General features: G+C 58.8%; 52 protein-coding genes (2 of these 52 cut by a window edge). 16 read left to right on the top strand and 36 right to left on the bottom strand.

Going from position 1 to position 57,200, the window contains the following annotated elements; genetic code table 11:
• A protein-coding gene (locus tag RA25_RS10655) for a LacI family DNA-binding transcriptional regulator (RefSeq protein ID WP_019295247.1) crosses the window boundary here: on the top strand, nt 1-235 show its 3' portion. Its footprint begins 791 nt before the window's first position; 235 of the gene's 1,026 nt are visible here — the last part of the coding sequence; the start codon falls outside the window, past its left edge; its stop codon occupies nt 233-235.
• On the top strand, nt 235-1,437 hold the full coding sequence (locus tag RA25_RS10650; RefSeq protein ID WP_039172125.1) for a winged helix-turn-helix domain-containing protein: 1,203 nt from the start codon (nt 235-237) through the stop codon (nt 1,435-1,437). The genes RA25_RS10655 and RA25_RS10650 overlap by 1 nt, the downstream gene beginning before the upstream one ends.
• 6 nt (nt 1,438-1,443) lie before the next feature.
• Here the strand turns inward: RA25_RS10650 and RA25_RS10645 are convergent, their stop codons facing one another.
• The 9 genes from RA25_RS10645 to RA25_RS10610 all read right to left on the bottom strand — a co-directional run bounded on the left by RA25_RS10645 (nt 1,444) and on the right by RA25_RS10610 (nt 14,305).
• Nucleotides 1,444-1,872, bottom strand: coding sequence for an acyl-CoA thioesterase (locus RA25_RS10645; RefSeq protein WP_039172123.1), 429 nt, complete (start codon nt 1,870-1,872; stop codon nt 1,444-1,446).
• 83 nt (nt 1,873-1,955) lie between these two features.
• Nucleotides 1,956-2,132 carry a hypothetical protein gene (locus RA25_RS22990; protein ID WP_019295250.1) on the bottom strand — a complete coding sequence of 59 codons (177 nt, stop codon included), beginning with the start codon at nt 2,130-2,132 and terminating at the stop codon, nt 1,956-1,958.
• A gap of 152 nt (nt 2,133-2,284) precedes the next feature.
• Entirely contained in the window at nt 2,285-3,790 is a 1,506-nt protein-coding gene (locus RA25_RS10640; protein ID WP_039172122.1) for a TRAP transporter large permease, read from the bottom strand.
• On the bottom strand, nt 3,787-4,368 hold the full coding sequence (locus tag RA25_RS10635; RefSeq protein WP_039172119.1) for a TRAP transporter small permease: 582 nt from the start codon (nt 4,366-4,368) through the stop codon (nt 3,787-3,789). Before RA25_RS10635 ends, RA25_RS10640 begins: the two co-directional genes overlap by 4 nt.
• A gap of 81 nt (nt 4,369-4,449) precedes the next feature.
• The gene (locus RA25_RS10630; protein WP_039172117.1) at nt 4,450-5,493 is read right to left on the bottom strand and encodes a TRAP transporter substrate-binding protein; all 1,044 of its coding nucleotides are present in this window, start codon (nt 5,491-5,493) and stop codon (nt 4,450-4,452) included.
• A gap of 324 nt (nt 5,494-5,817) precedes the next feature.
• A complete protein-coding gene (locus RA25_RS10625; protein WP_039172114.1) occupies nt 5,818-6,516 on the bottom strand; it encodes a fumarylacetoacetate hydrolase family protein in 699 nt (232 codons plus the stop codon).
• Nucleotides 6,517-6,737: 221 nt separating this feature from the next.
• Complete coding sequence (locus RA25_RS10620; protein WP_039172113.1) at nt 6,738-7,778, bottom strand: NAD-dependent epimerase/dehydratase family protein; 1,041 nt, start codon at nt 7,776-7,778, stop codon at nt 6,738-6,740.
• Between the two features lie 262 nt (nt 7,779-8,040).
• Nucleotides 8,041-8,745, bottom strand: a complete 705-nt coding sequence (locus RA25_RS10615; RefSeq protein WP_019295256.1) for a CpXC domain-containing protein — start codon at nt 8,743-8,745, stop codon at nt 8,041-8,043.
• Nucleotides 8,746-8,767: 22 nt separating this feature from the next.
• The gene (locus RA25_RS10610) at nt 8,768-14,305 is read right to left on the bottom strand and encodes a hypothetical protein (RefSeq protein ID WP_152612183.1); all 5,538 of its coding nucleotides are present in this window, start codon (nt 14,303-14,305) and stop codon (nt 8,768-8,770) included.
• A gap of 305 nt (nt 14,306-14,610) precedes the next feature.
• On the opposite strand from RA25_RS10610, the gene RA25_RS10605 reads away from it, so the two are divergent.
• Nucleotides 14,611-14,961 carry an META domain-containing protein gene (locus RA25_RS10605; protein ID WP_039147615.1) on the top strand — a complete coding sequence of 117 codons (351 nt, stop codon included), beginning with the start codon at nt 14,611-14,613 and terminating at the stop codon, nt 14,959-14,961.
• Nucleotides 14,962-15,077: 116 nt separating this feature from the next.
• Here RA25_RS10605 and RA25_RS10600 read toward each other — a convergent pair whose 3' ends face one another.
• The 3 genes from RA25_RS10600 to secA form a co-directional block, all read right to left on the bottom strand.
• A complete protein-coding gene (locus tag RA25_RS10600; RefSeq protein WP_039172110.1) occupies nt 15,078-16,631 on the bottom strand; it encodes a phosphate ABC transporter substrate-binding/OmpA family protein in 1,554 nt (517 codons plus the stop codon).
• Between the two features lie 24 nt (nt 16,632-16,655).
• Entirely contained in the window at nt 16,656-17,570 is a 915-nt protein-coding gene (locus tag RA25_RS10595; RefSeq protein ID WP_039172107.1) for a hypothetical protein, read from the bottom strand.
• Between the two features lie 317 nt (nt 17,571-17,887).
• Nucleotides 17,888-20,587 (bottom strand): preprotein translocase subunit SecA, encoded by a 2,700-nt coding sequence (gene secA / locus RA25_RS10590; protein ID WP_039172104.1) that lies wholly within the window; start codon nt 20,585-20,587, stop codon nt 17,888-17,890.
• 177 nt (nt 20,588-20,764) lie between these two features.
• Here secA and RA25_RS10585 point away from each other — a divergent pair, with 177 nt between their 5' ends.
• From RA25_RS10585 to mutT, 3 genes are read left to right on the top strand one after another with little or no spacing between them, the layout of a single operon-like run.
• On the top strand, nt 20,765-21,616 hold the full coding sequence (locus RA25_RS10585; protein WP_039172101.1) for a foldase protein PrsA: 852 nt from the start codon (nt 20,765-20,767) through the stop codon (nt 21,614-21,616).
• 2 nt (nt 21,617-21,618) lie between these two features.
• On the top strand, nt 21,619-22,845 hold the full coding sequence (gene argJ, locus RA25_RS10580; RefSeq protein WP_039172099.1) for a bifunctional glutamate N-acetyltransferase/amino-acid acetyltransferase ArgJ: 1,227 nt from the start codon (nt 21,619-21,621) through the stop codon (nt 22,843-22,845).
• The gene (mutT, locus tag RA25_RS10575; protein ID WP_019295264.1) at nt 22,842-23,240 is read left to right on the top strand and encodes an 8-oxo-dGTP diphosphatase MutT; all 399 of its coding nucleotides are present in this window, start codon (nt 22,842-22,844) and stop codon (nt 23,238-23,240) included. The genes argJ and mutT overlap by 4 nt, the downstream gene beginning before the upstream one ends.
• Before the next feature lie 476 nt (nt 23,241-23,716).
• Here mutT and infB read toward each other — a convergent pair whose 3' ends face one another.
• The 6 genes from infB to pip all read right to left on the bottom strand — a co-directional run bounded on the left by infB (nt 23,717) and on the right by pip (nt 31,060).
• Entirely contained in the window at nt 23,717-26,194 is a 2,478-nt protein-coding gene (gene infB / locus RA25_RS10570) for a translation initiation factor IF-2 (protein ID WP_039172096.1), read from the bottom strand.
• Between the two features lie 8 nt (nt 26,195-26,202).
• The gene (locus RA25_RS10565) at nt 26,203-26,823 is read right to left on the bottom strand and encodes an RNA-binding protein (protein WP_039172093.1); all 621 of its coding nucleotides are present in this window, start codon (nt 26,821-26,823) and stop codon (nt 26,203-26,205) included.
• A 26-nt stretch (nt 26,824-26,849) separates the two neighbouring features.
• The gene (gene nusA / locus RA25_RS10560; RefSeq protein ID WP_039147605.1) at nt 26,850-28,466 is read right to left on the bottom strand and encodes a transcription termination factor NusA; all 1,617 of its coding nucleotides are present in this window, start codon (nt 28,464-28,466) and stop codon (nt 26,850-26,852) included.
• Nucleotides 28,466-29,056, bottom strand: a complete 591-nt coding sequence (rimP, locus tag RA25_RS10555) for a ribosome maturation factor RimP (RefSeq protein WP_039172090.1) — start codon at nt 29,054-29,056, stop codon at nt 28,466-28,468. Before rimP ends, nusA begins: the two co-directional genes overlap by 1 nt.
• 181 nt (nt 29,057-29,237) lie before the next feature.
• A complete protein-coding gene (locus RA25_RS10550; RefSeq protein ID WP_039172087.1) occupies nt 29,238-30,083 on the bottom strand; it encodes an ABC transporter substrate-binding protein in 846 nt (281 codons plus the stop codon).
• On the bottom strand, nt 30,080-31,060 hold the full coding sequence (gene pip, locus RA25_RS10545) for a prolyl aminopeptidase (RefSeq protein ID WP_019295270.1): 981 nt from the start codon (nt 31,058-31,060) through the stop codon (nt 30,080-30,082). Before pip ends, RA25_RS10550 begins: the two co-directional genes overlap by 4 nt.
• Before the next feature lie 50 nt (nt 31,061-31,110).
• Between pip and ubiG the strand changes: the two genes are divergently transcribed.
• Nucleotides 31,111-31,857: a bifunctional 2-polyprenyl-6-hydroxyphenol methylase/3-demethylubiquinol 3-O-methyltransferase UbiG gene (ubiG, locus tag RA25_RS10540; protein WP_039147601.1), complete on the top strand. Its 747-nt coding sequence runs from the start codon at nt 31,111-31,113 to the stop codon at nt 31,855-31,857.
• Between the two features lie 313 nt (nt 31,858-32,170).
• Here the strand turns inward: ubiG and RA25_RS10535 are convergent, their stop codons facing one another.
• From RA25_RS10535 to RA25_RS10520, 4 genes are all read right to left on the bottom strand, one after another.
• Complete coding sequence (locus RA25_RS10535; RefSeq protein ID WP_019295272.1) at nt 32,171-32,611, bottom strand: MarR family winged helix-turn-helix transcriptional regulator; 441 nt, start codon at nt 32,609-32,611, stop codon at nt 32,171-32,173.
• Complete coding sequence (locus RA25_RS10530; RefSeq protein ID WP_039172084.1) at nt 32,611-33,441, bottom strand: carbon-nitrogen hydrolase family protein; 831 nt, start codon at nt 33,439-33,441, stop codon at nt 32,611-32,613. The genes RA25_RS10535 and RA25_RS10530 overlap by 1 nt, the downstream gene beginning before the upstream one ends.
• 15 nt (nt 33,442-33,456) lie before the next feature.
• Complete coding sequence (gene grxC / locus RA25_RS10525; protein ID WP_019295274.1) at nt 33,457-33,714, bottom strand: glutaredoxin 3; 258 nt, start codon at nt 33,712-33,714, stop codon at nt 33,457-33,459.
• 82 nt (nt 33,715-33,796) lie between these two features.
• On the bottom strand, nt 33,797-34,525 hold the full coding sequence (locus tag RA25_RS10520; protein ID WP_019295275.1) for a ComF family protein: 729 nt from the start codon (nt 34,523-34,525) through the stop codon (nt 33,797-33,799).
• 13 nt (nt 34,526-34,538) lie between these two features.
• Here RA25_RS10520 and RA25_RS10515 point away from each other — a divergent pair, with 13 nt between their 5' ends.
• The 3 genes from RA25_RS10515 (at nt 34,539) to RA25_RS10505 (ending at nt 39,603) form a co-directional block, all read left to right on the top strand.
• Nucleotides 34,539-35,354 carry a methyltransferase domain-containing protein gene (locus tag RA25_RS10515; RefSeq protein WP_019295276.1) on the top strand — a complete coding sequence of 272 codons (816 nt, stop codon included), beginning with the start codon at nt 34,539-34,541 and terminating at the stop codon, nt 35,352-35,354.
• A 108-nt stretch (nt 35,355-35,462) separates the two neighbouring features.
• The gene (gene hemH / locus RA25_RS10510) at nt 35,463-36,524 is read left to right on the top strand and encodes a ferrochelatase (RefSeq protein ID WP_039172079.1); all 1,062 of its coding nucleotides are present in this window, start codon (nt 35,463-35,465) and stop codon (nt 36,522-36,524) included.
• Between the two features lie 70 nt (nt 36,525-36,594).
• Nucleotides 36,595-39,603, top strand: a complete 3,009-nt coding sequence (locus tag RA25_RS10505) for an aminotransferase class III-fold pyridoxal phosphate-dependent enzyme (protein WP_039172078.1) — start codon at nt 36,595-36,597, stop codon at nt 39,601-39,603.
• Between the two features lie 81 nt (nt 39,604-39,684).
• On the opposite strand, the gene RA25_RS10500 is transcribed toward RA25_RS10505, so the two are convergent.
• Together RA25_RS10500 and RA25_RS10495 are read right to left on the bottom strand one after the other, a co-directional pair.
• Nucleotides 39,685-39,867, bottom strand: coding sequence for a hypothetical protein (locus RA25_RS10500; protein ID WP_019295279.1), 183 nt, complete (start codon nt 39,865-39,867; stop codon nt 39,685-39,687).
• A 138-nt stretch (nt 39,868-40,005) separates the two neighbouring features.
• Nucleotides 40,006-40,623 carry a L,D-transpeptidase gene (locus tag RA25_RS10495; protein WP_029204727.1) on the bottom strand — a complete coding sequence of 206 codons (618 nt, stop codon included), beginning with the start codon at nt 40,621-40,623 and terminating at the stop codon, nt 40,006-40,008.
• Between the two features lie 170 nt (nt 40,624-40,793).
• Here RA25_RS10495 and RA25_RS10490 point away from each other — a divergent pair, with 170 nt between their 5' ends.
• Nucleotides 40,794-41,276 (top strand): CAP domain-containing protein, encoded by a 483-nt coding sequence (locus RA25_RS10490; RefSeq protein WP_029204728.1) that lies wholly within the window; start codon nt 40,794-40,796, stop codon nt 41,274-41,276.
• A 113-nt stretch (nt 41,277-41,389) separates the two neighbouring features.
• On the opposite strand, the gene RA25_RS10485 is transcribed toward RA25_RS10490, so the two are convergent.
• The 8 genes from RA25_RS10485 to hslO form a co-directional block, all read right to left on the bottom strand.
• Entirely contained in the window at nt 41,390-41,917 is a 528-nt protein-coding gene (locus RA25_RS10485) for a L,D-transpeptidase family protein (RefSeq protein WP_019295282.1), read from the bottom strand.
• A 66-nt stretch (nt 41,918-41,983) separates the two neighbouring features.
• Nucleotides 41,984-42,757, bottom strand: coding sequence for an ion transporter (locus RA25_RS10480; protein ID WP_241477390.1), 774 nt, complete (start codon nt 42,755-42,757; stop codon nt 41,984-41,986).
• Between the two features lie 37 nt (nt 42,758-42,794).
• Entirely contained in the window at nt 42,795-44,042 is a 1,248-nt protein-coding gene (locus RA25_RS10475; protein WP_039172076.1) for a class I SAM-dependent RNA methyltransferase, read from the bottom strand.
• Nucleotides 44,043-44,096: 54 nt separating this feature from the next.
• On the bottom strand, nt 44,097-45,944 hold the full coding sequence (locus RA25_RS10470) for an ABC transporter ATP-binding protein (RefSeq protein WP_039172072.1): 1,848 nt from the start codon (nt 45,942-45,944) through the stop codon (nt 44,097-44,099).
• On the bottom strand, nt 45,941-47,779 hold the full coding sequence (locus RA25_RS10465) for an ABC transporter ATP-binding protein (protein WP_039147589.1): 1,839 nt from the start codon (nt 47,777-47,779) through the stop codon (nt 45,941-45,943). The genes RA25_RS10470 and RA25_RS10465 overlap by 4 nt, the downstream gene beginning before the upstream one ends.
• A gap of 214 nt (nt 47,780-47,993) precedes the next feature.
• A complete protein-coding gene (locus RA25_RS10460; protein ID WP_039172068.1) occupies nt 47,994-49,145 on the bottom strand; it encodes a CCA tRNA nucleotidyltransferase in 1,152 nt (383 codons plus the stop codon).
• Entirely contained in the window at nt 49,136-49,753 is a 618-nt protein-coding gene (locus tag RA25_RS10455; RefSeq protein ID WP_019295288.1) for a CoA pyrophosphatase, read from the bottom strand. Before RA25_RS10455 ends, RA25_RS10460 begins: the two co-directional genes overlap by 10 nt.
• Nucleotides 49,746-50,732 carry an Hsp33 family molecular chaperone HslO gene (gene hslO, locus RA25_RS10450; RefSeq protein ID WP_039147585.1) on the bottom strand — a complete coding sequence of 329 codons (987 nt, stop codon included), beginning with the start codon at nt 50,730-50,732 and terminating at the stop codon, nt 49,746-49,748. The genes RA25_RS10455 and hslO overlap by 8 nt, the downstream gene beginning before the upstream one ends.
• A gap of 77 nt (nt 50,733-50,809) precedes the next feature.
• Here hslO and RA25_RS10445 point away from each other — a divergent pair, with 77 nt between their 5' ends.
• Nucleotides 50,810-51,253, top strand: coding sequence for an NUDIX hydrolase (locus RA25_RS10445; RefSeq protein ID WP_039147583.1), 444 nt, complete (start codon nt 50,810-50,812; stop codon nt 51,251-51,253).
• 75 nt (nt 51,254-51,328) lie between these two features.
• Here RA25_RS10445 and RA25_RS10440 read toward each other — a convergent pair whose 3' ends face one another.
• A complete protein-coding gene (locus tag RA25_RS10440) occupies nt 51,329-52,582 on the bottom strand; it encodes a PP2C family protein-serine/threonine phosphatase (RefSeq protein WP_152612187.1) in 1,254 nt (417 codons plus the stop codon).
• Nucleotides 52,583-52,768: 186 nt separating this feature from the next.
• Between RA25_RS10440 and RA25_RS10435 the strand changes: the two genes are divergently transcribed.
• The gene (locus tag RA25_RS10435; protein WP_019295292.1) at nt 52,769-53,092 is read left to right on the top strand and encodes an Hpt domain-containing protein; all 324 of its coding nucleotides are present in this window, start codon (nt 52,769-52,771) and stop codon (nt 53,090-53,092) included.
• A gap of 11 nt (nt 53,093-53,103) precedes the next feature.
• On the opposite strand, the gene ilvA is transcribed toward RA25_RS10435, so the two are convergent.
• The 3 genes from ilvA to RA25_RS23095 form a co-directional block, all read right to left on the bottom strand.
• Complete coding sequence (gene ilvA, locus RA25_RS10430) at nt 53,104-54,330, bottom strand: threonine ammonia-lyase IlvA (protein ID WP_039172065.1); 1,227 nt, start codon at nt 54,328-54,330, stop codon at nt 53,104-53,106.
• Between the two features lie 72 nt (nt 54,331-54,402).
• A complete protein-coding gene (locus tag RA25_RS10425) occupies nt 54,403-54,846 on the bottom strand; it encodes a hypothetical protein (RefSeq protein ID WP_039172063.1) in 444 nt (147 codons plus the stop codon).
• A 39-nt stretch (nt 54,847-54,885) separates the two neighbouring features.
• The gene (locus RA25_RS23095; protein ID WP_206539685.1) at nt 54,886-55,167 is read right to left on the bottom strand and encodes a hypothetical protein; all 282 of its coding nucleotides are present in this window, start codon (nt 55,165-55,167) and stop codon (nt 54,886-54,888) included.
• A 137-nt stretch (nt 55,168-55,304) separates the two neighbouring features.
• Here RA25_RS23095 and RA25_RS10415 point away from each other — a divergent pair, with 137 nt between their 5' ends.
• The 3 genes from RA25_RS10415 to RA25_RS10405 all read left to right on the top strand — a co-directional run.
• Complete coding sequence (locus tag RA25_RS10415; RefSeq protein WP_019295295.1) at nt 55,305-56,531, top strand: argininosuccinate synthase; 1,227 nt, start codon at nt 55,305-55,307, stop codon at nt 56,529-56,531.
• A complete protein-coding gene (locus tag RA25_RS10410; protein ID WP_039172058.1) occupies nt 56,528-56,992 on the top strand; it encodes a DUF1810 domain-containing protein in 465 nt (154 codons plus the stop codon). The genes RA25_RS10415 and RA25_RS10410 overlap by 4 nt, the downstream gene beginning before the upstream one ends.
• A 79-nt stretch (nt 56,993-57,071) precedes the next feature.
• Nucleotides 57,072-57,200 carry the start of an SCP2 sterol-binding domain-containing protein gene (locus tag RA25_RS10405; RefSeq protein ID WP_019295297.1) on the top strand. Its footprint extends 156 nt past the window's final position, so only the first 129 of its 285 coding nucleotides appear in the window; its start codon is at nt 57,072-57,074; its stop codon lies beyond the right edge, outside the window.

Below are 57,200 nucleotides of genomic sequence, written 5' to 3'. Positions count from 1 at the left end.
TCAGGAGCAGGGCATCAGCGTTCCCGGCCAGATTGGTTTGGCCGGCTTCAATGGTGTAGAACTGTTGCAGGGTTTGCCCCGGCAGCTCGCTACTATGGACGCGTGCCGGCTGGAAATCGGACGCAAAGCTGCAGAGATTATCGCGGCCCAGTTGGAAGATCCGGACACTGAGATCGAAAAACATGTCACGCTGACCCCGACCATTTCCTATGGCGATACTCTGAAACGGCGCTGATGGCGCTTCAGCGGCTTGGCAATCACATGGCGCGGCGGTTGTTCCTGAACCGCCACGCCCTGCTGGAGAAGCCCGCAGGCCCTGCCAAGGGTAGCGATCTTCTAGCGCTGATCCAACGACTTGGATTTGTGCAGCTTGACAGCATCAACACCGTGGCGCGAGCCCATGATGTGATCCTGTTCTCGCGTCGGCCAGGCTACAGGGCGCAAAACCTCAAACAGCTTTACGAGCGCGACCGGGAGCTGTTTGAACACTGGACCCATGATGCTGCCGTTATTCCGATGGCATTTTATCCGCACTGGCACCTGCGTTTTGAGCGCGACAAGGACCTGCTGCGCAAACGCTGGCGCAATTGGCGCCGGGACGGGTTCGAGGCGCGGTTCGAAGCCGTACTAAAACATGTCCGCGATCACGGGCCGGTCAGCTCCTCCGATGTCGGCAAGGATGAGAAGAATGGCTCTGGCGGCTGGTGGGACTGGCACCCGTCCAAGACCGCACTGGAATACCTATGGCGCTCCGGCGCGCTGACTGTGATCGGGCGCGAAGGATTTCAGAAACGCTATGATCTGACGGACCGGGTGATAGAGGAACATCTGCGCTCCAGTTCCTCCTACGATGAAGCTGCATCTCTCAATTGGCTGTGTTCCGCCGCGCTGGACAGGCTGGGCTTTGCCACGTCTGGAGAAATCGCCGCTTTCTGGGACACTGCCTCACCAACAGAAGCCAAGGCCTGGTGCGCCGGGCAGATGCAGCTCGGTGATCTGGAAGAAATCGAATTCGAACAGGCGGATGGCAAGCTGCGCAAGGTGTTCGCCCGCCCAGGGACAGTTGACACTGCAGCGGAACTAGGACCTGCGCCAGGACGGATACGCGTGCTCAGCCCCTTCGACCCTGCCCTGCGTGACCGCAAGCGGGCGGAAAGGCTATTCGGGTTCCACTACCGGATTGAGGTCTTCACCCCCGCTCCCAAACGGCAATACGGATACTACGTCTTTCCGCTGATGGAAGGCACGCGGCTGGTAGGCCGCATTGACATGAAGGCGGACCGCGACGCGGATCTCCTGCGCGTTACTGCAGTCTGGCCGGAGCAGGATATTAAGTGGTCAGCAGCCCGCACCAAACGGCTGGAGGCTGAGCTGGTCAGGGTGGCGAGGTTTACAGGCGTTGGCGGCGTGTTTTTTGCTGACGGCTGGCTGCGATGATCCCCTTCACTCCGGCCTCAGCTGCGCCTCGATCACCTGACGGTAATCGTCCGGCGCGGGCCTTGCAGTAAAGGTTTTCGGCGCAATGAAGACACAGACGAACCTCCCCTCGAAACACAGCTTGCCGTCCTGCCGCGCGTTCACCCTGAAAGTGACCGACTTGCTGCCCAGCGCCGAGGGCCAAACCTCGCACAGCAACCGGTGCCGCGGGGTGACCGGCGAGCGGAAGTCAATGCTCATGTGCACAAAGGGAGTGCCGGTGCCGCGGTCCAGCTCCATCTGATACCAGCCATCGCCGTCCAGGTGATGCTCCCACCAGGCGTCGATTGCCTCCAGCGCAAAGGCCGGCAGCCGCCCGGTATAGGCAATCCGTGCCGGGTCGCAATCGCCCCAGCCCACGCGGATTTCATGGGTGAATGTGTCCTGCTCTGCCATTTTCACTGCCTCGCAAACCTCTGCAGGAGCACCCTACCGGCGCCTGTCCGAGGTATCAAACCGCAATGGCAGGCAAGTCCGCCTTACGAACTGCCGCGCTTCCGGGACAGAATCAGATCCGGCAGCACTAGCGCGTCTATCAGCGCGTCACACAGCCCGACACAATTGGTGCAGCCGACACAAGGTCCCTGCAGCGCGGAAACTTCCGTTGCCAGCGCCTGAACCTTCGGCGCGGCGGCTTTGCTTCTGCTGATTTGCATGGCGGGTCTCCCCATCTGGTGCATCATATTCCCGCAAGCGGAACCCGGAAACGTGATTCAGGTCAATCCAAACCTGCGTCACATAATATTTCCATTTCCTGCACAAGCTTTGGCACGCCCCTCCCCGGACAACCGGAAAGGGGCCGTTATGTTTACTGCATAAGCATCAGCGGCAGCAGAGTAATCACCGGGAACGCCACTAGGATGATCACCCGGATGATGTCGGAAGCGACGAAGAACATCACCGCCTTGTAGGTGTCGATCATCCGGGTCTTGCGGTCCATCGCGTTGATGATGAACAGGTTCATACCAACTGGCGGAGTGATCAGGCCCACTTCAACAACGATCAGCACCAGCACGCCAAACCAGATGGCGACATACTCCGCCTCGATCCGGTTTACCCGGCCTTCTGTGACGCGGATGCCCAGTTCCTTCATCTGCTCGCGGGTCAGTTCGGCACCAGTGGCGATGGCATCCTGTATAGAGGCCAGCATCTCAGCCCCCATCCCTTCAGGCACGCCAGCTTTCAGAACCTCCATCGCCGCATCCGCCTGCATCGCGGGCAGGGACAGCAGGCCGAAGTCCAAGGCAGAGATAACCGGGAAGAAGATCGGAATCGTCAGCAGGATCATCGAGAGCGAGTCCATCAGGCAGCCAAACACCAGGTAGAAGGCAAGGATCAGAGCCAGCACCATCCAGGGGCTGAAGCCTTGGCTGACGACTAGGTCTGCCAACTCCTGCGGCACCTTGGTCAGCGCCAGGAACCCGTTGTAAAAGCCTGCGCCCAGCACGATGAAGAAGATCATCGCGGTGGACCGCGCCGTTACAAGGAAGCTGTCCGCCAGCGTCTCGCGGTTCAGCCCGCCATTTGTCCAGGCGATGAACCCGGTGCCAAAGGCCCCCACAGCAGCGCCTTCGGTCGGGGTGAACCAGCCCAGGTAAATACCGCCGACAACAAGGCCAAAAACCAGCAGCACCGGCCAGACGTGGAACAGCGCGGCAAAGCGGTCGCGCATTGGAACCGGTGGACGGGTGCCCGCGCTTTCCGGAAACAGGCGCACATAGACGGATATCGCAATCACATAGCCCAGTGCCGCCAGCAGGCCCGGAATGAAGGCCGACAGGAACAGCTTGGCAATGTTCTGCTCGGTCAGGATGGCATAGATCACCAGCACCACCGAGGGCGGGATCAGGATGCCCAAGGTGCCGCCTGCCGCCAAGGTTGCAGTAGAAAACCCGCCGGCATAGCCATATTGCTTCAGCTCGGGCAGAGCGACCCGGCCCATGGTGGCAGCCGTCGCCAGCGAAGAGCCGCAGATCGCACCGAAGCCGGCACAGGCGCCGATGGCCGCCATGGCGACACCGCCCTTCCGGTGGCCTAAAAACCCTTCCGCCGCCTTGAACAGCGCGGTGGACATGCCGCCCAGCGTCGCAAAGTGCCCCATCAGCAGGAACATCGGCACAATGGTTAGCGAGTAGGAGGAAAAGGTTGTATAGGTCTCACTTTTCAAGCGGCCAAACGCCACCTGCGTTCCGTCTGTCACCCAGATCAGCCCGCCAAGGCCAACAAGGAACATTGAGAGCCCGATAGGCACCCGCAAAAAGATCAAGAGCATCAAAACCGGGAAGGAGGCGATGCCAATTTCAAGAGCTGTCACTGTTCACCCTCCACGCCGTCCCAGATCAGGATGCGGCCGGTAAAGAATTCGATGGTGCGCACGGCACCCATGTAGATCCCGACGATGGCCGCGACGACCGCCGCCAGCAGGCTGATGGCGTAGGCCCACCAAACCGGGAACTCGAGCAAAAAGGAGGTCTCGCCGTTGGCGTATTTGCCTGCAAGCCCGTCTGCCAGCCGCCAGGCAATCAGCACCAGAACCGCAGCAAAGACCACTTCGGTCACCATTCGCAGGAAACGCTTCACGCCGCGCGGAAAGGCATTTGCCACCACATCAACAGAAGCATGCCCTGCAGTGATCTGGCACAGTGGCAGAAAGGCGAAAATAGCAAAGGCCACGCCCGCTTCGACCAGTTCAAAGTCGCCGTTCACTGGCCCGACCCAGCCTGTCATCCATTTCGAAAACCCGGGCGCAATCCGCTCCATCAAATCGCCATGGAAGAAACCGTTGAGCAAGCGCCCAGCGATTGAAACACATGTCAGAATGATCAGAAGAGTGAGGACTGCACCGCCCAGGTAGGCCATTGATTTGGCCAGCCGCATCATGAGCTTGTGCATGGTTCAGTTGCCTTGTTCCGGTATGCAAAGGGCCGCAGTGCCAATGCCGCGCGGCCCTTCACTTTTATCAATTCAAACGCCTTACTGGTACTGCGGCGTGTATTTCTCGATCAGCCCGCTGGCTTCTTCGATCAGCGCGGCACCGTCGATGCCTTTTTCCTTCATGTCAGCGATCCACTGGTCGTAAATCGGCTGCGCACGCTCTCGCCAGATAGCGGTCTGTTCTTCGTCGAGAGTGATGACGTTGTTGCCCAGATCCAGCGCCATCTCGCGCGAGGGGCCATCCGAATCCGCCTGAGTGCCGCCGGCAAAGACCGAGAACTCCAGGCCGGAGTTGTCGTCGATGGCCTTCTTCAGATCATCCGGCAGGCTTTCATACTTATCTTTGTTCATCGCCAGAACAAAGGTGAGGGTATAAAGCGCCTTGCCGGTGAACTCGGTGTGGTTCTCGACCAGCTCCGGAACCTTCAGCGCCGCGGTCACTTCCCACGGAATGGTGGTGCCGTCGATCACGCCCTTGGACAGGCCTTCCGGGATCGCCGGAACCGGCATCCCAACCGGGGTTGCGCCCAGTTCTGTCAGCAGCGCGTTGACCGAGCGGCCGCCGCCACGGATCTTCATCCCCTCCAGATCCTCAGGAGTTTCCACCGGATCGGATGTGTGGATCATGCCGGGACCATGCACCCAGGTGCCCAGGATGTGCACATCCTTGAACTCAGTGTCCTTCATGTGCTTGTCGAACATTTCCCAATAGGCATGTGAAACAGCGCGCGCATTGGTCATCATGAACGGCAGTTCGAACACTTCGGTCGAGGGATAGCGGCCAGGCGTGTATCCCACCACGGTCCAGACGATGTCGGCCACGCCGTCAATGGCCTGATCCATCAGCTCCGGCGGCTTGCCGCCCAGCTGCATCGAAGGGAAGCGGTCGATCTTGATCCGCCCGCCCGAGGCTTCCTCGACATTGTCCGCCCAGACATCCAGGATCAGTTTCGGCACGTTTGCCTGCGCCGGCAGGAACTGGTGCAGTTTCAAGGTCACTTCCTGGGCAAATGCCGGCATCGCGCCAAACACCGCCAGGGCCGCTGCGCCCGCTGCCCCCAAAAGCTTTCTGCGAGTGGTCATGTGTGTCCTCCCTTTGACCAAATCATTTACCGGACCTCCACCGTCGCAAGATTGCTGCGGCGCCCGGCGATTTTCTTTCCGTTTCTGCCGTCAGAACCCTCATTCGGGTTCGTTTAACGAACCGACTGCTTCCCTGCTATTAGGTGCGTTTGTAACCATCAACAGCAGATTATGCATTTTTTACTCATGAAATCTGTCCGCTCGCCCCATTGTCAGCGGGATTCACCATTCAATACGTTACGAAACGGCCATAAATCACATCCAAATTGATACATATGGAAACCGCCGCATGGCAACAACTATCGCGGCACGGGACATCCTGCGTCATTCCGCAGCAGCCAATGTCAGCTCAACCGGCGCAAGCCCGTCCACCCCTCCACGAATCCGATCGCCAGTCTGAACCGCTCCGACACCGGCAGGTGTGCCAGTCAGGATTATGTCGCCCGGCCGCAGATGATAGAACCCCGATAGGTGACCAATGATGTCAGTCACAGACCAGATCATCTCCGCCAGCGTAGCGTCCTGCCTGATCTCCCCATTCACCTCCAGCCAGATCTGCTGGTCTGCCGGACCCTCCCAATCACCCGCCCTGCTCATCGGGGCCAACACGGTGCCATTCTCCAGATCTTTCCCCAGATCCCATGGCCGCTGTTTCTTTCGCTCCCGAATTTGCAGGTCACGCCGGGTCATATCCAATGCACAGCCATAGCCAAATACGGAAGCCGCTGCTTCTGCCGGCCCGGCCCGGAAAACCGATGCCCCGATTGCCACCGCAAGCTCCATTTCATAGTGAAAGTCATCTGTACCCGGAGGATAAGGCACAACTTCATCCGTCAGAACAGCATTGGCAGCCGCCTTGGTGAAATAGAACGGCGCTTCCCGGTCCACTTCGTTACCCATCTCGGCGGCATGTGCTGCATAGTTGCGTCCAACACAAAAGATCCGCCCCACCTGGTAGCCAGCCTCCTCTCCCATCACTGGAACGACCAGTGTCTCTGGAAGTGGAAACAGAACTTTATTCATCGGAAATTCCTCTTGCTTAGCGGCCTGTAGCCAGCCCCTCAAAACAGAACTACAAAACCATCGGCTATAAACCTTTGATTGTCTTCAACATGACCAAGGTCACTCGCGTCAACGGCTTCCTTCCAAATCACACAGCCAGCATAGTCGTCAGGCATTGCTCCGATAACGGCACCAACTGCCTTATTGGACTTGCCCTTTCCCGTGGTGCCGCACAGACCGCTTTAGCTGCCGTCTTTTGCAGGGAATGGAGCGTCATAATACTCCCGGTACCAGTTGACGAAATGCTCTACGCCCTCAGCCACGGCAGTTTGAGGTTTGTATCCCGTGAGCCTGTGAAGCAGCGAAGCATCCGCCCAAGTCGCCGGAACATCACCGGCTTGGATCGGCATCAGGTTCTGTTCTGCCTTACGCCCGGTAGCCGCCTCGATCGCCTCGATAAAGGCGGTCAGCCGCACGGATTCAGAATTGCCGATGTTGACCACACGATGCGGTGCTACAGGCGACAGGCTGTCGCCCTCCGGCACAACACCGTCCGGCCGGCGTTGCGGAACGGCATCCAGCAGCAGCCGGATCGCTTCGACCAAATCGGTGACATAGGTGAAATCCCGCTTCATGTCGCCGTAATTGTAAACATCAATCGGCTTCCCTTCGAGGATCGCCTTGGTGAATTTGAACAGCGCCATGTCCGGCCGTCCCCAGGGACCATAGACTGTAAAAAACCGGAACATGGTGACCGGAAGTTCAAACAGATGCGCATAGGAATGCGCCATGTTCTCCGTCGCCTTCTTGGTTGCGGCATAGAAGGACATCTGGTGATCGGCCTTTTGGGTCTCCTTGTAGGGCATCTCGGTGTTGGCGCCAAAAGCCGAGGAAGTGGAGGCCAGCAGCATGTGCCGCGGTGGATAGGCGCGAGCGGCCTCCAGGATCTCAAAGGTGCCGGTTATGTTGCTATCTAGATAAGAACGCGGGTTTTCGATCGAATAACGTACCCCAGCCTGGGCCGCGAAATGCACCACAAAGTCAGGCCTGTGCGCCGAGAAAAGTTCCATCATGACACCGCGCTCTTCGATGCTGCGGTTGATGACGCTGAAAGCCGGATGCCGTTCCAGCATCTCCTGGCGGTCCCGCTTGAGCTGGACACTGTAGTAGTCAGACAGGTTGTCAATGCCAACGACGCGAAACCCGTCTGCTAACAGCCGCTGGCACAGATGGTAGCCGATAAAGCCGGAAGACCCGGTAACAAGAACAGTTTGCTGGCTCATTGGTCTGCTTCCGGGGTTACCTGGACTGCCGGGTTCCGGTACCCGGTCAAGGCTTGATTTCTGCGCAGACGCCGGACCGTCCAGCCGGCATTATTGCAGACCGCACCAGTGCATGCCATCCCTGAAGGTTTCCCCCATGAGCAAAGCTGCAGGCCTTGCCAGAAGACCTGTTCTGCAGGAACGTCTGGCTGCCCTTAGCTGAAACCTATTTACTCAAAACTGACCTGAACTCGTGACGCTTGCCTGGTCAGACAGAACTAGATCACTCTGCCTGGCGCCCTTCGCCCATGTACAGCTTCTGCATGTCCACGAAATAACCGTTGTCCAGCCGCCCGCGGACGGCGGCCCAGCCCTCCGGGTTGCCCTGGATGGCACGGTAGAGCTCTGCCGGGACGGTCATGTATTCAAGGTATTGCTCTGACGCCGTTTCCAGCCAGGCGAACACATAGCTGTCTTCCTCTTCATCCGCTTCGGTCAGACGCAGTTCGATGCCTTCTGCCAGCGGAACCGTTTCCACGCTGCGTAGGATGTGCAGCTTCATCATTTCGACGATCACGTCATCAAGTCCCAGTTGCTTAATCAGCAGCTTCTCCCGCACTGCAGGCCAGCCGAAAGTGAGGCGCGCCGCCAGGCCGCTGCCGACGTCGCGGGCCGCCGCCGGGGCGCTGGCACCATAGCTGGCGCCGAACAGCTCCCTGGCCTCATCCTCCAGTTCCAGATGGTCGCGCAGGCGGCTGGCAGGCATCGCGGCAATCCACTGGCCGCGGCCTGCATCCAGATAGTTGAACTGAGGCTGCAGCCGGAAGCTTTCGCCGCAGGCATCGCAGGCGCAGTCCTGAAACCGGTCTTGCAGGATATCGTCGCGCAGGTCAGGCCGCCGGTCGGCGTTTACGCTGCCCACGGCCATCATGGTCACCGGCGCCTCGCACTGCGGGCAGACCAGATTGACGGGGTGAAATAGGGACATCGGTCAGAAGCCTTTCAACAGGTCAGAGTTTTTCCAGCCAGCCAACGGCAGGGTGGTTCGGCTTCAGCTTGCCGGAATGAAAGGCGGCATACAGCTCCGAGAACCACTCCCCCGGCGCCCGGAATTGGTAGCCGGTGATCCCCTTGGCGCGCTCGCTGAGCAGATAGGAGTTCCAGCTGTTGGGGTAGCTTTCCTGATAGACCACCCCGCCGATTGCCAGCTTCTTGGCGGTGGCCATGCTGGACCAGGGCTTGGCCGGTTCCGAGGCCATATCGACAAAGGCCTCCATCTTGATCCGGCGGCTTTCCCAGTCCTCATCCGAGCAGGTTTCATCCTCCGGCCTGGGCGGCACATGGGCGCTTTTGTTATGGGCCATGTATTCAGTGACATAGGCCGTATCATAGCTGAATTTCTTGGCAATCTTGTCTGCGATGCCAGAAATATCCATGCCGTGTTCGGTCCAGCCGCCAAAGTCCTTCTTCTTGCCGTTGTTCTTCATGAAGCTCTGCTTGTCGTCGACCGCATGGCCGACCTCATGCAGGGTGTTCCAGTTGAAGAAGGTGACCGGTTCCTCGTTGGCGGGTTTGCATTTCTCCAGCTCTGCGCGCTCTTCCGGGGTGGCGGCATCGTCCAGGCTGCCGACCGCATCGTCGCTACCAAAGGCGTAATTGGGCGAGGCCCCGGCATCGCCTTCGTGCATCACGATCCGCTTCTTGTCGCTTTGGTACTTGGAACCGCCCTTGGCGGCCTCGTTCACCGCAAAGCTTTGCAGCGAGTCGTTGTTCAGCGTGTGATCCAGCGGCAGGTCCTGCATCGCCTTGTAGAAGGCGACGATGTTCGGCCCTTTCAGGTTGTTATCGGCAATTTCCGAGGCCGGGGCCAGGTTCTCGTTGCTGAAGTTCTTGATATCGCATCCAAAACGCGCCTTGAACGCGACCTTGACCACGGCACGCTGAGCTTCCGGCTCCAGGTTGTCGATCATTGCGTCCAGTTCAGCCGTGCCATTGGGGCGCGACAGGATTTCCTTGATGTCGTCTTCCTTGGGCGGAGTGTTGGCGCGCATTTCCGCCATCACAAAGGCGCTGGTGCCAATGGCGCGGGCCTCCTCCAGAAGCTTGACGCCCTCGCCCGGCTTCTTGCCGGCCACAGCTGCCGCAGCATCACCCAGCTTCTTGCGCATAGTGTCGATACTGGGCTTGATAGCGTAGCGGTGCTCGTGTTTTTCCAGCACTGCCAGGCGCGGCTCGACCTCCGGTTTGGCGCGCAGCTCCTTGTATTGCTTGTGCTGCCCCGCCATTTCCAGCGCGATCTTGGTCTGGGCAATGGCCGCCTCGATATCGCTGCTGACCTTGGCATAGTTCTGGCCGCCCTTGGCCGCGGTTTCGGCTCCATCCAGCAGTTTTTCAACCGCGTCCGTCTCATCCTTCACATAGGCCGCCTCAGCGTGGCCGGTAACCGGCGGCAGGGCGGCGCGGGCGCGGACGATTTCCTGCGCGATGAAGGCATATTGCGAGATTACCTCATTGGCAGTGTTGCAGGCCTCCAGCGCTGCCTTGAGATGGCCCTTGGCGGTCTTGGCGTCCAGCCCGTCCTTCTGGCAGTTCTCAATCTCGGTATTGGCGGTGTCCAAATGGGGCTTGGCGACGTCCGCGTTGTCGCGGCTGCCCACTGCCTTGATCGACAGTTTCGCCGCCTGCACCTGCGGCCACCAGGGGGCGCTGTCCTCGTCGCCGCCGATGGCGGAGTTCACCGCTTCGAGGATACCGTGGGTATTGGCGGAGCTGATTGCCTCCTCGGCGGATTTCGTGACTTCCTCGGCCATAGTCTTGGCGGTGGCGTAATCGCTAGGGGCCAGCTTGACCAAGTTGTCGTATTTCGCTGTCAGCCGGGTCAAGTGGGCCTGGATCGCGTCTGCGTGCTTGTGGCCCCTGGCTTCGGCCAGCTTGGCCTCGGCAGCGGCGCGGGCGGGTTCATAATCGGAAGACCCCTTGATGGATTGCAGCAGCGCCTTGGCGTCTTCGGTGATTTGCTTCAAGAGCTTGATCGCCTGGGTATAGTCGTTGCTGTCCAGATCGGTCCGTGCGAGGTCCAGTTTGGCGGCCGTGAGCCGGTCCGCCATCGCCTTGATCCGGTCTTTGGTAGCATCGTTGTTTTCCGGTGCCAGCGCATCCACCGCCGCTTGGGCATCTGTCACGCTCTGATTATAGGGGGCCGCTGCCGCGATCAGCAGCTTGCAGGCCTCAATCTTCTGATACGCCTTTTCGAACATCCGCAGCGCGGCAGAATAGGTATGCGCAGCCTTCATCGCCTCATACTTGGCGAAATCCGCATCAGCACGGGCGATCTGATGCACTCCGGCCTCCTTGCCGGGGCCGATCAGGGTAGCGCGGGGCGTCTTGAAGAAGGGGGTTTCCCAGCCCAGCACGGTTTTCAGGTTTTTCAGATCCTCGTCCGTTGCTTTCGCCCAGCCCGCCGCCGCCTTGGCCTTCTCCGCGGCACCCTTGAAATCGCGGGCGGTCTGCTTGGTGGTGCTTTCGTCGAGCAGGTCCTGGACTTCAGTCTTGCGGTGGGTCAGCTGGGCTTCGACATCGCCGCCTTCGGTGGTGATCTTGGCGATGATAGCAGCGGCCTTGGTGCGGTCCGCCTTGATGGTTTTGAACAGCTCGCCATCGGCGCGGGCTTGCTCTACAATCTTGCGCGCGGCGGCGATCTTTGCCTCACCACCCTTATAATCATAGCCTTCCGGCTTGATCAGATCGTCCGCTTCGCCGCTCAGTTTGTTAGCGTCGTCGATATGCGGCTGCAGGCAATTGGCATCGCTCAGCGGTGCCAGCGCCGCAATCTGCGCCGCCAAAGAGGCCTTCAATTCGCCGTAGGCGCGGTGCTGGTGGATCAGCACCATTGCCATCTTGAGATTTGAGATGGCGCTGTCCAGGTGCGCCCGGGCATCATCGAACTTCTTGGCCGTCTTGGCTTTTTCGGCCTCCGCGGCGGGCAATTGAGCCTTGGCGATCAGCGCGGTGAAGTCATTGCCGGTATCGGCTGCGACCACCTTGTCGCGGATATCGGTGAAGACCTTGAAGGCCGGATCCCACTTCTTCTTCAGATCGTCGAGCGCGGCGGTGTCTGTCATCCCGCCCAGCTCCACAGCGGCCTCTGCCGCGGCCTTGGCGCTGTCGGCGCGTTTCTCGGCATCTGCCACACAGTTGCTGGCGGTGGTGAAGTCCAGCTTCAGCGCCGCTGCTGCCGCCTCGGCCATCAGGGCCTTGGCATCTTCCAGCATGGTTGCAGCCTGCGGCACGTTCTTGAGCGGGTCGATCTTGCCCTGAACTGCCACGCGTTTTTCCTTGTAGGCCTTACAGGCGTCCGCTTGGGCGGTCGCAGCGGGCCAATCGCCCTGGGTGGCGTCCAGCAGGGTCAGGGCGGTGGAGTACTTGTGCAGCACCGCTTCGGCCTTTGCCGAGGCGAGATCCGCCTCCATCTTGAGGATGATCACCTGAATGCCCGAAGCACCATCGTGGTCTTTGAACTCTTTCAGCTTGGCCTCAAAGGCCGTCAGCTTCGGAGCATACTGCTGAACAACCGGGATTTCCTTTTTGAGGAAGGGCAGGAGGCCCCAGAACTTGCTGAGTAGCTTGATCGACTCGGTGTAATCCTTGCTCGTGGCAACATCTGAATCGGTGTAATAACCCTTGGCCTCGTCCAACTTATCCTTGAGCAGGTTCTTGATCGCCGCTGTGAGGCCCGCCCAGTGGTCGATCCACTGTTTGACCTTGGGGCGCCAGTCCTCATACAGCTTGCGCTGTTTGCGCACCTTGGCGGTTCGTTCATAGACCTTGGCGACTTCGTCCAGCTTCTGGATGCCATCCTTGAATTTCTTGGCGGCCTTGTCCTGCTGCGCGGCATCATAAAGCCGCTCCATCTCGCGCGCGGCGTCATCCACTGCCGGATCGCCGACTGTTACGCCGCGGGCCGCGTCGGCCAGCGCCTTGCGGTCGGGATCGAGCGCCATGAAATGGGCGAACTCATCGGCCAGGATTTCGGCCTTGGCAATCTCCGCTTCGGCCGCAGTCAAGTCGGCGGTGGCCGTTTTCAGATCATGCGCTTTGGCCTTGTCCGCCGCGGCGGTGCGCAGTCCGGTAATGCGGGTGATTTCAGGTGCGATTTCGGGCGCCGTGGCCTTGGGGTGGCTGGTCAGAGGCACCATGCGCAGATCGAAGATTTCCAGAGCCTTTTGGAACGCGGTCTTGGCCTGAGTGTCGGCGGCAACCGCCTTTTCCAGAGCGTCCAGCGCCTTTTCGCCGGCATCCAGCTTGGCGCCGCTGGCATCCTCGGGCTTGGCCTTGGCCTGCGCGGCCAGCGCCGCAACCTTGTCGAGCGCGGCTTTCCACTTGTCAGGGGTCTGGCTGACCGCTTCCGGCACCATGGTGTTGTAGGTCTTGACCGGCCCGTCCTTTAGTGCTTTGAGCGCGGCCTCGATCCGGGCGATCTGTTCGTCGACGGTGGCGTCCCCGGTCTCGCTGCCGGTGTCGCCGGAGGGTGGTGCGGCCTGTTCCGGCGCCTTGGCCGGGGCTTCGGGTTTGGTTGCGGTCGCGGTATCACCGCCTGCTGCTGCCTCGGTGCTGGCAGGAGCCGCCTCCCCGCCGCCTGCATCGGTGGCGGTCTGGCGGGCCTTGGAAATCGCCTGCGCCAGCGGGCCGACTGCCTTGAGCGCGCCCTCATAATCCGGCGGGCTGGCGGCCACGCGGGCCTTGATTTGGGTCCAGACGGTTTCAATCTTCTCCGACTGCGCAGTCTTCAGTGCCAGCACCTCATCGATCAGCGGCTCCAGCTTGGCTGCCGCCTGCTGCCACTTGCCTTCCAGCAGGCTCTGCCGCTTGGCGCGGGCGGCGGCATCCTGAGCGGCGGTCTTCATCTCGGCGGAGAGCTTGGCGATATGCTCCAGCGCGGCGGTAAAGCCGCTGCCCTCGGCCTTGGCCTGGATCGCCTTCCACAGCGTCTCTGCCTTGGAGAGGTCGATGCCGGCGATGTCGCGGAGCTTCGCCATGTTGGTCTCGACCTTGGCAGCGGTGGTTTTCCACTTGGCCTCTGCCGGATCCGGTTCGGCGGAGGGGGCGGCCGGCGCCTCAGCCGACGCTTCGGTGGCGGTGTCGCCGCTGGCGGCCGGGGCGGCCTGGGGGACGTCCTCTGCCGTTTCATCCTCATCATCGGCCTCCGACTCGACGACATTGCCGGAGGGGTCGAGAATAAGGATCTTGTACTTGAGCCCGACCACCATGAACATCTTCTTGGCCTTGCGGGCCATGCCAGGCACGATCTTGCCCTCGACCGACATCGACAGTTCCTTGCCGTCCAGCTTCAGGGTGCCGAAGCTGAACTGCGGGGTTTCGCCATCGGATTTCGCTTGCTTGCCCAGCACCTTGGCAGCCTTGGTCTTGTGAGTGAGGAACACCGAATTCTCGATCTTCTTGCCAAAGCACAACCCGAAGGACAACGCGCGTTTGCGGGCGAGTGTCATCTGCTGTTTGATTTCTTTTGCGGCGGATGCGTCAAGTGGCATGGGGACACTCCCAGGACTAAAAACTATTTTAAAACAGTAGGTTATCTCTGCCACCATCAAGCGTTGCATAGAAGCCGGATTCCAGCAAGATTTTTTCTTGTCAATTCTGGCTGGCTGCGCAGACTAAAGGTCCATGTGCATTAAAGAGAGGCATAAATGATTATCCGACCGACTGGTTGTGGCACGTGAGGGGTTCGCGCTTAGCCGGCGCCGTGTTTCTTACGGCGTTTTCAGGGGTTTGCGTCGGGTTGGCCGTTTTCTCATTTGCCTCTGATGGCGGGAGCGGACAAAGCGGAGGAATACCCATGGTCACAACCACGGCAGCAGATCTCGACGGTGCCTGGATCGTCCAGAAGGTTAAGGACGTCGATCTGGACCCATCTGAAAATCTGCGATTTGATTTCGAAGATGGCACACTCTACGGCTCCAGCCCTTGCCGGAGCTTCACCACAACTTTCGGCCCTGACCTCGAGAACTTTATGTTCTCACCGTTCCAAATCGGTGGAGGGCTGTGCGATGAAGCAATCATGATTACCGAACGGGAGTTCATGCAACAGATCAGCCTAACCAACCGTGTGGAGGTCACCGGGGATGGAAAACTTGTAATGTATAACTTCGACCAGCCGCTGCTGTGGGCCACTCGGTTAGCTAGCTAGTTGAGTGAATCGGTTTAAACTGCTGCAGACAGTTCTTCGCGACTACCGCTATCTTCTCGGAACAACAACAGCCTAGCCAGCGGCAAACTGTTGACCAATTTCTTAAATACTCTTTTCTAGCGCACCCAGACCTCTACCCTGCGATTGATCTGGCGGCCCCAATCGCTGTCATCACAGGCCATTGGCAAAACTTCACCAAATCCTTCAGCTCGGATTTTGACACGGCCAGTGTCTGCTGTTTCCGCGGCCTTGATCACCGCATCACGTACCGCTCCAGCCCGCTTCAACGCAATTTGCCGGTTGCCTGCCGCGGGCCCAACACCATCTGAAAATCCTGCAAAGATAACTTCCTTTGAGTCAAACTCCCCTGCTTCCAGCGCCCTGGCCAGTTGCTCAATGTTGGAGCGGGACTGAGCGTCCGGGCGCGAGGAGCCAGGTTCGAAACGGAAAGAGACGGTCAGCCGCCGCATTCCACCCAACTCAGTCACCAAACGCTGCAATTCCGCCAGGCCGCCGTTTTCTTCCGCTGCTTGAATGGCATTAGCAAGCCGGTTGCCTTGACGGCTGACCGGGATCAGTTCTGGAGCCTGATCCACAAATCCGGCACGGCGGATCACTGCCTGCGCTGCCGGTCCGCGCACATAGGCGAGAAAGTCCCGCGCCACTTTGGGAAGACGCCGGGCCGGCAGGTACAGGAACATCGGAACTGTCAGCGGGTAGTCCTCAGTTTTCACTGCCCGACGGCCGGCTTGCAGGAAAAATCCGCAGGGCCCAGTCAGCGTCAGAACCCGGGCTGCGCCTTTCTCAGCATAGCTAGCGATACCTATGGCAAAGGGGTCAATCATCACCCTACGGACCAGCAAGCTGCTGCGGTCATGTCTCTGGATGGCAGAAGTAAACGCAGTCCCGGATGGGTTCATCAGCTTGTCTTCGACCGCCTGAGACAAACCGGAAGCGGACACCGGCATATGGATCGAAACGGGAGCATCGGGGCCGCCAAGCTCCCGCCAATTGGTGATTTGTCCTGACAAGATGCCAGCCAGCTGCGGCAGAGTGATTTCGCGCACCGGATTGCTCGGCGCCACCACTGGCACAAAGGCATCCAGCGCCAGCACACGGCTGCGTCCCACCCCTGTTAGATCCCCTAAACCTGCCGCCCGTGCAGCCTTGCGTTCAAGGGGACGTATTTCCCGAAGCGCCATAGCAATATCCGCCTCATCCGCGATGAGAGCCGCAAATCCTGCGTCAGTATTGCTGGCAGCAAAAGTGAACCGCGCAGCAGGCTTCTGCCCGCGCAAAAGCACATGGCTGAAGTTCCCTGCAGGAAGAGCTTCCCTGCGCGTCTGATACCCATTGCGCAGTGCAAATCCCTCGATCAGCGCAGGCAGCAGAACTTCCGACATCGCAGAGGAACCGGCGAAAGTGATCTCCGCAACAAATCCAGACAGGCTTGGACACCCCGGCCCGTCACAGGAAACACCTGACCCATCAACAGTCAGTTCGCCGAATTGAGTCTGCACCCGGTAGAACTCACCATCAAAACCCAGCAGAGTGCCTGTGATTTCAACGGCGCCGTCCGGGGAAGACAATGTGACGTCCTGGGCCGCGAGTGCGCGCGCAAGAGCTGCCAGAAAAAGTGCGGCGCAAACGGCCGCACGGAAGAAGGTCATGTTGATACCTGAAATTACCGCAAATCAGTTGGCGGCAATCTTCAGGTCTTCCATCAGATTATTCAACACCAGAAAACTGCCTTGTGCATCGCAATCCGGCATTGCCATAACCAGATCACGGCTGCTGAGTCTGCCGCTATGCAGCTGCAGCGCCTGAGCATAGATATCCCGCCCGCAATTTCTGGCGGTAATTTCGGCCTCGGCGGTCAAGGAAACTCTCCCGTCCTGTCCGGGCAATCTGGACGGCAGGCTGTACATCTCGGCAATGCGCGGTGCTAACTGGCTTTCATCGCCGAGCCGCATGACCCGGCCAATCCCGGCTTGGTCGCCTGCACCGTGCCAGACATGACCCGCACTGCCGTAAGCAGCTCCAAATTCCCGCGCGTGCAGTTCAATCCCACTGTGGCCACTCCATTGTACGACCACACGTTCCACAGCCCCAATATCGGGAACTTCGACGACAGCAACCGCACCTGCGCCACCGGAAATTTCAGCGATAAAGACTGCCGTCTGAGTTAAGGCCGGCACAAGCCCTTCATAGCGCCCGGCTTCGTCCAGAGAGACAGTAAAACTCATACCACTGTGGTGCACAGTAAGGCGTTCGTTTGCGCGGCATGCAGCATCAACCGAGAAAGCAACCATCGCCAGCGGAGCTGCCTTGGCTGCGGCTGTCATACGGCAAGAGCTCTCAGGCTCCGGCTCTGAACTCTGGTGGTCCGCAGATTCCCGGGCAGATGCTGGATTTGCAGAGGTCAAAGCAATTTTTTCGATTTGCAGTTCCGCCCAGCTAGGTTCCGATGGCAATTCAGCACCGGCAGCGGCAGCTTTAAGGGCAGAACCGGCTTCACGGTCTGTTCCGAATGCCTGCATATAGACCCCGATCCCCAAGGCGCATGCCAGCGTCAGCGCACTTGTCAGCATCACCTGTTTCGTCAGCATGGGCACCTCCTGAACCAGCTTGGTGGAGGAAGCCTGCCCGGAAAAGACGGCCAGTTTGTGGCCGCATACAGGAGAGAATCCGGCAATTCTCCCATCTTCGTTGCTCGCTAGGAAACAATACAGACGCACTTAGCTGCGCTGCGGGCGTTCCGGCTCGGCCTTATCTCTCCTTTTAAAGACAGCTATGGCGCTGCACGCAAATGCAGCGCCACTTCAAGCCAAGGCCGTAAGTTGAGAAAACCTGTAGGGGCACTCCCCCCCCTTTTGCTTCTAAGCGTGCCTCCGATAATTGATACTAGGCGACTTAAGTGTATCAGTTAGGCTAGGCTGCCGTGGCAGTGCTTGAACTTCTTGCCGGATCCGCAAGGGCACTTGTCGTTGCGCGAAGGATTTCCCCAAGTCGAAGGATCATCTTCAACAAAACCGGGAGCCGCAGCCTCCGTCGGGGCCTCTGCCCCCGAAGCCTGTGCCGCCATCTGCTGCATGGCTGCCTGGCGCGCAGCCATCTCCATCAGCATCTGCTGCTGCTCTTCCTCAGTCATCGGACGCACCCGGCTGAGCTGCTGGGAGACTTCCTCCCGCAAACTGTCAAGCATGCTCTCAAACAGCTGGAAGCTTTCGTTCTTGTACTCGTTCAAGGGATCGCGCTGCGCATAGCCGCGGAAACCTACGACCGAACGCAGATGCTCCAGCGTCAGCAAGTGCTCGCGCCATTTCTTGTCGATGGTCTGCAGCAGCACCTGCTTCTCGATGTTCCGCATGTTCTCCGGACCAAAGGCCTCAGCCTTCTCCGCCATCATCTTGTCTGACGCATCTACCAGCCGCTCGCGGATTTGCTCGTCGTCGACACCTTCCTCCGCGGCCCAATCGGCTACCGGAGCATCAATGGACAGCATTTCGCGGACCTGTTCCTGCAAACCCTGTGTATCCCACTGGTCAGCATAGGTCTTGGGCGGCATGTGAACATCCAGCAGATCGTCGATCACCTCATGGCGCATGTCATTGGTGATTTCAGACAAGTCTTCTGCCGCCATGATCTCGCGGCGCTGCTTGAAAATCACCTTACGCTGATCGTTCATCACGTCGTCGAATTTCAAAACATTTTTGCGCATGTCGAAATTGCGGCCCTCGACTTTGGCCTGAGCGCGTTCCAGCGACTTGTTCACCCAGGGGTGGATGATCGCTTCACCCTCTTTCATGCCCAGAGACGACAGCAGCTTGTCCAGACGCTCGGAACCGAAGATGCGCATCAGGTCGTCTTCGAGGCTGAGATAGAAGCGCGTGCGGCCCGGGTCGCCCTGACGGCCGGAGCGGCCGCGCAGCTGATTGTCGATGCGGCGGCTTTCGTGCCGCTCAGACGCCATTACGAACAGACCGCCAGCATCCAGCACCTTTTGCTTCTCTTCCGCGTGTTTGGCTTCTTCAGCCGCACGCAGTTCTGCTGGATCGGCTTCTGGGTTTGCCGCCAGCGCCTCCAGTACCTTCATCTCCACGTTGCCGCCGAGCTGAATGTCGGTGCCACGGCCAGCCATGTTGGTGGCGATAGTCACCGCGCCAAAGCGGCCGGCATCGGCGACAATTTGCGCTTCCTGCTCGTGGTGGCGGGCGTTCAAAACGTTATGCGGAATACCTTCGTGCTGCAGCATCTGGCTCAGCAGTTCGGATTTCTCGATCGAGGTGGTGCCCAAAAGGACCGGCTGGCCCTTTTCATGCGCCTTCGTGGCTTCCTTGATCATCGCTTCGTATTTTTCACGGGCGGTGCGGTAGACTTGATCGTCCTCGTCTGCCCGGGCAATCGGTCGGTTGGTCGGCACTTCTACCACACCAAGACCATAAATTTCGGCAAATTCCTCAGCCTCGGTCATCGCCGTGCCGGTCATACCGGACAGCTTTTCATAGAGACGGAAGTAGTTCTGGAAGGTGACGGAGGCCAACGTGGTGTTCTCCGGCTGGATCTGAACGTCTTCCTTGGCTTCGATGGCCTGATGCAGGCCTTCGGACAATCGGCGGCCCGGCATCATCCGGCCGGTGAATTCGTCGATCAGAACCACCTGGCCGTCGCGGACGATATAGTCCTTGTCCCTTTGGAACAGCTTGTGTGCACGCAGCGCCTGATTCACGTGGTGCACCACTGTGGTGCTTTCGGGGTCGTATAGCGACGCCTCAGACTCCAGCAGCCCATGCTCACGCAGGACCTGTTCCAGATATTCGTTGCCATCCTCCGTGAAGGTCACGCCGCGTGTCTTCTCGTCGATCTCATAGTGGTCTTCCGCCAGCAGCGGAATCACTTTGTCGATGGTAGAGTACAGCTCCGAACGGTCCTCTGCCGGACCGGAGATGATCAGCGGGGTGCGGGCCTCGTCGATCAGAATTGAATCCACCTCGTCGACGATCGCAAAGTTGTGCTGCTTTTGGAACACCTGATCCAGCGAAGGTTTCATGTTATCGCGCAGGTAGTCGAAACCCAGCTCGTTGTTCGTCGCATAGGTGACGTCGCTTTGATAGGCGGCCATCTTCTCAGCATCGGGCTGGCCCGACCAGATCACGCCGGTGGTCATACCCAACTGAGCAAACACCTTGCCCATCCATTCGCTGTCGCGCTTGGCCAGGTATTCGTTCACAGTAACCACGTGCACGCCCTTGCCGGTCAGCGCGTTCAGGTAAGCCGGGAAGGTCGCCACTAGTGTCTTACCCTCGCCCGTCTTCATCTCGGAAATGTTACCCTGATGGAGAAAGACTCCGCCCATCAGCTGGGTGTCAAAGGCACGCAGGCCCAGGGCCCGCTTTGCGGCCTCACGCACATTGGCAAAGGCTTCGGGCAGCAGCGCGTCCAGGCTTTCACCGTCCAGCGCCCGTTTGCGAAGTTCTTCGGTCTTAGCAATCAGCCCATCATCGCTGAGCTTCGCGAACTCATCTTCCAGCCCGTTGATCTGCGCAATCAGCGGCCGTGTCGCCTTGACTTTACGGTCGTTCGGCGTGCCGAAAACCTTTTTGGCGAGTGTTCCGAAACCCAGCATATCTTCTCCAGCGATCCTATGTCCGGCCTTTGCATCGGGCAGGCTTGCCCGCCGTGTCCGCAACCCATAAACAATGGTGCAAAGACGGTCCTGCCAATGGCCTCAAGGCGATGTAAGCGGCAGGGTATAGAGTGTCAACGGCACGGCCCCTTGCGGCCGGGGAATAGGAAGGTTTCAATGCGTAAAGGTCTCACATTTCTGCGCGGTATGGCGATTGCCGCCAGTGCTGCGCTGCCGCTAGCCGTATCAGCAGCGCCGCACGCCAATACAGTGGTTGCCTCCGTCAACGGTGAAGAAATCACCATCGGCCACATGGTCATGGCGCGCGAAAATTTGCCGGAGCAGTACAAACAACTGCCCGACGAGGTGCTCTACAACGCTATTCTCGACCAGCTTGTCCAGCAGACCGCGCTTAAACAGCAACTACGTGGCGAAGTGCCCCACTACGTCGAGCTTGCAGTTGAAAACGAGGAACGCGCGATGCTGGCAGCGGATGTGATCGAAACGGTCATGGACAGAGCCAGCGGCGAGGACCAGCTGCGGGCAGCCTATGACGAGAAATACTCCACCGGTGAAGGCGGTGACGAGTTTCATGCGGCCCATATCCTGGTCGAAAGTGAAGAGGACGCACTGGACGTAAAGGCTGAGCTGGATGCAGGCGCTGATTTTGCCACTCTGGCCAAGGAACGCTCCACCGGACCTTCCGGCCCCAATGGAGGCGATCTAGGTTGGTTCACCACAGGCCGCATGGTGCCTGAGTTCGAACAGGCTGTCCTGAAACTGCGTTCGGGCGAGGTCTCCGGTCCGGTCCAGACACAGTTCGGCTGGCATATTATCCTGTTGAACCAGCGCCGCAAAACGGAAGCGCCCGAGTTCGAAGAAGTGCGTGCCGAACTGGCCGGTGAACTGCGCCAGAAAGCGGTTGAGGACCGGGTGAACGAACTGACAGCTGCCGCAGAAATTGAACGGCCTGAGATCGAGGATCTGGACCCGGCCATTCTCAAAGACCTTAGCCTGGTTAGGAATTGATCATGGCCAAATCCATGCCCGTTTCGCCGCTGGCGCCTGCCGGCTTTCCCGACCTTCCCGTGATCAAGGGTGTGCGATTTGCGTCCGCAGCTGCCGGAGTCAAATACCAAGGCCGTACAGACGTGATGCTAGCAGTCATGGAGCCAGGGACATCCGTCGCTGGTGTCTTTACACGGTCCAAGACCCGTTCTGCGCCAGTGTTGGATTGCCAGGCCAAGCTGGGTGGCGCAACAAACTCAGGCGCGGCAATTTTGGTGAACTCGGGCAACTCCAACGCCTTCACAGGCCATTACGGCCAAACTTCGGTTACGGAGATAACTTCGGCTGTGGCTGCTCGAACAGGCATTCCGGCAGAAAGGGTCTTTACCGCCTCCACCGGTGTGATTGGCGAACCACTGCCCCATGACAGGATCGTTGCCAAGATCAGCGAATTGCACAACTCCGTTGATGAAACTGCACTGGAGGGTGCCGCCAAAGCCATTATGACCACTGACACCTTTGCCAAAGGCTCCTGCGCCACCGTTGGCATAGACGGTAAAACGGTCAAAATAGCCGGTATTGCCAAGGGCTCCGGCATGATTGCACCGGACATGGCGACAATGCTGGTCTACATCTTCACTGACGCAAAGGTTGAACAGGCAGCGCTGCAAGCTCAGCTGGCCGCGATTTGCGACCGGAGCTTCAATTGCATCACAGTGGACAGCGACACCTCCACTTCAGACAGCCTGATGCTCTGCGCTACTGGCGCCTCTGGCGTGGACGCAACCGGCAATGCCGAGTTTGCGGCTGGACTGGAACGGGTCATGCTAGACCTGTCGCACCAGGTCGTACGAGACGGTGAAGGCGCCACAAAATTCGTGGAAATTCAGGTCACAGGCGCGGCTTCGAATGAGGATGCCAAAGTACATGGCATGGCAATTGCCAACTCACCCTTGGTAAAAACCGCTATAGCCGGAGAGGATCCCAACTGGGGCCGAGTAGTGATGGCAATCGGTAAATCCGGCGCTGCCGCAGACCGCGATCTTCTGTCGATTCGCTTTGGCGATGTTCTAGTTGCTGAAAAGGGCTGGGTCTCGCCGGGCTACAATGAGGAGCTAGGCGCGGCGGAGATGAAGAAGCAGGAAATCACCATAAAGGTCGATCTTGGCCTCGGCAGCGGCTCAGCAACCGTTTGGACTTGCGATCTCACCCATCAGTACATCTCAATCAACGCGGATTACCGGTCATGAAAACAGTTCTGGTTTCCGCGGTTGCGCTCATCGATGCGGATGGACGCGTGCTTCTTGCGCAGCGGCCGGAAGGCAAGTCCATGGCTGGCCTTTGGGAGTTTCCTGGCGGCAAGATCGAGCCGGGTGAAACACCGGAGGCCGCACTGATCCGCGAGTTGCACGAGGAGCTGGGCATTGATACCTGGGCCTCCTGCCTGGCTCCGCTTACCTTTGCCAGCCATTCCTATGCGGATTTCCACTTGCTGATGCCGCTGTTTGCTTGCCGAAAATGGGAGGGCATTCCACAGGCAAAGGAAGGTCAAACGTTAAAGTGGGTCCGCCCGCAGGACCTTCGCGATTTTGCGATGCCGCCAGCTGATATTCCGCTTATCCCAATCCTGCGCGACTGGCTCTAAAACGACAGACACTACGGCACAGCGGTAACACCGGAACCGTCACACGCCAGGCTTTCGATGGCAAATCCCACATTTTTGCCGGGTGTTTAACTGCGCCTCGGCAATACGTGTGAACTTTTTGTTAACCATTCTGGTCAAACCTGAAAAAGCAAACCAACTCAGTAGGCTGTACTACAGCGGATTATGAGGCGATCATGCTAAGAACTATCGCGGTTGGAAGTTTTTCACTGGTTCAGGGCATATTCATACGGGCATTCCCAGATGGGAAAATAGCGGTGCAGGTCGGTAGCAAAACATACAAGGGCCACCCGGTAACCCCCTCTGCCTGAGCCGCCACTCACACATGCCAGGCAACGCCGCAAAGGGCAGCTGCAAGGCTGCCCTTTTATTCCTGCGAACACCTTAGTGACCCGAGTAAGAAAATAAGGGCCCCGGTTACTAACCAGAGCCCTCATTCATTCCGTTTTCCGCAGCTATCAATCCAACGTACGCGTGACTTCTTCGCGTTCGAAGATCTCGATCACATCGTTTGGACGGATATCGTCGTAGTTTTCGAACGCCATACCGCATTCCTGGCCGGACTGAACCTCGGACACTTCGTCCTTGAAGCGCTTCAGGGTCTTCAGCGTGCCTTCGTGGATCACCACGTTGTCGCGCAGCAGGCGCACGCCAGCCGAACGGCGGGCGACACCTTCGGTAACCAGGCAGCCAGCAACCTTGCCAACACCGGTAACCTTGAAGACTTCCTTGATTTGGGCGTAACCGATAAAGTTCTCGCGGATCTCGGCAGACAGCAGGCCGGAAGCCGCCGCTTTCACATCGTCCACCAGGTCATAGATCACCGAGTAATAGCGGATCTCCACACCCTTCTGGTTTGCAGTGTTGCGGGCCGAAGCATTGGCACGGACGTTGAAGCCCATAATCGGCGCACCAGAGGCTTCGGCCAGGCCCACATCGGTTTCAGTGATCGCACCAACACCAGAATGCAACACGCGCACACGTACCTCGTCGTTGCCGATCTTCTCCATCGCTTGCACGATGGCTTCGGCGGAACCTTGCACGTCGGCCTTGACCAGGATTGGCAGTTCGGAGACGTTTTCGTCTTCCTTTGCCTTGGCCATCAGCTGCTCCAGCGTGGTCGCAGCACCAGCTGCGGCGCGCTTGTCCTTGGCGGCCTGCTCGCGGTAGGCGGCGATCTCGCGCGCCTGCGCTTCGGTCTCCGTCACGTTCAGAACGTCACCCGCTTCCGGGGTGCCGTTGAGGCCAAGGACCTCGACCGGGACCGAAGGACCGGCTTCCTGCACGCGCTCACCCTTGTCGTTGATCAGCGCACGGACCTTGCCGTACTGCTCACCCACAACAAAGATGTCGCCCTGGCGCAGGGTGCCGTTCTGAACCAGAACGGTGGCAACCGGGCCACGGCCCACGTCCAGCTGCGCCTCGATCACGGCGCCTTGGGCAGCGCGGTCGGGGTTGGCTTTCAGTTCCAGGATTTCCGCTTGCAGCGCAATGGCTTCCAGCAGTTCATCCAAGCCCTGTCCGGTAACGGCGGAAACTTCGACGTCCTGCACTTCACCTGACATCTGCTCCACGATCACCTCGTGCTGCAGCAGGTCGGTGCGGACCTTCGTCGGATCGGCTGCCGGCTTGTCGATCTTGTTGATCGCCACGATCATCGGAACCTGCGCAGCCTTGGCGTGGTTGATGGCTTCGACGGTCTGCGGCATCACCGCGTCATCCGCAGCCACAACCAGAACCACGATATCCGTCACCTGCGCGCCGCGGGAGCGCATCGAAGTAAAGGCCGCGTGGCCAGGGGTGTCCAGGAAGCTCAGCACCGTGCCGCTTTCGGTGGTCACCTGATAGGCGCCAATGTGCTGGGTAATACCGCCCGCCTCGCCTGCCACAACACGCGCATCTCGGATAGCGTCCAGCAGCGATGTCTTGCCATGGTCGACGTGACCCATGATGGTGATGACCGGAGGACGCGGCTTCAGGTCGTCTTCCTTGTCCTCGACTTCCTTGATCACGTCCTCGACGTCAGCATCGGAAACACGGGTTACCTTGTGGCCGAATTCCTCGATGATCAGCTCCGCGGTATCGGCGTCGATCGACTGGTTCTGGGTGACCATCATACCCATCTGCATGAGCGATTTCACCACATCTGCAACGCGTTCAGCCATACGGTTCGCCAGCTCGGATACCACAATGGTTTCCGGCAGCTGCACATCGCGCACAACCTTTTCACGCTCAACCGAGCCTCCCATGGCCTTCTGCCGCGCACGTTCCTGCTTACGCTTCATGGCTGCCATCGAGCGCTGGCGGTTACCTTCACCGCCAGTTGCCTGGCCCAGAGTCAGCTTGCCGGAGCGGCGGTTGTCGTCACGGCCCTTGCCGCGGGACGGGCGTTGCTCGCGCTCGCGTTCGGATTTGCGCGGTGTTGCAGCAGGGGCAGGCTTATTCGGCGCAGAACGCTCAGCTTTCGCGGCTTCCGGTGCCGGCGCGGCTGCAGCACGCTTCGCAGCTTCTTCGGCTGCGATACGCTGACGCTCTTCTTCTTCGGCTTTAGCACGCGCGCGCTCTTCCGCTTCGCGCTGCTCGCGCTCCTTGGCTTCAGCCTCGGCCCGGCGGCGCTCACGCTCTTCAGCGCGGGCTTTTTCTTCGGCTTCGCGCTGCGCGGCTTCCTCAGCTTCGCGGGCTTTTGCAGCCTGCAGTGCCTTCAGGCGGCGCTCCATTTCCGCGTCGCTGATGCCGGCTGGCCGGCGCGATCCGGATGTGGAAGGTGCAGCGCCGCTGCCCCCCTTGGCCGCACCCGGCTTGGGAACCACAACGCGTTTGCGCTTGGTTTCCACCACGACATTCTTGGTCCGTCCATGGCTGAAACTTTGTTTCACGTTCCCCGGACGGGAACCCCCACGCAGACCCAGTGTCTTTTTGCCGTCACTATCGCTCATAAAGCTACTTATCCTTCCGTGCGGCCGTTGCCGCCCACCATTTCGCGCAAACCTTGCAGTCGTTGCGCCTCATCTACAACACGTTTGCTGAGTCCGCCAGAGGCGAGGGCGGCATGGATCGCAGTTTGGCGCCCAAATGCCATTCCCAGCTCGTCCGCCGTGAGGCAGCCGATGAATTTGCCCTTGTAGGGCGTGCTCAGCTTCGACTTCCCGCGCCCGGATCCGTCAGAAGCCTGGATCAGCACCCGGGCCTCTTCCTTGGCCAGCCAATCCTTGACCCGCTCAAACCCGGACACTGCGTCGCCCGATTTGCGCGCCAGGCTGATCAGTTCGATCAGGCGGCGGACTACCTGCCGCTCGACTTCCTGTACCAGCTCATCCGGCACCTGCACCTGCGCCCTGAAACCGCGGGCAAACAGCTTTTTTTTGACTGCTGCAGCCAGAGCCTCCCGGCTGGAGGCGACATAGACACCGCGGCCGGGCAGCTTGCCCATCACATCTGGCACAACCTGCCCGTCAGGCCCCATCACAAATCGGATGAGGCCCTGTTTAGGCTGGGACTCGCCGGTCGCGATGCATTTGCGTTCGCTTTCGCCGGTCCGGTCTTTTGTTGTGCCGCCGCGTGTCATGCAGGTCTCCTGTGCAAGGCCCGAAATCAGGCCTCGCCTTCCTCTTCACCAGCTTCTTCGCCTTCAGCTGCTTCCGCTTCCAGCTCTTCAGGATCAACCCAGCCCAGCATGATGCGCGCGGTCATCACCAGATCCTGTGCTTCCTCAAGCGACATGCCGAAGGGCTCCAGGATGCCGTCGTCCTTGACTCGCTCACCGCCGTCATTGGTCCAGCCGCCGGCCAGTTCCCAATCGGCACAGGTAGCGAAGTCTTCCAGCGATTTCACATCGTCCTTCGCCAGCGCCTCGACCATCTGCGGGGTCAGGCCTTCAAACTGGATCAGGCTGTCTTCGGCACCCAGAGCGCGCGCCGCGTCCAGTGCAGCCTTTGCCTGGGCCTCAAGGAAGTCGCGGGCACGGGCCTGCAGCTCTTCGGCGGTGCCTTCATCGACACCGTCGATCACCAGCAGTTCGTCCAGTTCGACATAGGCAACTTCTTCCAGATTGGTGAAGCCTTCGGACACCAGAAGCTGGGCAAAGAATTCGTCAAGGTCCAGGGTTTCCATGAACAACTTGGTACGCGCTTCGAATTCCTTCTGTCGGCGGGCCGATTCCTCTTCCTCGGTCATGATGTCGATGTCGAGGTTGGTCAATTGCGACGCCAGACGCACGTTCTGGCCGCGGCGGCCGATGGCCAGGCTCAGCTGCTCTTCCGGCACCACAACTTCGATCTTGCCAGCTTCTTCGTCCAGAACAACCTTGGACACTTCGGCCGGCTGCAGCGCGTTCACCAGGAAGGTCGGCTGATCCTCATTCCACGGAATGATGTCGATCTTTTCGCCCTGAAGCTCGTTCACAACGGCCTGCACGCGGGAACCGCGCATACCGACACAGGCACCAACCGGGTCGATCGAGCCGTCATAGGAAATAACCGCAATCTTGGCGCGCGACCCAGGGTCACGAGCAACGGCCTTGATCTCGATAATGCCATCATAGATTTCGGGCACTTCCATCTTGAACAGCTCGGCCATGAATTCCGGCGCGGTGCGCGACAGGAAAATCTGCGGGCCGCGCGGCTCGCGGCGCACGTCCTTGATGTAGCAGCGTACGCGGTCGTTCGGGCGGTAGCTTTCACGACCGATCTTCTCATTGCGGCGCAGGATCGCTTCGCCAGCGCCGACATCTACGATAACGTTGCCGTATTCCTCGCGCTTGACTAGGCCGTTGATGATAGTGCCGGCGCGGTCTTTAAACTCTTCATACTGGCGGTCACGCTCAGCTTCGCGAACTTTCTGCAGGATCACCTGCTTGGCCGACTGGGCGGCAATCCGGCCCATTTCCACCGGCGGCACTTCCTCGACGTAGGTCTGGCCGACCTCGGGCTCCGCCATGTATTGACGCGCCTGCTCGACGGTCATTTCAGCCTGGTAGTTTTCCAGCTCCTCATCCGCCACAACGGTGCGCACTCGGGTAAAGGTGGCGCGGCCGGTCTTGCGGTCAATCGACACGCGGATGTCCATCTCGGCGCCATAGCGGCTCTTGGCCGCGCGGGCGAGGCTCTCTTCCATCGCCTCGATCACCAGACCCGGGTCGATCATCTTTTCGCGCGCCACGGCCTCGGCGGTTTGCAACAGCTCCAGCTGGTTTGCAGAGGTGATAGCCATTACTTGTTCTCCTCGTCAGACTCTTCGGTCTCGATTTCGTCGAATGCGTCTTCGTTCAGCGTGCCGGCCTCTTTGCGCTGCCGCAGCATTTCTTTGATCAGATCATCAGTCAGAACCAGCTTGGCGTCGCTCAGCCAGTCAAATTTCAGACCAATGGTCACGGTCTCGCCCTGATCGTCGATATTGATCAGAACCTCATCTTCTTCAGTGCCTGCCAGCTCACCCTTGAAACGGCGGCGGCCACCGACCAGCTCTTCGGTCTCCAGCTTGGCCTCGTAGCCTTCGAACATGTCAAAGTCCTTCAGCCGGGTCAGCGGCCGGTCAATACCCGGGCTCGAAACTTCCAGTGCATAGGCGTCAATGATCGGATCTTCGACGTCCAACGTCGCACTGACCGCGTTCGAGATCGCGGCACAATCGTCCACTTCAATGCCGCCATCAGGCTTATCGGCCATGATCTGCAGCGTCGTCGCCTTACCAGACATCAGCCGGATTCGCACCAGCTCGTAACCCAGATCCTCGATCACCGGGGTGACGATCTCGGCCAGGCGCCTGTCGATGGCAGCTTTGGCAATCAGGTCGTTGGTCATCAGACCTCCACTTGGAGCGTGCAGACAAAGGCCTGCAAACACAAAAAAACGGGCGCGCGGCCCGTCGAAATTCCCGGTGGAGCCTTGAGCCAGAGGTTCAACGCGCCGCTGTTGTCAAAGGCATATAGGCGGGATTGGGGAAAACTGCAAGGCTTGTGTTGTGCAGAGCCTCCCGGTGGCCTTACAGCCGCCACCACCGTTCTGCAATGCGGCCATCGTCCAGTGGTGCGCGCTGGCCCACCTTTCGTGGAATACCGACATCGTGTCGTGCCGCCAAAGCCATGTCTTTGGAGGACGGATGATACAGAAACTCACCGCGCTTCAGCAGGCCGCGCGGTTCCGGCAGGGCCGCCACATCGACATAACCGTCGCGCAGAGCCTCAGCACGGACCAAAGCATCCGGAATCACGATGATTTCCACCGTGTCTGCCCAGCCCGCTGTGCTGGCTTTATAATGCCCTGCCACTTTGGACGCGCGGAAGTGGCGGTCTTCTTGAGCACGTTCAACGCGGTAGCAGCCGGTTCCAACCGCTTCATCAAGCGCGGCAGGCATTTCTCCGCCCGGAGCTATATAGTGATCAGCACTGGCCAGCAAATATGGCAGATGCGGATTGGGCTGTGCCAGTTCCAGCAGCAATTGATGACCGCCTAACGCGGTAACAGCCCGTAGGTCTGCACCGGTTACGCCCAGCGCATCAAGCGAGGCCGCGGCATCTTCCGCTGTCAACTGTATGCCATCGTGGAAAGTGACATCTTCTCGCAGATCAAGGGTCCAGGCGCGTGCATCCGGCGCGGATTGCCAGCTGGTTGCAAGCTCGCCGCGCAGGAGCCCGTCAGGCGCGACTTCAGTCAGCGTTTCATAGACCGCGCCGCGGGCGGCCTGCTCCAGCATGCCGCCCTCACGCGGAACCGCCAGGCGCAGCACGCCGCCAGCCTTGGGTGACGCATGAACCGAACCGCCAGCCGCCGCCAGCAAGGCAGCAGCAGCACCAGAGGTGAACAGCGCGCGGCGGTCGATGCGCGTCATGGCACAAGCTCTCCTGCAATCCGGTCCATCGCCCGGACCAGTTCTGCGCTGATTCCCGGCTCGGACAGAGCATGGCCGGCATTGCGCACCATCTTCAACTCCGCATTTGGCCACAGCTCGTTCAGGCGCCAGGCGGAGGACGGCGGGCAGATCATGTCATAACGTCCCTGTACGATCACACCGGGAATATGTGAAATCCGCCCCATGCTGGCGAGAATTTGGCCGTCGTAGTCAAGGAAACCGCCGTTGCTGAAATAGTGGTTTTCCAGCCGGGCAAACGCGCGCGCATAATCGCCGGGGCTTTCACCGCACTGACCGTTTGAATGGACGGAGGCCAAGGCGTTCTCCCAAGCGGACCAGGCCCGGCCATAGCGCACTTCTTCCTCCAGATTGCCCGAGAATAAGCGCTTTTTGTATGCCGCAATCATGTCGCCGCGCTCCGCATCCGGGATCAGCGAGACAAACTTAGCCCAGGTCTCTGGCCAGAATTTTCCCGCTCCGCCGCCATAGAACCAGTCCAGCTCCGCCTTGGTCATCAGAAAGACACCGCGCAGGATGACTTGCTGCACCCGGTCCGGATGGGTCTGGGCATAGATCAGCGCAAGGGTTGCCCCCCAACTGCCGCCGAACAGGATCCAAGCGTCAATTCCCAGCTGGGTTCGAATCAACTCCATATCGGCAACTAGATGCCATGTGGTGTTGTTCTCGCAGGAAGCATAGGGGCGCGAGCGGCCGCATCCGCGCTGGTCGAACAGGATGATTCGAAAGACATGCGGATCAAAATAGCGCCGCATCGCCGGGCTGCTGCCCCCGCCGGGCCCGCCATGACAAACGATCACCGGAATTCCATTCGGATTGCCGCTTTGTTCCGCATAGATGCGGTGGCCCTGGCCTGCGTCGATCATACGCTGGTCAAAAGGCTCAACCGGCGGGTAAAGATAATGCACAGCGCGCTTTTGATCCGGGTATCTATCCATTACTGACCTTAGTGAAACGTCACACTACAAAAGAGCACACGGAGACAGGAATGCAAGCGCCTCAATCCACGGTCGACCCTGCGGAAATCGCCAAATTCGAGGCGATGGCGGCAGAGTGGTGGGATCCGAACGGCAAGTTCAAGCCACTGCATATGCTGAACCCGTGCAGACTCGACTACATAACCAGCCAGATCGCCGGGGAGTTTGGCCGCGACCTGACGTCACAGCGCCCTTTCGAAGGGCTGCGGCTATTGGACATTGGCTGCGGTGGCGGGCTGCTAAGCGAACCCATGGCAAGGCTGGGAGCGAAAGTGGTTGGCGCAGATGCCGCTGAAGGCAACCTGCCAGTCGCCCGCATTCATGCAGAGCAATCCGGACTGGAAATCGATTACCTCCACACCACCGCCGAAGCGCTAGCCGAAGCCGGCGAGCAATTCGACGTGGTACTGAATATGGAAGTTGTCGAGCATGTTGCCGATCCGCTCAGCTACCTGACCGCCACGCAGAAACTTCTGAAACCTGGCGGTTTGGAAATCTGCTCGACCATCAACCGAAACCCCAAGAGTTTCGCCATGGCAATTGTCGGAGCCGAAGTAATCATGCGCTGGCTGCCGCGCGGCACCCATGAATGGTCCAAATTCATCACTCCCGACGAACTGTTCGAATTGTTGCACAAGGCCGGGCTGAAGCCGGTAGACCGCAAGGGGTTCGTATTCAACCCAATAACCTGGAATTGGTCAATTTCTGAGCGTGACTTGTCGGTGAACTATGTAACCGCCAGCGTAAAGCCTGATTGAAGAATCAGCCTGAATTTCCGTTGATACTGCCATCTATCCGAAAGGATAGGTGGTAATCCCTATGCGCACTTTTGCGCTTATCCACTGCTTGTTATCGTCAGATTGCGGAATTGGAATATTTCGCTTCGCTACAGGGGTGCAAGCTCCTGAATCGAGTGAATGCTTGCCACTGCAATGATGGTGGGTCCGCCCAAAGGTTACCGGAACCGCCACTCACGGACTGATGGGGACTGATGGGGAGGAAAGGCGCCTGCTAGCGGGCGTCTTTCTTTTTACTTTAAGGTCAAAATGTTTAGGAGGACGGCTATTTCGCTCAGCCGCTCTCTTCCAGTTTACCGCGAAGCTCACGCAGAATTGGCAGCGTGGCGCGGACCCGGTCGCTGCCCAGCTCCCCCACCACTTCCGAAATCACAGGAATGATACCCGCCAGGGCTGCATCCCGGGCTTGTTTTCCTGCTGGGCTGATAGCAACCATCTTTCGCCGCGCGTCATCCCAGTCGGGGCGGACGTGGATATAGCCTGCCACTTCCAGCTTGTTCAAGGTGTTGGTCATTGCGCCGCGTGTCACGTGAAACGCTTTGGCCAGCTGTGCAGGCGACCGTTCCAGCCCGGCTCGGGCCAGATGGTTCAACACAGAGAAATGCGACAGCTCCATCCCCTTGGGCAGCACTTTGCTGAGGCGTGACCGGGCCAGCTGGTCAGCCATCAAAATTTCGCTGAACAGCGATACTGCCAGGGAATGGGTTTCGTCCATCAGGGTCCGTCGAACTCCCGGTCATGAGTTAAAGAAGGCACACGCTTGCGCGCTTCTGCCACTTTTTCCATGTCGAGATCAACGTAAGTCACGCCTGGTTCCTGACCTGCATCCGCCAGAATTTCACCCCATGGAGCAACTGCCAGTGAATGGCCAAAGGTCTTGCGGCTCGGCCCCCTGGAGGCCGGGTGCTTGCCGGTTTGTGCGGGCGCCAACACAAAACAGCCGGTTTCTATGGCACGGGCGCGCAACAGAGAATGCCAATGCGCAGCTCCAGTCACATAGGAAAAGGCGGCGGGAGCAGTGACAATCTGTGCTCCTCCCTTGGCCAAAGCGCGATGCAGATGCGGGAAGCGCACATCATAACAGATGGTCATGCCAATTTTGGCAAAAGGCGTTTCCGCCACCACTGCCTTGGTTCCAGGACGGTATCCATCTGACTCGCGATACGTTTCTTCTGGGGTGACCTCCACATCGAACATGTGAATCTTATCGTAACGCGCCTTGATTTCGCCCTCCGGCGAAATCAGGAACTGGCGGTTGGCAAAACGGCCGTCATCGTCATGTGTCTTGATTCCCAGCGATCCGAGCAGCAACCACACGCCATGCCTAGCCGCTTCTTCCTGCAAGGCCGCCAGAGTTGGATCATCCTCCTCGTGGCACAGCACACCATTCTGATGCGTCCGGCTGCCTGACAGGCAGTTAGTAACTTCTGGCGTCAGTACAAAGCCCGCCCCGCCGCGCACAGCTTCCGCCATCAATGCCTTCACCGTTTCCAGATTTTCAGCCGGAATATCAGTAGATGTCATCTGAAGCAGAGCAGCGCGCATATTGTTTCTCCGGTTTTAAGCCGCCAGCAACGGGTCAAGTTTACCCGCTTGCTCAAGAGCATAAAGGTCGTCACAACCGCCGACGTGCGTGTCGCCGATAAAGATCTGCGGCACGGTGCGGCCGCCATTGGCACGCTGGATCATCTCTGCCTTGCGTCCCGGCTGCGCCAGCACATTGATTTCCGAAAAGGTAACACCTTTCTGGTTCAGCAGCCGCTTGGCCGCATGGCAGAAGCCGCAGAGCGGAGAGGTGTAGATTTCAACCGGTTTCATTCAGGACCCCATGTTCAGGTTTCGAAGGTTGTGGAGGAATTGGGCATTCATTGCAACAATTGCCAGTGGCCAACCCATGGCCTCACGCTTGCGTGACCCGGGCCAGCACCGCCACCCGCACCTCTGCCGCCCCCGCCTGCAAACAGGCCTCGCTGCACGCGCTGAGAGTGGCTCCAGAGGTCATCACATCGTCTACAATCAGCACAATCCGTCCTTTGACCCTTTCTTTCCGGTCTTGCGGTACACCCACGGCTGATCCTAAGAGCCGGTAACGCTGGTCCCGGGTTTTCCCCTCCAGTGCAGGTGTACGCCGGATGCGCCGCAACAAATCAGGACAGTGGTGCAAGTTCTTTCTGCGCGCCAATGCATCAGCCAGCAGGGCGGATTGGTTGTACTTTCGCTTCAGCAGCCGGGTCCAATGCAGTGGCACCGGGCAAATCAATGGATCCCCCTCCAGCAAAGGTTCTGCCGCCCGTTGCAGCCAGTTAGCGGCCGGAACGGCAATTTCCGTGCGGTCACCATGTTTTAGGGCTAACACCAGTTTGCGTCCCTGCCCCTCATAGAGCAAAGCAGACCGCCCTTGGCTCCAGGGCCGCGGATGGCGCAGGCAACTGTCGCACTCCAGGCGGAACCCGTCCGCTTCGCCTGGCAGCGGAGCGCCGCAGCCTTCACAAACTGTTCCACTGATGAAATACATATCTGCCCAGCAATTTGCACACAGCCCGAAGTCACTGCCAACCAGCCCGCCGCAACCCAGGCACTGGGACGGATAAATCAGCGAAACAGCAGTTTGAATCCAAGCCGGCAGCATCTAAATAGCACCCATGACACAAGCACCCATGCAGCTTTTCGACCGCCGCGCCCTGAACGCCCGCCGATCACGACGGCGGCCGGACGCCCTGTTCCTGCACCAGATGGCACGGGACGAAGCTGAGGATCGCCTGGGCTTGGTTAACAGAACCTTTACAGCACCGGCAGTGGTTTGCCCTTTCCCCGAAGTCTGGGAAGGTTTTCATCCACAAGCAAAGGTCGTTGCAGACGAGGATGTCCTCGACCTGAAGGAAGGCACGCATGATGTGGTGATCCACGCCATGTGCCTTCATTGGTCCAATGATCCTGTCGGGCAACTAATCCAATGCCGCCGCGCTTTGAAGGAAGACGGGCTGCTTCTGGTCATCCTGCTGGGCGGGCAGACCCTGCACGAACTGCGTGTTGCTATGGCCGAAGCCGAGACCGTTGTTCTGGGCGGTCTTTCGCCACGCATTGCGCCGATGGGCGAGATCCGCGATCTGGGCGGCCTGCTGCAACGTGCGGGATTCGCCCTGCCGGTTGCTGATCTGGTGCCGCTGACAGCCGAATACCGCGACCTGACCCACCTGGTCCACGACCTGCGCGGTATGGGAGAGACCAACACGCTCGCCCAACGCTTGAAACGCACTCCTCCGCGCGGCCTCTTCCACCTCGCCGATCACATCTACCGGGAGCATTTCGCCAACGCCGAAGGCCGCCTGCCCGCGACGTTCGAACTTGTCTGCCTGACCGGCTGGTCGCCATCGGACAACCAGCAGAAACCCCTGCGCCCTGGTTCAGCCCAGATGCGCCTGGCCGACGCGCTCAAGGTGCCTGAATCAAAGCTCTAGCCTTGATTGGACAAAGCTATTGCTGCGCCAATGTGATCCAATTGGCCTTCCGCGCGTAAACACAGTAGTTATCCGCCAACAAAAATCTCAGCCGCACAGGACCTGCCCATGCTGGACGCCGCCCGGACCGCCAAATGCCCTGCCCACGCCCCAGCCGATCACCCCAGGATCCCGGCAGAAAAAGTCGGCATCCTGCTGGCCAACCTCGGCACTCCGGATGATTACTCCTACTGGCCAATGCGCCGGTATCTGAGTGAGTTCCTGTCTGACAAGCGGGTCATCGACTATCCGTCATGGAAATGGCAGCCGCTTTTGCAGCTAATCATCCTGACCAAACGTCCGTTCTCTTCCGGTGCGGCCTATAAATCGATCTGGAATCACGACACGGGCGAAAGCCCTCTGATGACCATCACCAAGGACCAGACCACCAAGATGGCGGAGGTGATGAAGGCGCGTTACGGCGATCAGGTTATGGTCGATTTCTGCATGCGCTACGGCAATCCCTCCACCAAGTCCAAGGTGCGGCAGATGGTTGAGGCAGGCTGTCAGAAGATCCTGTTTGTCCCGCTCTATCCGCAATATGCTGGCGCGACCTCCGGCACCGCAAACGATCAGTTTTTCCGTGCTTTGATGGAGGAACCTTGGCAGCCTGCCGCGCGCACGATCCCTCCCTATTTCGATCAGCCCGCCTATATCGATGCTTTGGCGCGCTCGGTGGAAGAAGCATATGCCAAAGCCGGGAAACGCCCGGATATTCTGGTAGTTTCCTATCACGGGATGCCAAAGCGGTATCTGATGCAGGGGGACCCGTATCACTGCCAGTGCCAGAAAACGACTCGGTTGCTGAAGGAGCGGCTTGGGTGGGACGACACCCAAATCACCAGCACTTTCCAGTCCGTTTTCGGACCCGAGGAATGGCTTAAACCCTACACAGTGGACCACGTCGCCACGCTTGCCAAGGAAGGCAAGAAGAGCATCGCAGTAATTGCACCGGCCTTCTCTGCGGACTGCATCGAGACACTGGAAGAAATCAACGAAGAGATCCGCGAGAGCTTTGAGCACGCAGGCGGAGAAGACTTCCTTTATATCCCCTGCCTCAATGACGATGACGATCACGTTGCGGCACTGGCAGATGTGATTGAGGAAAACCTGAAAGGCTGGCTGGACTAACCGTCCGCCTCAGTCCAAAAAGTATCCAATATTCAATTTCCGGCCCAACCGGAAAACTGGGAGATATTGGATGACGCTTGCGCATTGGGCCAAAGCCCTCCGGGAGCACTGGGGCATTGAGGCGGAACTGACCCGCCTGGACGGGGAATACGACCTGAACTTCCTGGCCACGGGGCAGGATGGCCAAGGCTATATCCTCAAGGCCATGCGCCCCGGCTGCAAAGAATGGCTGGTTGATATGCAAGTGAAGGCGCTTGAGCATATCCAGGAATGCCAGCCAGACCTGCCCTGCCCGCGGGTCATTGCCTCTCTTTCCCGGCGATCCCTGCTAACCCTTCCGGATGAAGATGGGCAGAACCGGCTGGTCTGGCTGCTGAACAAGTTGCCGGGGCGCTGCTATGCCAAGGCGGAGCCCAAAAGCGATATGCTGATCCATGAAATCGGCCAGACGCTGGGCGGCACTGCAAAAGCTTTGACGGACTTCCACCATGAAGGCTTGGAACGCGACTTCAAGTGGGACCTGATGCGCGCCGGCTGGATTACAGCTCAGCTCTCCTGCATCAAAGACCCCGCGCGCCATGCAATTCTTGAAGAAATATCCGCAGAATTTTCAAAGTTAGAGCCTGCTTTGGCAGAGTTATCCAAGCAAGCCATCCACAATGACGCCAATGACTACAACATCATGGTAGCAGGCGAATTGAACGAACCGCGGCGGGTATCCGGCCTGATCGACCTTGGCGACATGTGCGCGGCGCCGCGCATCTGCGATCTGGCAATTGCCGCGGCCTACATCGTATTGGATCACCCGGCACCGGAGGCCGCTCTTGCGTCACTGGTCGCGGGTTACCACGAGGCCTATCCGCTGACCACCGCCGAGGTCGACATGGTCTGGAAGCTGCTTCGGATGCGGCTGGCGGTAAGCGTGGTGAACTCCACTCTCATGGCCGCGGAAAACCCGGATGATCCTTATGTGACAGTTTCCCAAGCGCCAGCCTGGCGGTTTCTGGAGAGCAATACGCTACATGGCGGGTTGCTGAATGCCCGGCTGCGCGCTGCCTGCGGCCTGCCGGTGGTTGAGGGTGCGGACCGTGTGGTGGCCTGGCTCAAGCAGGAAAACGGAAGTTTCGCCCCGCTGATGGGGGAAGACTTGGCAGATGCGCCGATGGGGACGCTGTCAGTTGAAGAGTCTACCTGGCCGCAAAACCCTTTCCACTTGCCCTTCGAAGAGGCCGCCAAGGTCGGCGAAGAGTTTGAGGATAATGGACGCATCTGGCTAGGCTACTACCACGAGCCGCGGCTTATTTATACGGACCCAGCCTTCCGCAAAGGTCCGTGGAAAGCCAGCAACCGCCGGACGGTGCATCTGGCGGTGGACGCTTTTGCTCCGGCAGGCAAGGCGATGTTCGCGCCGTTACGCGGCACAGTGTTTGTTGCTGAGTACCGCAAGGGGCATCTGGATTATGGTGGGGTGATCATCCTGAGGCATGAAACGCCCGACGGCGATTCGTTCTATACCCTTTATGGCCATCTGGACCCCGAATTCTTGACTCGTTTGAAATCTGGCGATGTCGTCGAGAAAGGTGAAGAATTTTGCCGCCTTGGCGACCCCAGCCAAAACGGCGGCTGGGCGCCGCATGTCCATTTCCAACTGGCCTTGACCACTGAAGGAATCGAAGCCGACTGGCCCGGTGTCGGTGATCCGGACGAAATGTACCTGTGGCGCGCGCTTTGCCCGAACCCGGCTGCGCTGCTTAATCTGCCGGAAGAAAAGGTTCTTTTTCAGCCTACCAGCAAGGAAGAAGTTCTATCAGAACGCCGCTCACATTTCGGCGGCAACCTGAGCCTGACATACAAAGACCCCGTCATGCTCGTGCGCGGCTGGAAGCACCATCTGTTTGACGAATGGGGGCGACCGTATCTGGATGCTTACAACAACGTGCCGCATGTAGGCCACGCCCATCCCCGCATCCAGGCAGTTGCCGCCGACCAGTTGAAGCGGATGAACTCAAACACACGCTATCTGCACCCCGCCCAGACGGCCTTTGCCAAAAAAGTTCTGTCCAAGCTGCCGGATCAATTCGAGGTCTGTTTCTTCGTAAACTCCGGGACAGAGGCGAACGAGCTAGCCCTGCGCTTGGCCCGCGCGCATACCGGCGCCAAGGGTATGGTGACGCCGGATCACGGCTATCATGGCAACACCACCGGTGCGATCAGCATTTCAGCCTACAAATTCAACAAACCCGGGGGAACCGGTCAGGCAGACTGGGTAGAACTTGTTGAAGTTGCCGATGACTACCGCGGCTCCTTCCGCCGGGATGACCTGGACCGGGCGAAAAAATACGCCGGCCTCATAGATCCAGCGATCGCACGCCTCCAGGAGAGAGGGCACGGCGTTGCCGGCTTCATCGCAGAGACCTTTCCGTCAGTCGGTGGCCAAATCATTCCTCCCAAGGGGTATTTGGGTGCGGTTTATCAGAAGATTCGCGCTGTAGGCGGTGTCTGCATTGCCGATGAGGTGCAAACCGGATTGGGCAGACTCGGCGACTTCTACTTCGGGTTTGAACATCAAGGTGCCCTGCCTGATATCGTTGTGTTGGGCAAACCAATCGGCAACGGCCATCCCTTGGGCGTGCTTGTCACCACAAAAGAAGTTGCCGAAAGCTTCGACAACGGGATCGAGTTTTTCTCTACTTTTGGCGGTTCCACACTCTCTTGCCGGATTGGCAAAGAAGTTCTGGATATCGTTGATGACGAGGGACTTCAGGAAAACGCCCGTATCCAAGGCAAGCGGCTGTTTGAAGGCCTGAAGAAACTGGAACAGAAATATGCCTGCGTAGGTGACGTCCGTGGAATGGGGTTGTTTCTTGGGCTGGAACTTATCAATCTGGATGGCTCACAAGCCACAGAGATCTGCTCCTACGTTAAAAACCGGATGCGGGATCACCGCATCCTGATCGGCAGTGAAGGCCCCAAGGACAATACTCTGAAGATCCGGCCGCCTCTTACTATTGATTCTGACGATACAGACATGATCGTCAAAATCTTGGATATCATTTTGCAGGAGGTGGAAGCGGTCTGACAGTCCCTCCGGCAATTCCTTCGGGCAACGAAAAAAGGCGGCGGGTTGCCCCACCGCCTTTTCTGTAACTGTGTATCGAAATTAGCTCGATGCAACAGCTGCGCCGACCAGAACCAGCAGCAGCAGCGGCAGCAGGATGCCGCTGGAAGAACCCTGAGCTTCTTCCACGATGACCGGCGGTTCAACAACCGGCTCGGACAGGTTGCCAGCGGTGGCAGTGGAAGCAGCAGCGGTCAGCGCAGCAGCGATAACGAGTTTTTTCATGTTAACCTCCAGAATTTGCGCGGATCAAACATCTGAACCGCGCACCCAAGACTTACCTCGTATTTTTTTCTAACCAGCAAAAACGCGGGATTGCAATTGCTTGTTATAGTTAACAGCTTAGCGCCCCGCTGCGTGTCGTCAAATTAGCAACACCTGAGTGCCGACTTTCGCCAAGCCGAACAGTTCGGCGATATGCTCATTGTAAAGGCCAATGCATCCGTTCGACGATTTGCGTCCGATTTTGCGCGTATCGTGGGTTCCGTGGATCCGGTAGTACTTCCAGCCCAGGTACAAAGCATGAGTGCCCAGCGGGTTATCCGGCCCCGGTGGAATATAGGCCGGCCATTCCGGGTTGCGCTTGCGCATATTGGGTGTTGGTGCCCAGCTAGGCCCCTCCACCTTGCGCACAACCTGCGTGCGGCCGCGGCGGGTCAGATCGTCTGACAGCGGCACGGAAGACGGGAACAGCTTGTAGGTGCCTTCATCTGGTGACCAATAGTGCAGCGCACGGCTGTCTATATCGACAAGTATCGCGCCATTGCGCAGGTTATCAAAATAGGGCCGCCAGGATTTAGCACGGAAAGCTGAGATATTGCGCTGAACCGGCGGCTCCGGCTCTGGCGGCGGGCGCAGGGGATCAAATGCCTGCTCCGCGGTATCGCCAGCCTCCTGCGCAAGCGCGGAGGAGGATATCAAAGCAGCACTGCCAGCAAGAAACTGCCTTCGGCTGAATATTTCAAAAGGTTTTCGGGGCATCACTTCTACCAACTTGCGCATTGAGGATCCAAGATTGAAGCATTTTATGGCCGGAAAGCCGCAGTCGCAAATCAATCCGGAAGCTTAGTCTGCATAATTCTGCCGGCCCGTTTGCACAGCTGCCACAGGAAGGATACATGCTTCAGCAACTGATGGAGCGAGAGAGCATTATGAATCGCGTTTTTCTGCTGATGGCAGCTGCAATTCTCACGGTGGCAGCCGCCTGTACCCCGTCATCGGAATCCGGCGGATCCTACCGCATCAGGAATGCGGACAAAGTGCAACTGCGGATGCTCGACTCGGTGAATGCACTGCGCCAGGCTTCAGGCGCTCAAAACGTGCAACTGAACGCTGAACTGACTGCCGCCGCAGCCACCCATTCCCGTGACATGTCGGTGCAGAACCGTCCTTGGCATTTCGGTTCAGACGGATCGTCGCCGCTGGACCGGGTTGCCCGTGCTGGCTACACGGGCACACTGCTGGGTGAAAACATATCCGAAACCTACGAGAATGAGCAGCAGACCCTGACTGCCTGGCTGGAAAGACCGGCCACTCGTGCAGTGATACTGGATCCCAAGGCCGTGAACATGGGCTTTTCTTGGTTCCAGGAGCCGAACGGCAAGATCTGGTGGACACTGGTTATGGCGAATTAAGCCACTACGCCGTGTTTTAGCGCAGCATATCCCTTGAAAACTGCACGAAAGGGAAAGGTCCGGCGCAACCGCAGCGGACCTTTACTTCTCAATCATTATCTCATTATCTCCGGTCAGGGCCGCAGTGCGATAGTGGTGCCGTCCTGTACCATCGCGTAAATCTCTTCGATTTCTTCATTGGTTACAGCGATGCAACCAGCAGTCCAGTCGTCAACCCTGGCCGCTCGCTTGCGTTCCTTCGGGTTGTTCGGCTGCCCATGGATGAATATCTCTCCGCCAGGCCGCTTGCCATTGGCCTGCGCATGAGCGCGGTCTTGGTTGTTGGGATATGAGATGCCAACCGACAGATGGTACCGGCTGTTCGGGTTGCGCCGGTTGATCAAATAAGTGCCTTCCGGCGTCTTGCCATCACCCTCAAACTGCTTCGGCCCAAGCGGTGCAAAACCCAAATCGACCTTATATTCCCGCAGGATTTCGTCGTTGTTCATCAAGTACAGCTTGCGCGCACCTTTATTGATCACGATCGATGTGACTTGTGGACCGTTATAAGTCTTGAATCTGCTTACTGCTCCGCCTGTGGTGCTGCAGCCAGCCAGCGCAAGGCTTGCGGCGGCACCAATGCCAAATGCCCTTCTGTTCATTGTCCCAGCCTGTATTTTTCTTTTGCCTCTATTCAGGCTTTAGCGCGAAATTGCTGTTAAGGAAATTCACAATTTCCTGTCCTGGACCGTCTGACTGGACAGCTTTTGCTCGATCGCTTCCAGCCGGCTCAGCACCTCGTCCCGGTAAGCATCTGTGCGCTCACCTTCTTCTTCGCCGTGGGCGTCCTGCATAGAGTTCACGATCAGGCCAACCAACAGGTTCACCACGGCAAAGGTCGTCACCATGATGAAAGGTACAAAGAATGCCCAGGCATGCGGATGCACTTCCATCACCGGACGCACAATGCCCATGGACCAGCTTTCAAGTGTCATGATCTGGAACAGCGAGTAGGCGCTGAGGCCAAGGTTCCCGAACCATTCCGGGAAGTCCTGGCCGAACAGCTTGGTCGCAATAACTGAGCCGATATAGAAGATGATCGCCATCAGCAAAAAGACCGAGCCCATCCCCGGCAGGGCGGTGATGAACCCTTCGACCACTCGGCGCAGCCGCGGCGCGACGGAGATCACCCTCAGCACACGCAGGATTCGTAAAGCCCGCAGTACCGACAGGCCTTGTGTACCTGGCGCCAACGCAATGCCGACAATTGCGAAGTCAAACACATTCCATCCGCTCAAGAAGAACCGCAGCCGGCGCACCAAAAGCTTTGCCAGAATTTCAACGACAAAGATTGTCAGGCAAACTTTGTCGATCAGATGAATCAGCCCGCCGGCCTTTTCCATAACCGACGGAGCGGTTTCCAACCCAAGAGTAACGGCATTGACCAAAATGACAGCGGTTATGAAGCGGCCAAAGCGGCTGCTGTCCAGAATGGCTTCCATGCGTCGGGTCGGTGTCATCACTTGAATATCCGTCATTTCAGTCTTTCAGGGTAAACCTTGCGGCCAGCTCGGTATGGGCTGACCAGCGAAACTGGTCAACAACTTGAACCCAGTTCAAATCGTAGCCTGCTGAAACCAGTGTCTTGGCATCACGGGCAAAACTGACCGGATTGCAGGATACATAAGCAATCAACGGCGTGCGCGCCTTAGCCAGTTGCGCTACCTGCGCTTCAGCACCGGCTCGAGGCGGATCAATCACCGCGGCGTCAAATACGGCACCAAAGGGGTTGAGGTCCTCTGGCAGCAAGGGATTACGAAACAGGTCGCGAGCTTCAGTACTGATTTTCTTCAGCCCTTTCCCCGCCCGCCAGCCCGCATCCAAGGCCTTTACCATATCCCGCTCGCCCTCAACCGCATGAACTTCTGCCGTTTGCGCAATCGGGAGAGAGAAGGTCCCGCAGCCGGCAAACAGGTCCACAACCCGCTTGGCGTCCTTGATGATTTCCAGAACCGCTGCCAGCAAAGCAGCTTCCCCTTCACGCGTTGCCTGCAGGAATGCGCCCGGCGGCGGGCAGACCAGGGCCGGGCCAAAGGGCTGCACGGGCGGCTGCTCCATAGCCACCGGCTCGTCGTCCCAAGTCAGCCGTGCAATCCGGTGTTTTTCGGCCAGCTGCGCCAGTCCGATCCGCAGTGGGCCATCCAGCGGCTTGCCATTGCGAACCAGCATGTCGAGTCCCGCATCAGACGTAGTAACTGTCACAGCCAGCGGCGTCTTGCGGCTGGCTCCTGCAAGTGCCAATGCTTCTGCTACAGGAATGGCGGCCAGCAATTCAGGCTCCAGCAGCTGGCAATCCGGAATTTCCGTGATCACGTCTGATGCCTGGCCATAAAAACCGGCCATCGCCCCTTTTTTGGTCCGCCGTACCGACAAGGTGGCTCGACGGCGGGATCTGGGCGGTGATGTGTGTATAGGCCGGAAATCCGTCTCCAGACCTTGTGCTGACAGTGCATTGCGCACCACATCCGTTTTCCACTCTGCCACAAACGCATCGCTGGCGTGCTGCAGCTGGCATCCGCCGCAGGCCTTGTAATGTCGGCAGGGCGGTTGCACACGGTGTTCGGAAGGCGTTTCGATGCGGATATGTGTCAAACGGCTGCCATTGGCAATACCGCTGACTACCTCGCCCGGCAGTGTCCGAGGGGCAAACAATGGACCATCGGCCACACCATCACCCTGATGGCCCAGCCGGCTGATCGTTGCTTTGGTTCTGGCTGTGTCAGTCATGCGCGCTCATTACCCCGGCAATCCAGCCAGCAAAAGCAAAATGCGCTGGGAAGTTTATTCAGCTGCCGCTGTCCGCTCATCATCGGTGCAGATAAACCCGCCGGACTGGTGCGCCCAGAACGAGGCATAAAGACCACCCTTGGCCAGCAACTCTTGATGGCTGCCGCTTTCGGCGATCCGGCCCTTGTCCATCACGACAATCCGGTCCATTTCGCTCAGCGTTGACAACCGGTGCGCAATGGCCAGAACCGTCTTGCCCTCCATGACCCGGTGCAGCGCAGCCTGTATCGAAGCTTCAACCTCGGAATCCAGGGCCGAGGTCGCCTCATCCAGGACCAGGATCGGTGCGTCCTTGAGGATGGCGCGGGCCAGGGCAATCCGCTGCCGCTGCCCGCCAGAGAGTTTCACCCCGCGTTCGCCAAGATATGCATCATAGCCCGTACGGCCCTGACCATCTTCCAGTTCCGTGATGAACTCATGCGCTTCAGCCTTCTTGGCCGCGGCAATCAGATCTTCCTCAGACGCATCCGGCCGCCCATACAGGATATTTTCACGCGCAGACCGGTTGAACATTGCAGTCTCCTGCGTGACCATACCGATCTGACTGCGCAAGGAATTTTGGGTAACCTCCGAGATCTCTTGCCCGTCGACAAAAATACGCCCGTTTTCTTCCTCATAGAGCCTGAGAAGAAGCGAAACGAGTGTCGACTTCCCAGCACCGGAAGCCCCGACAATGCCTAGTTTCTCCCCCGGATGAATGTGCAGGCTGATCCCCTGCACCCCGCCCACATCGCGGCCATAGGCGAATTCCACCTGATCAAAAACAATCCCGCCCTCTCGCACTTCCAGCGGTTTGGCTCCGGGCGCATCTTCCACCCTGTCGCGGACGGACAAAGTCTTCATGCCGTTTTCGATCTCTCCAATGTTGGAGTAGATCGCCATCAGCGTGAAGCTCACCCAGCCAGTCATCTGTGCAATCCGTATCGAAACCGCACCCGCAGCCACAATGTCGCCCTCGGTCGCGTTCCCCGACTGCCACAGGTGCAAGGTTGCTCCGATCAGCAGCACCGGCAGAATGCCTGCAAGGCACATCAGAAAGAACCGGAAGCTGGCAGAGAGATAGCCGAAGTGCAGCGATTTTTCACGAAACTCGACCATTGCATCCTGTGCAGTCCGTTCCTCATGGTCAGCATGGGCAAACAGCTTCACCGTCTTGATGTTGGTGATCGAATCGACGACCTGGCCGGTTACCATCGCCCGCGCCCCGGCCCGCTTTCCTGACCTCTTGCGGATTCTTGGCAGGAACCAGCGGATCAATGCGAAGTATCCCACCAGCCAAATCAGAAACACCCCAGTGATGCGCCAATCAATAGACCCTAACAAGGCCAAAGAGCCCGCAAGAGAGGCCAGCGCAAAGGCCACAACATTGATCACCTCAGTGGTCACGGAGGTCACGGCATTTGCCGTTTGCATCTGTTTCTGCGCTATCCGGCCTGCAAAATCATCGTCAAAGAACCGCACCGACTGGCCCAATGTCCATCGATTCAGCCGCGACAGAACCAGCGGGTTCACGTTCGGCTGCACCACAATGGCGTTGGAGGCTGCGGACAGGCCGAACAGCACCGGACGCACAAGCAGGAAAAAGCCCAGCGCCAATGCGATCACTGCCACATTACCAGCCGAAAAGAACTGTTCCGGCCCGCTGGCGATGGCGGTGTCGATGACCATGCCCAGGATAAAGGCGGTGCCCGCCTCCATCCCGCCTGCCAGTGCTGAAAAGGCCGCAGCCAGCAGCAGCATCGGCCAAGCGCCGGCCAGGCACCAGCGCAAGAAAGCTCCCAGCCGCTGCGGTGGCGGACCGTCTGCCGGGCGGAAGGCGTCGATCAGGTTGCCTATGGTCATTCTGCTGCCTCGATGTTCAGGAAGCCGCCGGACTGGCGCGCCCAAAGCTGTGCATAAAGCCCCTGCGCCTGCAATAGCGCCTCATGAGACCCTTCTTCAACTATACGGCCCTGATCCATCACCAGGATACGGTCCATCTGCGCGATGGTGGACAGCCGGTGTGCGATGGCGATCACCGTTTTGCCCTGCATCATGCCATACAGTGTCTCCTGAATCGCCGCTTCAACCTCTGAATCCAGTGCTGAGGTCGCCTCATCCAGAACCAGGATCGGCGCGTCCTTCAGGATCACCCGGGCCAGTGTCACCCGCTGACGCTGCCCACCGGACAGTTTGACGCCACGCTCGCCCACGTGGGCCTCATACCCCTTGCGCCCCTGCGGGTCCTCCAGATCCAGAATGAACTCATGCGCCTGCGCCTGTTTGGCAGCAGCTATCATCTGCTCCTCAGTGGCCTCCGGACGTCCGTACAGCAGGTTGTCCCGAACCGAGCGGTGCATCAGAGAGCTGTCCTGCTGCACCATGCCGATATGGCTGCGCAAGCTGTCCTGTGTCACACAGCGGATGTCCTGACCGTCGATCAGAATCTGTCCACTTTCGGCGTCGTAGAACCGCAAGAGCAGTTTGACCAGGGTCGATTTCCCGGCGCCGGAACGCCCGATCAGGCCTACCTTCTCCCCCGGCTGAATGACCAGGCTGATCCTGTCCAGCCCGCCAGCCTCACGCCCGTAGTGGTGCGAGAGGTTGCGCAACTCTATCTCCCCCTTTACCAGCTGCAGCGGCTCCGCATTGGCCGCATCCACCAGGTCGATCGGCTGCGCAATGGTCTCCATTCCCTCAGCCACAACACCCAGCTGCCGGAAAAAGGACGTCAGCGCCCACATGATCCAGCCGGTCATCGCATTCAGGCGCAGTGTCAGCGCCGTCGCTGCAGCAACCAGCCCAACCGAAGCAGAGCCTTGCATCCACAGCATCACGGCCCAGCCCACCACTCCGACAATCAGCAGCCCGTTCAGCGTAACCAGCGTGGCGTCCATGATGGTGAATATCCGCATCTCCGTCTGGAACGTCTTGCGGGTGTTCTCAATCGCATCGCGGGCATAGGTCAGTTCGCGGTTGTGATGGGCAAACATCTTGACCGAGTGGATGTTGGAATAGCTGTCGACCACCCGCCCTGTCACGGTCGAGCGTGCGTCGGAAGACGCTTGACTGGCCGGCCCGACCCGCTTGACCGTCCACAGTACCAAAACTGCGTAGAGGGCGAACCAAAGCGCCAGCGGCAGCATCAGCCGTATATCCGCGACCCACAGCAGAACTGCCGCGCCTACGAGATAGGCCAGCGAAAACGTGATTGCGTCAAATACCTGAAAGATCACCTCCCCCGCGGCAGGCGGGGTCTGCATGATCCGGTTGGCAATCCTCCCGGCAAAATCGTTCTCGAACCAGCCGACCGACTGGCGCAAAACATGCTTGTGCGCCCGCCAGCGGATCAGAGTGCCAAAATTCGGCAGAATCGCGTTGTTCAGCAGCGCGACATCCAGCAGCTGGATCAGCGGCCGCAGCAGCAGTATGAACAAGGCAACCAGGATAAGTTCAGTGCCATGCTCTTCCCACACTTCGGCCGGCGTGCCCGACATCAGGTCGACAATCCGGCCCATGTAGTAGATCAGCCCGACCTCAATCCCTGCGACCACAACCGACATCAGCGCAGTCAGGACAAAGATGGTTTTGAATGGCTTGGAATAGTCGCGCAAGAAAGGCCACAGCCGTGTCGGTGGCGTGTTGACTTCCGGGTAGGCGCAATAGGGGTCAATGAGATTTTCAAAATAGCGAAACATGCGGGTGCTCCAGGTGTTCGAGCAAATCGGAAAACAGATGCAGACTGCGGGCCGCCCAAGGCTCCCACGTCAAACGGGGCAAGGTCTCAGGCGTTAAAGAAACCAGATCCCGTAATACATCAGCATTCCTCCGTCATGTGGTGGCTGCCTCATGCGTACGCAAGATTTGCGGTTTTGTCACCCCCCAAGGTTGTGACGCTGCTGACATCCCTTGTCAGCGGAAGGAATTCAGCAGTTCCTCTCGGCTGAGGGAGAACCCCGACGCAATCCAATCCGCTTGCAGTTTTTTCAACGCTTTTCCCAGTGCCGGCCCCTTCAGTTCCGGCAGCAGATCCCGGGCCTTAACTGGAAACTCCGCGTCCACGCCTTGCGCGATATCAGTCTCTAAATTGGATGAAAGCGGCTGTTCCAGCAGCGCAGCACGCAACAGCAATGCGTCCAGCGCCATTTCTGCACCCAGCCTGAATCCCAGTTCCCCTGCCCCGGCAGTTCCAGCCGCTGCCGCACGGATTGCCACCAGATGCGAGGCCTGAGCCTTGCTCAGCCGAAGGGTCTCCTGCAAGCCATCGCCGCCCAGCGCGGCAAGGCGCCGGATGCCCGAGGCCGCCCTTCCGGCTTCCAGGTGAATCAGCGGCGCCAGCGCACGGTCATCGGCGCCAGGCAGAACCTGCGCCAGCACGCCTGCCTGCCGCATCGCCGCAACCGAAGGAGCAGGATCGGGAGCCGCCAGCAGCTTCAGCAGTTCCGCCCCAACCCGCTCCTTAGACAGCGAAGCCAGTCCGTCCAAGTTGGCTGCAATCGCCGCTAGCGCGTCCGGATCGAAGCCCAAGGCATGATCGCCATACCAGGCGTGAAAGCGGAAGTAGCGCAGGCTGCGCAAGTAATCCTCCCGGATACGGTTTTCCGCGGTGCCGATAAAACGCACCCGGCGCCCAGCGATATCCGTCAGCCCGCCTAGAGGGTCGACGACTTCACCATCCGGGCGCGCATAAATCGCGTTCATTGTGAAATCGCGGCGGCGGGCATCCTCGGCAATATCGGTGGAAAATGCCACCACTGCCCGGCGGCCATCGGTCGCCACATCCTTGCGGAAAGTGGTGATTTCATGCGGGATGCCGTTCTTTACCAATGTCACTGTGCCATGGTCGATCCCGGTCGGCACTGCCTTGATCCCGGCACGAGCAGCCAGCTCCATCACCTGCTCCGGCTGCGAATCGGTGGCAATGTCCAGATCAGAAACCGGTTCACCCAGCAAGGCATTGCGCACGCAGCCGCCAACAAACAATACCTGCGCACCGTCTGCCGAAACCGCTTCGCAAACCGCCTGCGTAGCCGGGTCCTCCAGCCATGGCTGATCTAGCCGCATTCTCCCTCCATCCGTGCCGCGAGCCCGCGCAACATACGGGCGGTAGCGCCCCAAATGTAATAGGGACCATAGGGCACGGTATAGTACCGGCGGCGCGTGCCGCGCCAACGGCGGGATTCGATGATGTAGTTTTGCGGTTCCAAAACATGCGCCAGAGGAACTGAAAACACCTCTGCCACCTCGCCCGCCTCGGGACATTCGTCAAAACGGTCACGGATCAGCGCTACAACTGGTGTCACGGAGAAGCCAGTTACGGTTTCATGCTCCGGCAGGCAGCCGATGATCCGGGGCACGTCCTGCGGTAAGCCGATCTCTTCCCACGCCTCGCGCAGCGCCGCCGCACAGGCGTCCTTGTCGCCCGGATCCACTTTGCCGCCAGGAAAGGCGATCTGCCCCGGATGATGCTTCAGCGCCGAGGACCGTTTGGTCAGGATCAGCCGCGGAGCGCCCGAAGCAATGGAAACCGGAACCAGCACACCAGCCGGGCGCAGCTTGCGCCCCTCCGGCAGCACAGTGCCAGGGTTCAGGTCAAAATCGGAGGAGCCGCCGCCCTCACGGTTCAGGGCGACGGCAATCCTGTCCGTCAGATCCTGGGCAGGGTCACTCACTGGGCGGGTTTTCCGCGTCGAAACCCACACTCAACGGGTCCAGATCGTAGTGCGCTCCGCAGAATTGGCAGTCTGCAGTCACACGGCCATCATCCGTGGTCATCTTCTCGATGTCCTTGGCAGAGTAGATCGACAGGCTTTGACGTACCCGGTCCTCGGAACAGGTGCAGCCAAAGCGCACAGGCTGGGTGTCATAGACCCGCGGTTGTTCCTCGTGAAACAATCGGATCAGCAGATCGGTAGGGGTGACAGACGGGCCGATCAGTTCGAGCTCTTCCACCGTGCTCAGCAGTGTGGTGGCCCGGTTCCAGTTCTCTTCCTCGTCCCCGGACACTAGGTCGCTGGCCTGCAGGACTTCGCCGGAACCTTCGCCTTGCGCCGCAAATGGAGAAGCCTTGGGCATGCTCTGCAGCATCACACCTCCCGCACGCCAATGCTCGGCAACGCCCGGTTCCGCCGACTTTCCAAAGCTCAGTTTGAACATGGTCGGCAATTGTTCGGACTGCGCGAAATAGGCCTCTGCACAGGCGCTCAGCGATTCGCCGGACAGCGGTGTGATCCCTTGGTAGGGCTGGGTGCCATTGCCCTGGTCAATCAGAATGGCAAAATAGCCTTCGCCCACTTGGTCAAAGGGGTTGCTGTCGGTAAGGCGGTCGCGGTCAAAGCTCGCATAAGCACGGATCTGGCCGATCTCACCTTCCTTTTGAGGCGCATAGTAATCGGTTGCAATCATCCGCACCGCACCCTTGGACTGCACCTGCAGCGACAGCTTCCAGCGCAGAGAGATTGTTTGCCCGATCAGTGCTGTCAGCAACGCCATCTCGGCAACCAGCGCCTCGACAACCGGCGGGTAGTCATGCTGTTTCAGAATACCATCCAGCACGCCATCCAGCCGCGCCACACGGCCGCGCATGTCGGATGCATCAAGCTGGAAAGGCAGGACGGTGTCGTCCCACGCGATTTTAGAACCAAGTGTCATGGGGTTTCCTTACGCGCCGGGGATTGGCATACCGGGGCTATATAGGAGAAACGACACAAGAGTGAAGAGGCCGGCCTGTGATCAGACGTTTTGGCGACACACCTCAGAAGGGCCGGAATTACCGGATACGTCCCGGGGTCTATGCTCTGCTGCCACGAGACGGAAAGCTGCTGGTTACTTGCCAGTATGATCCGCACCCCGATCTGCAGCTTCCGGGTGGCGGTATTGATCCCGGCGAATCACCAATCCCTGCCCTGCACCGCGAGGTGTACGAGGAAACCGGCTGGAAGATCTCCCCCCCGCGCAAGTTGGGTGCTTTCCGGCGGTTTGCCTATATGCCGGAATACGATCTGTGGGCAGAAAAGCTGTGCCACATCTATGTGGCCCGCCCCCTTCGCAGGCTCGGTCCGCCGGCAGAACAAGGGCATGAAGCGCTTTGGATGGCTCCTGCAGAGGCGGCCGTCTGCCTGGGCAACGCCGGCGACCGCCATTTTGCCTCCCAACTGGCGGCCCGCATGTAGTCAGATCAGCCTATTCTGCAAAACGCAAACAATCCCGGCAAAGGCCAGGACACATCGGACAGGATAAAAGCTTGTTTAGGGGCCTTGGTATTCGAACAGGGTGGCGGAAACGTCATCCTCCAGCCCATGCTCCTTGCTCATCATCTGGGTCAAGTGCCAGTAAAGATCGTCAAGGAACTCCTTGCCGTTCTGCTGCGGTCCGCATTTCTGAACCAAGTCGAGCAAGCCTTCAGGCTCCAGCATTGACCCGTTCTCCAGCCGTGCTTCGGTAAACCCGTCAGAAAACAGCAGCAGGCGATCGCCCCGCTCCATTGTGAACTCTTCCTGGCTGTAGCCGATGTCCGGGACCAAGCCTACTGGGACACCGCCTTTGCCGATGAACTCCAGCTCGCCGTTCTTTCGCAATAACAGCGGATGCGGGTGGCCTGCCTGCACCATCTTGACGACACCACTGCGCAGATCCGCAATGCAATAGGCCATGGTGAAATACTCTTCGATCCCCGTATCAGCAATCAACCGGGCATTCAGCAGGCTGGCAACTTCCTCTGGCTGGCGCAATGCGTAGAAGCGATTGAACCGTTTCTCCATCCCTACGTTCTGGTCGAAGTAGTTTGACGACAGGTAACCACCCAACCGCGCCGTCATCATTGCAGAGGTGATGCCATGGCCGGACACGTCAATAGAATAGAAGCCGATTCGGTTCACACCGGGGGAAAACATCCCAACCAGGTCCCCGCCAATATGTCCGCATGGCTTTAACAGCAGGCTGACTGTGGAAGAGCCGAAATCCTTGGACAATTCCGGCACCAGTGATTCCTGGATTTTACGAGCCTGGATCAAGTCCTTGTCGATTGCGTCGTACACCCGCTGCAGCTCACCCAGGGTCTCTGACACGATACGGTTCTTCTCATACAGTTCCCGTTGCATCCGCAAAATGCGCTCACCCGCTGAAATCCTAGCCCGCAGCTCATCAGAGCTGACAGGTTTAGTCAGGAAGTCATCAGCGCCAGCATCAAGGCCCTCGGCCACCTCGTTTTTTTCGCTCTTTGAGGTCAGCAGGATAAAATAAGCGTAGTCCTCAGTGGCGCGCGCGCGGAACGCGCGGCAGAACTCCAGCCCGTTCATGCCGGGCATCATCCAATCGCTGAGAATCAGGTCGGGGGGGTCCGCTTGGCAAATTTCCATTGCTGCCTCGCCGCTGTCAGCCTCGACAACTTCAAATCCCCACTTCTTGAGAGAGGCCACAAGAATGCGTCTTTGCAGGCGGCTGTCGTCCACAACCAGCACACGGCGTATTGATCCGGCCACTGTCTGGTCCTCGTCGTCCATCGAACTTTCTGGCAGCACCGAAGGCACCTCACAAATGGCAAAATCAGAAGATCTTGTGATACTATCGGTCCAGAGATTTAACAGGCGGTGAAGCCTAAAATTTGAGCTTCCTCCTTTATTTCACCATATTTTTACTGCAATCAACTTAAGAAGTGCACTCAGCGAAAGATCGTAAGGACGTATCACATGATTGACTGGCCACGCGTGACCGAGCTGCGTGAAGAAGTCGGCGCCGAGGACTTCGGTGAAGTTGTTGAAATCTTTCTGGAAGAAGTCGAAGAAGTAATCGGCAAGCTGGAAGGCGGCGACCGCGGCCAGCTTGAGCAGGACCTGCACTTCCTGAAAGGCAGCGCACTCAACCTTGGATTTGATGAGTTTTCTTCCATGTGCCTGGACGGCGAGCGGCGCTCTGCGCAAGGCGGAGCGGACGGAGTCGATGTCCCGGCCATCATTGCGAACTTCCAAGCTTCCAAGTCCGTGTTTCTGACCGGCCTTTCGGAGAAGTTCTGACTCCGGCGCCGTCAGATCACGAACTGCGCGAGTGTCTCATCCTGGGTGATATCCGTGAAAGTCATCCCGGCAGCATCCAGGCGCGCAAACAACTGCTCAAAATTCTCCGGCCGTTTTGTTTCGATCCCGATCAGAACAGAACCGAAATTGCGGGCTGACTTCTTCATATATTCAAAGCGGGCAATGTCGTCTTCCGGGCCCAGAATCCCGAGGAATTCCTTCAACGCGCCGGGCCGCTGCGGCAGCCGCAGAATGAAGTATTTCTTCACTCCAGAATAGCGCTGCGCACGTTCCTTGACCTCGGGCAGCCGCTCAAAATCAAAATTTCCGCCGGATGTAACGCAAACAACGGTTTTGCCCCGAATCCATGAGCGCACATCTTGCAGAGCCTCAACTGACAGCGCACCGGCAGGCTCCAGAACGATTCCTTCTACATTCAGCATCTCGATGATAGTGGCGCAGATCCTGTCTTCGGAAATTGCCAGCACATCAGGCAAAGGCACGTCCTTCAAAATATCATAAGGCAGTTCGCCGATCCGTCCTACCGCGGCGCCATCGACAAAGGTATCGACCGTGTCCAGCGGCACCGGCTTTCCCGCCGCCAAGGCAGCGCGCAGGCAAGCGCCACCGTCAGGTTCAACAAACAGGCTGTGGACCTCTTCGCCAAACCACGAAGAAACGCCCGCCGACATGCCACCGCCTCCGACTGGCAGCAATACATGATCCGGTGCCTTACCCAGTTGCTCTTCGATCTCCACCGCAATGGAGGCCTGACCTTCGATCACATCGGCGTCGTCAAACGGCGACAGGAAATGCCCGCCCTCCTGGGCGCACCATTCCTGTGCGGCAGCCAGGCACACATCGAAGTAGTCGCCGACCAGATGGATTTCGATATTGTCGCCACCGAACATCCGGGTCTTCTGGATCTTTTGCTGCGGCGTGGTGACGGGCATGAAGATCACCCCGCGCTTACCCATGTGGCGGCACATGAAGGCCACCCCCTGCGCATGGTTACCAGCAGAGGCACAGACAAACAGCTCCTGGTCCGGCTGCTTGCGCATCGCGTTCATCGCACCGCGGATCTTGTAGGATCGGACCGGGCTCAGATCCTCGCGCTTGAGGTAGATGTCGGCGCCAAACCGTTCGGAAAGATGCACATTGCGCTGCAGCGGCGTTGCGGGAAACACATCGCGCATCGCCTGTTCAGCGACGCGGGCCTGGATCTTGAAATCGCTCATGTATTCTTCAGTGGCGTATGCCCGCCACTAAGGCAAGAGGCGCGTGCGAAGCATACATAAGAATACCGGGGTTTAGATGGGGCGGCCTTCTACGTAATGACCGTAAAGTGTTGTTAGAATGCTGATATTCACCAGTGCAAGAGCGGCAGATACGACAAGTGCGGATACTAAATTCAGAATCGGTAATTCTGACAGGGAGTCCACAACAAACTGACCAGCAAATTGAGCGGCGACAAGAATGGCTGCCAGCCCCAAAAGATCCCCAAAGGCATTTTTGGTCGAGCGCCAAGCGTCGCCAACCTCAAATTTGGCGCCCAGCGCCGCTGCCGGCAAAAGCACTGAAAGCCTAAGAACCAAGTACGTGAGTAAGATTGCCAGAGGTAAGTCAATCAGCTCCATCACGGCTGGCACAGCGAAACTTAGGACAGACGTTGTTAGCATAACAATCAAGAGCAGCGGAATCATCATACAGATGAGTACGAGGACGATCTGTATCGACCTACCGAAGTAGGCCATTATCCTGTCTCCCTGTACTCGCGGTACCCAGCTTTCTGGTTACTCTTCAAGCAAAACAAATCGGTGCCAGGCAACCACACTCCAAATTCCAATAAAAAGGGTTACAAACACAACTAAAAGCGGGAGCCCGTTTTGGGTGGCACTCTCCGGTAAGACCGATACCGTGCCCGACTGCAGGAAATCCGGTAACCCGGACAGTTCGAGAAACGCCGAAAAGATCACCACAATCAGAAGTACTGGTACAAGAAACACCTTAAGCAAGTCCCCAAAGTTACGTACAAGCATTCCTACGGAATGACTGAACAACGCCCAAGGTTTCATAAAAATCCGCTCCGGTTTGAAAATCGCGTCAGGCGCGGACCTTAGTTGCAGCAGGCCTAGTGTGAAACCCCGGAAAACCTTGCCCTTGCGGCCAAAACCCGCTACGCCGCAGGCGTTCTGACCTGAGAGGGAATTCCATGTCCGCGCCCAAGAAAGTTGTGCTCGCCTATTCCGGCGGCCTCGACACCTCGATCATCCTGAAATGGCTGCAGACCGAATACGGCTGCGAAGTTGTCACCTTCACCGCCGACCTCGGCCAGGGTGAGGAACTGGAGCCCGCCCGCAAGAAAGCGGAAATGCTGGGCATCAAGCCGGAAAACATCTTCATCGAAGATGTGCGCGAGGAATTCGTCCGCGACTTCGTCTTCCCGATGTTCCGCGCCAATGCGGTTTACGAGGGTCTATACCTGCTGGGCACCTCCATTGCGCGCCCGCTGATCTCCAAGCGCCTGGTTGAGATCGCCGAAGCCACTGGTGCAGATGCCGTTGCCCACGGCGCCACCGGCAAAGGCAACGACCAGGTCCGTTTCGAACTGGCGGCCTATGCGCTGAACCCGGACATCAAAGTGATCGCACCCTGGCGTGAATGGGACCTGTCCTCGCGCACCAAACTGCTGGAGTTTGCCGAGGCGCACCAGATCCCGATCGCCAAGGACAAGCGTGGTGAGGCTCCCTTCTCCGTCGACGCCAACCTGCTGCACACCTCGTCTGAGGGTAAAGTGCTGGAGGATCCGGCGGAAATGGCGCCCGATTACGTCTACCAGCGCACTGTTCACCCCGAAGAGGCGCCGGACACCCCGGAATTCATCGAGATCACCTTTGAAAAGGGTGACCCGGTTGCCATCAATGGCGAAGCAATGAGCCCGGCAACCATCCTGACCGCGCTAAATGAGTACGGCCGCAAGCACGGCATCGGCCGCCTTGACCTGGTCGAAGGACGGTTCGTCGGCATGAAGTCCCGCGGCATCTACGAAACCCCGGGCGGCACCATCATGCTGGAAGCCCACCGCGGTATCGAATCCATCACCATGGACCGCGGCGCGATGCACCTTAAGGACCAGCTGATGCCGCAGTACGCAGAGCTGATCTACAATGGCTTCTGGTACAGCCCCGAGCGCGAAATGCTGCAAGCAGCCATCGACGCCAGCCAGAAACATGTCTCCGGCACCGTGCGCGTGAAGCTCTACAAAGGTTCGGTGAACACCGTCGGCCGCTGGTCCGAAAACTCGCTCTACTCCGAGGCGCATGTGACCTTTGAGGAAGACGCCGGCGCCTATGACCAGAAAGACGCCGCAGGCTTCATCCAGCTGAACGCGCTGCGTCTCAAACTGCTGGCCGCCCGCGAGCGCCGGATCAAAAAGTGAGCGAATACGACGACATAGACGGCGAATTCGAGGACGATTTCGCGGAAGAGCTGGATATGTTCGTCGAAGCTCAGGACACCGTATGGGCGGATGTCCTGAGTGAACTCTCTGCAGGACAGAAGACGAGCCACTGGATGTGGTTCGTCTTTCCCCAGCTTGCCGAACTTGGCCGCTCCCACTTGGCCCAGCTCTACGGGATCGAAGATCAGGCTGAAGCCACGGCCTATTTGAACCATGAGATACTGCGCGCGCGCCTGGTCGAGGTCAGCCAACTGATGCTGTCTCATCAGGACAAGGATGCCGAGCAGATCCTCGGTGGAATTGATGCCAAGAAACTGCGCTCCTCAATGACGCTGTTTGCCGCGGTCCCCGGCGCACCGGTGGAATTCCAGCAGGTTCTGGATGCTTTCTACGGCGGCCAGCCCTGCCCGCTGACCAAGGCCGCACTTGCCGCGGCGTAATCCTTCCGCCTCTCCCGCGGTCAATCTTGCCCGGATTTATCCCTCTGCCTAACCCTCTCGCTAAGCGAGGGAGAAGAAGATGGCATTGGACGATATTGCGGCAGGAATCCGGGACGGTCTGGCCGGGAAGAGTTTCGACGGGTCGCTGAAGTTCGATTGCGGACCGGACGGTGTGATTGTCCTGTCGGAGGGAAGCGCCGGCACAGAC

It is taken from the genome of Leisingera sp. ANG-S5 (genome assembly GCF_000813925.1).
Taxonomy (GTDB): domain Bacteria; phylum Pseudomonadota; class Alphaproteobacteria; order Rhodobacterales; family Rhodobacteraceae; genus Leisingera.
The sequence above is the reverse complement of the archived record's forward strand: the minus strand, read 5'-3'. Positions and strand labels throughout refer to the sequence as shown.

Excerpts from the sequence above, each read along its gene's own strand:
- RA25_RS10650 (WP_039172125.1), top strand. The coding sequence starts at position 235 with ATGGCGCTTCAGCGGCTTGGCAATCACATGGCGCGGCGGTTGTTCCTG.
- RA25_RS10645 (WP_039172123.1), bottom strand. The coding sequence starts at position 1,872 with ATGGCAGAGCAGGACACATTCACCCATGAAATCCGCGTGGGCTGGGGC.
- RA25_RS22990 (WP_019295250.1), bottom strand. The coding sequence starts at position 2,132 with ATGCAAATCAGCAGAAGCAAAGCCGCCGCGCCGAAGGTTCAGGCGCTG.
- RA25_RS10635 (WP_039172119.1), bottom strand. The coding sequence starts at position 4,368 with ATGCACAAGCTCATGATGCGGCTGGCCAAATCAATGGCCTACCTGGGC.
- RA25_RS10630 (WP_039172117.1), bottom strand. The coding sequence starts at position 5,493 with ATGACCACTCGCAGAAAGCTTTTGGGGGCAGCGGGCGCAGCGGCCCTG.
- RA25_RS10625 (WP_039172114.1), bottom strand. The coding sequence starts at position 6,516 with ATGAATAAAGTTCTGTTTCCACTTCCAGAGACACTGGTCGTTCCAGTG.
- RA25_RS10620 (WP_039172113.1), bottom strand. The coding sequence starts at position 7,778 with ATGAGCCAGCAAACTGTTCTTGTTACCGGGTCTTCCGGCTTTATCGGC.
- RA25_RS10615 (WP_019295256.1), bottom strand. The coding sequence starts at position 8,745 with ATGTCCCTATTTCACCCCGTCAATCTGGTCTGCCCGCAGTGCGAGGCG.
- RA25_RS10610 (WP_152612183.1), bottom strand. The coding sequence starts at position 14,305 with ATGCCACTTGACGCATCCGCCGCAAAAGAAATCAAACAGCAGATGACA.
- RA25_RS10605 (WP_039147615.1), top strand. The coding sequence starts at position 14,611 with ATGGTCACAACCACGGCAGCAGATCTCGACGGTGCCTGGATCGTCCAG.
- RA25_RS10600 (WP_039172110.1), bottom strand. The coding sequence starts at position 16,631 with ATGACCTTCTTCCGTGCGGCCGTTTGCGCCGCACTTTTTCTGGCAGCT.
- RA25_RS10595 (WP_039172107.1), bottom strand. The coding sequence starts at position 17,570 with ATGCTGACGAAACAGGTGATGCTGACAAGTGCGCTGACGCTGGCATGC.
- secA (WP_039172104.1), bottom strand. The coding sequence starts at position 20,587 with ATGCTGGGTTTCGGAACACTCGCCAAAAAGGTTTTCGGCACGCCGAAC.
- RA25_RS10585 (WP_039172101.1), top strand. The coding sequence starts at position 20,765 with ATGCGTAAAGGTCTCACATTTCTGCGCGGTATGGCGATTGCCGCCAGT.
- argJ (WP_039172099.1), top strand. The coding sequence starts at position 21,619 with ATGGCCAAATCCATGCCCGTTTCGCCGCTGGCGCCTGCCGGCTTTCCC.
- mutT (WP_019295264.1), top strand. The coding sequence starts at position 22,842 with ATGAAAACAGTTCTGGTTTCCGCGGTTGCGCTCATCGATGCGGATGGA.
- infB (WP_039172096.1), bottom strand. The coding sequence starts at position 26,194 with ATGAGCGATAGTGACGGCAAAAAGACACTGGGTCTGCGTGGGGGTTCC.
- RA25_RS10565 (WP_039172093.1), bottom strand. The coding sequence starts at position 26,823 with ATGACACGCGGCGGCACAACAAAAGACCGGACCGGCGAAAGCGAACGC.
- nusA (WP_039147605.1), bottom strand. The coding sequence starts at position 28,466 with ATGGCTATCACCTCTGCAAACCAGCTGGAGCTGTTGCAAACCGCCGAG.
- rimP (WP_039172090.1), bottom strand. The coding sequence starts at position 29,056 with ATGACCAACGACCTGATTGCCAAAGCTGCCATCGACAGGCGCCTGGCC.
- RA25_RS10550 (WP_039172087.1), bottom strand. The coding sequence starts at position 30,083 with ATGACGCGCATCGACCGCCGCGCGCTGTTCACCTCTGGTGCTGCTGCT.
- pip (WP_019295270.1), bottom strand. The coding sequence starts at position 31,060 with ATGGATAGATACCCGGATCAAAAGCGCGCTGTGCATTATCTTTACCCG.
- ubiG (WP_039147601.1), top strand. The coding sequence starts at position 31,111 with ATGCAAGCGCCTCAATCCACGGTCGACCCTGCGGAAATCGCCAAATTC.
- RA25_RS10535 (WP_019295272.1), bottom strand. The coding sequence starts at position 32,611 with ATGGACGAAACCCATTCCCTGGCAGTATCGCTGTTCAGCGAAATTTTG.
- RA25_RS10530 (WP_039172084.1), bottom strand. The coding sequence starts at position 33,441 with ATGCGCGCTGCTCTGCTTCAGATGACATCTACTGATATTCCGGCTGAA.
- grxC (WP_019295274.1), bottom strand. The coding sequence starts at position 33,714 with ATGAAACCGGTTGAAATCTACACCTCTCCGCTCTGCGGCTTCTGCCAT.
- RA25_RS10520 (WP_019295275.1), bottom strand. The coding sequence starts at position 34,525 with ATGCTGCCGGCTTGGATTCAAACTGCTGTTTCGCTGATTTATCCGTCC.
- RA25_RS10515 (WP_019295276.1), top strand. The coding sequence starts at position 34,539 with ATGACACAAGCACCCATGCAGCTTTTCGACCGCCGCGCCCTGAACGCC.
- hemH (WP_039172079.1), top strand. The coding sequence starts at position 35,463 with ATGCTGGACGCCGCCCGGACCGCCAAATGCCCTGCCCACGCCCCAGCC.
- RA25_RS10505 (WP_039172078.1), top strand. The coding sequence starts at position 36,595 with ATGACGCTTGCGCATTGGGCCAAAGCCCTCCGGGAGCACTGGGGCATT.
- RA25_RS10500 (WP_019295279.1), bottom strand. The coding sequence starts at position 39,867 with ATGAAAAAACTCGTTATCGCTGCTGCGCTGACCGCTGCTGCTTCCACT.
- RA25_RS10495 (WP_029204727.1), bottom strand. The coding sequence starts at position 40,623 with ATGCCCCGAAAACCTTTTGAAATATTCAGCCGAAGGCAGTTTCTTGCT.
- RA25_RS10490 (WP_029204728.1), top strand. The coding sequence starts at position 40,794 with ATGAATCGCGTTTTTCTGCTGATGGCAGCTGCAATTCTCACGGTGGCA.
- RA25_RS10485 (WP_019295282.1), bottom strand. The coding sequence starts at position 41,917 with ATGAACAGAAGGGCATTTGGCATTGGTGCCGCCGCAAGCCTTGCGCTG.
- RA25_RS10480 (WP_241477390.1), bottom strand. The coding sequence starts at position 42,757 with ATGGAAGCCATTCTGGACAGCAGCCGCTTTGGCCGCTTCATAACCGCT.
- RA25_RS10475 (WP_039172076.1), bottom strand. The coding sequence starts at position 44,042 with ATGACTGACACAGCCAGAACCAAAGCAACGATCAGCCGGCTGGGCCAT.
- RA25_RS10470 (WP_039172072.1), bottom strand. The coding sequence starts at position 45,944 with ATGACCATAGGCAACCTGATCGACGCCTTCCGCCCGGCAGACGGTCCG.
- RA25_RS10465 (WP_039147589.1), bottom strand. The coding sequence starts at position 47,779 with ATGTTTCGCTATTTTGAAAATCTCATTGACCCCTATTGCGCCTACCCG.
- RA25_RS10460 (WP_039172068.1), bottom strand. The coding sequence starts at position 49,145 with ATGCGGCTAGATCAGCCATGGCTGGAGGACCCGGCTACGCAGGCGGTT.
- hslO (WP_039147585.1), bottom strand. The coding sequence starts at position 50,732 with ATGACACTTGGTTCTAAAATCGCGTGGGACGACACCGTCCTGCCTTTC.
- RA25_RS10440 (WP_152612187.1), bottom strand. The coding sequence starts at position 52,582 with ATGGACGACGAGGACCAGACAGTGGCCGGATCAATACGCCGTGTGCTG.
- RA25_RS10435 (WP_019295292.1), top strand. The coding sequence starts at position 52,769 with ATGATTGACTGGCCACGCGTGACCGAGCTGCGTGAAGAAGTCGGCGCC.
- ilvA (WP_039172065.1), bottom strand. The coding sequence starts at position 54,330 with ATGAGCGATTTCAAGATCCAGGCCCGCGTCGCTGAACAGGCGATGCGC.
- RA25_RS10425 (WP_039172063.1), bottom strand. The coding sequence starts at position 54,846 with ATGGCCTACTTCGGTAGGTCGATACAGATCGTCCTCGTACTCATCTGT.
- RA25_RS23095 (WP_206539685.1), bottom strand. The coding sequence starts at position 55,167 with ATGAAACCTTGGGCGTTGTTCAGTCATTCCGTAGGAATGCTTGTACGT.
- RA25_RS10415 (WP_019295295.1), top strand. The coding sequence starts at position 55,305 with ATGTCCGCGCCCAAGAAAGTTGTGCTCGCCTATTCCGGCGGCCTCGAC.